General features: G+C 47.2%; 50 protein-coding genes and 1 riboswitch (1 of these 51 only partly in view). Of the genes, 24 read left to right on the top strand and 26 right to left on the bottom strand.

What is annotated here, in order from left to right:
• Positions 1-138 precede the first annotated feature (138 nt).
• The 4 genes from P6574_RS00500 to ccrA form a co-directional block, all read right to left on the bottom strand.
• Positions 139-1,392, bottom strand: a complete 1,254-nt coding sequence (locus P6574_RS00500) for a quaternary amine ABC transporter ATP-binding protein (protein WP_310618453.1) — start codon at positions 1,390-1,392, stop codon at positions 139-141.
• Positions 1,393-1,401: 9 nt separating this feature from the next.
• Complete coding sequence (locus P6574_RS00495) at positions 1,402-2,247, bottom strand: ABC transporter permease (protein ID WP_405048124.1); 846 nt, start codon at positions 2,245-2,247, stop codon at positions 1,402-1,404.
• Between the two features lie 90 nt (positions 2,248-2,337).
• Complete coding sequence (locus P6574_RS00490; RefSeq protein WP_310622072.1) at positions 2,338-3,327, bottom strand: ABC transporter substrate-binding protein; 990 nt, start codon at positions 3,325-3,327, stop codon at positions 2,338-2,340.
• 535 nt (positions 3,328-3,862) lie between these two features.
• Entirely contained in the window at positions 3,863-5,155 is a 1,293-nt protein-coding gene (ccrA, locus tag P6574_RS00485) for a crotonyl-CoA carboxylase/reductase (protein ID WP_310618451.1), read from the bottom strand.
• Positions 5,156-5,450: 295 nt separating this feature from the next.
• Here ccrA and P6574_RS00480 point away from each other — a divergent pair, with 295 nt between their 5' ends.
• Together P6574_RS00480 and xth are read left to right on the top strand one after the other, a co-directional pair.
• Positions 5,451-7,457: a protein meaA gene (locus P6574_RS00480; protein WP_310618450.1), complete on the top strand. Its 2,007-nt coding sequence runs from the start codon at positions 5,451-5,453 to the stop codon at positions 7,455-7,457.
• Between the two features lie 233 nt (positions 7,458-7,690).
• Positions 7,691-8,494, top strand: a complete 804-nt coding sequence (xth, locus tag P6574_RS00475; protein ID WP_310618449.1) for an exodeoxyribonuclease III — start codon at positions 7,691-7,693, stop codon at positions 8,492-8,494.
• On the opposite strand, the gene P6574_RS00470 is transcribed toward xth, so the two are convergent.
• Complete coding sequence (locus tag P6574_RS00470) at positions 8,491-9,477, bottom strand: NADPH:quinone oxidoreductase family protein (RefSeq protein ID WP_310622071.1); 987 nt, start codon at positions 9,475-9,477, stop codon at positions 8,491-8,493. The two genes, xth and P6574_RS00470, sit on opposite strands and share 4 nt — an antisense overlap.
• A 170-nt stretch (positions 9,478-9,647) precedes the next feature.
• Between P6574_RS00470 and P6574_RS00465 the strand changes: the two genes are divergently transcribed.
• From P6574_RS00465 to rlmN, 3 genes are all read left to right on the top strand, one after another.
• The gene (locus P6574_RS00465; protein ID WP_310618448.1) at positions 9,648-10,196 is read left to right on the top strand and encodes an RNA methyltransferase; all 549 of its coding nucleotides are present in this window, start codon (positions 9,648-9,650) and stop codon (positions 10,194-10,196) included.
• A gap of 566 nt (positions 10,197-10,762) precedes the next feature.
• On the top strand, positions 10,763-11,269 hold the full coding sequence (locus P6574_RS00460) for an invasion associated locus B family protein (protein WP_310622070.1): 507 nt from the start codon (positions 10,763-10,765) through the stop codon (positions 11,267-11,269).
• Between the two features lie 333 nt (positions 11,270-11,602).
• Entirely contained in the window at positions 11,603-12,772 is a 1,170-nt protein-coding gene (gene rlmN, locus P6574_RS00455) for a 23S rRNA (adenine(2503)-C(2))-methyltransferase RlmN (RefSeq protein ID WP_310622069.1), read from the top strand.
• A 326-nt stretch (positions 12,773-13,098) separates the two neighbouring features.
• On the opposite strand, the gene P6574_RS00450 is transcribed toward rlmN, so the two are convergent.
• Together P6574_RS00450 and P6574_RS00445 are read right to left on the bottom strand one after the other, a co-directional pair.
• Positions 13,099-14,162 (bottom strand): IS630 family transposase gene (locus tag P6574_RS00450; protein WP_310618447.1). Its coding sequence is split into 2 segments (ribosomal slippage): positions 13,099-13,679 and positions 13,679-14,162, totalling 1,065 coding nucleotides; the frame shifts between segments, so codons are not numbered across the junction.
• 99 nt (positions 14,163-14,261) lie between these two features.
• A protein-coding gene (locus P6574_RS00445; protein ID WP_310618446.1) for an IS630 family transposase occupies positions 14,262-15,325 on the bottom strand; the annotation gives its coding sequence in 2 pieces (ribosomal slippage) (positions 14,262-14,842 and positions 14,842-15,325; 1,065 coding nt in all).
• A gap of 89 nt (positions 15,326-15,414) precedes the next feature.
• On the opposite strand from P6574_RS00445, the gene P6574_RS00440 reads away from it, so the two are divergent.
• Complete coding sequence (locus P6574_RS00440) at positions 15,415-15,897, top strand: metal-dependent hydrolase (RefSeq protein WP_310618445.1); 483 nt, start codon at positions 15,415-15,417, stop codon at positions 15,895-15,897.
• 83 nt (positions 15,898-15,980) lie between these two features.
• Here P6574_RS00440 and typA read toward each other — a convergent pair whose 3' ends face one another.
• Complete coding sequence (typA, locus tag P6574_RS00435) at positions 15,981-17,804, bottom strand: translational GTPase TypA (protein ID WP_310618444.1); 1,824 nt, start codon at positions 17,802-17,804, stop codon at positions 15,981-15,983.
• A gap of 169 nt (positions 17,805-17,973) precedes the next feature.
• Positions 17,974-18,240, bottom strand: a complete 267-nt coding sequence (locus tag P6574_RS00430; protein WP_310618443.1) for a hypothetical protein — start codon at positions 18,238-18,240, stop codon at positions 17,974-17,976.
• A gap of 494 nt (positions 18,241-18,734) precedes the next feature.
• Between P6574_RS00430 and folP the strand changes: the two genes are divergently transcribed.
• From folP to P6574_RS00415, 3 genes are all read left to right on the top strand, one after another.
• The gene (gene folP / locus P6574_RS00425) at positions 18,735-19,550 is read left to right on the top strand and encodes a dihydropteroate synthase (RefSeq protein ID WP_310618442.1); all 816 of its coding nucleotides are present in this window, start codon (positions 18,735-18,737) and stop codon (positions 19,548-19,550) included.
• A gap of 3 nt (positions 19,551-19,553) precedes the next feature.
• Positions 19,554-20,063 (top strand): 2-amino-4-hydroxy-6-hydroxymethyldihydropteridine diphosphokinase, encoded by a 510-nt coding sequence (folK, locus tag P6574_RS00420; RefSeq protein ID WP_310618441.1) that lies wholly within the window; start codon positions 19,554-19,556, stop codon positions 20,061-20,063.
• A gap of 143 nt (positions 20,064-20,206) precedes the next feature.
• The gene (locus P6574_RS00415) at positions 20,207-22,606 is read left to right on the top strand and encodes a heavy metal translocating P-type ATPase (RefSeq protein WP_310618440.1); all 2,400 of its coding nucleotides are present in this window, start codon (positions 20,207-20,209) and stop codon (positions 22,604-22,606) included.
• Between the two features lie 48 nt (positions 22,607-22,654).
• On the opposite strand, the gene P6574_RS00410 is transcribed toward P6574_RS00415, so the two are convergent.
• The 4 genes from P6574_RS00410 to hisC form a co-directional block, all read right to left on the bottom strand.
• Entirely contained in the window at positions 22,655-23,113 is a 459-nt protein-coding gene (locus tag P6574_RS00410; RefSeq protein ID WP_310618439.1) for a translation initiation factor 3, read from the bottom strand.
• 238 nt (positions 23,114-23,351) lie between these two features.
• Positions 23,352-24,275, bottom strand: a complete 924-nt coding sequence (locus tag P6574_RS00405) for a glutaminase (protein ID WP_310618438.1) — start codon at positions 24,273-24,275, stop codon at positions 23,352-23,354.
• Positions 24,276-24,551: 276 nt separating this feature from the next.
• Positions 24,552-25,487: a prephenate/arogenate dehydrogenase family protein gene (locus P6574_RS00400; RefSeq protein WP_310618437.1), complete on the bottom strand. Its 936-nt coding sequence runs from the start codon at positions 25,485-25,487 to the stop codon at positions 24,552-24,554.
• A gap of 18 nt (positions 25,488-25,505) precedes the next feature.
• Positions 25,506-26,603, bottom strand: a complete 1,098-nt coding sequence (hisC, locus tag P6574_RS00395) for a histidinol-phosphate transaminase (RefSeq protein ID WP_310622068.1) — start codon at positions 26,601-26,603, stop codon at positions 25,506-25,508.
• A gap of 331 nt (positions 26,604-26,934) precedes the next feature.
• Between hisC and metX the strand changes: the two genes are divergently transcribed.
• Together metX and metW are read left to right on the top strand one after the other, a co-directional pair.
• Entirely contained in the window at positions 26,935-28,173 is a 1,239-nt protein-coding gene (gene metX, locus P6574_RS00390) for a homoserine O-acetyltransferase MetX (RefSeq protein ID WP_310618436.1), read from the top strand.
• 23 nt (positions 28,174-28,196) lie between these two features.
• A complete protein-coding gene (gene metW, locus P6574_RS00385; RefSeq protein WP_405048061.1) occupies positions 28,197-28,805 on the top strand; it encodes a methionine biosynthesis protein MetW in 609 nt (202 codons plus the stop codon).
• Positions 28,806-28,818: 13 nt separating this feature from the next.
• Here the strand turns inward: metW and P6574_RS00380 are convergent, their stop codons facing one another.
• Positions 28,819-29,598 carry a class I SAM-dependent methyltransferase gene (locus P6574_RS00380; protein WP_310618434.1) on the bottom strand — a complete coding sequence of 260 codons (780 nt, stop codon included), beginning with the start codon at positions 29,596-29,598 and terminating at the stop codon, positions 28,819-28,821.
• A 181-nt stretch (positions 29,599-29,779) separates the two neighbouring features.
• Here P6574_RS00380 and gloB point away from each other — a divergent pair, with 181 nt between their 5' ends.
• From gloB to P6574_RS00365, 3 genes are all read left to right on the top strand, one after another.
• On the top strand, positions 29,780-30,553 hold the full coding sequence (gene gloB, locus P6574_RS00375; RefSeq protein WP_310618433.1) for a hydroxyacylglutathione hydrolase: 774 nt from the start codon (positions 29,780-29,782) through the stop codon (positions 30,551-30,553).
• Between the two features lie 8 nt (positions 30,554-30,561).
• Complete coding sequence (locus P6574_RS00370) at positions 30,562-30,984, top strand: cupin domain-containing protein (protein ID WP_310622067.1); 423 nt, start codon at positions 30,562-30,564, stop codon at positions 30,982-30,984.
• Between the two features lie 341 nt (positions 30,985-31,325).
• The gene (locus P6574_RS00365) at positions 31,326-32,552 is read left to right on the top strand and encodes an argininosuccinate synthase (protein WP_310618432.1); all 1,227 of its coding nucleotides are present in this window, start codon (positions 31,326-31,328) and stop codon (positions 32,550-32,552) included.
• 163 nt (positions 32,553-32,715) lie between these two features.
• Here P6574_RS00365 and P6574_RS00360 read toward each other — a convergent pair whose 3' ends face one another.
• The 3 genes from P6574_RS00360 to guaD all read right to left on the bottom strand — a co-directional run bounded on the left by P6574_RS00360 (position 32,716) and on the right by guaD (position 36,916).
• Positions 32,716-34,110: an MFS transporter gene (locus tag P6574_RS00360; protein WP_310618431.1), complete on the bottom strand. Its 1,395-nt coding sequence runs from the start codon at positions 34,108-34,110 to the stop codon at positions 32,716-32,718.
• An 80-nt stretch (positions 34,111-34,190) separates the two neighbouring features.
• The gene (locus P6574_RS00355) at positions 34,191-35,471 is read right to left on the bottom strand and encodes an MFS transporter (protein ID WP_310618430.1); all 1,281 of its coding nucleotides are present in this window, start codon (positions 35,469-35,471) and stop codon (positions 34,191-34,193) included.
• 101 nt (positions 35,472-35,572) lie between these two features.
• The gene (gene guaD, locus P6574_RS00350; RefSeq protein ID WP_310618429.1) at positions 35,573-36,916 is read right to left on the bottom strand and encodes a guanine deaminase; all 1,344 of its coding nucleotides are present in this window, start codon (positions 36,914-36,916) and stop codon (positions 35,573-35,575) included.
• Between the two features lie 656 nt (positions 36,917-37,572).
• On the opposite strand from guaD, the gene P6574_RS00345 reads away from it, so the two are divergent.
• Complete coding sequence (locus P6574_RS00345) at positions 37,573-38,139, top strand: DinB family protein (protein ID WP_310618428.1); 567 nt, start codon at positions 37,573-37,575, stop codon at positions 38,137-38,139.
• 46 nt (positions 38,140-38,185) lie between these two features.
• On the opposite strand, the gene P6574_RS00340 is transcribed toward P6574_RS00345, so the two are convergent.
• Positions 38,186-39,376, bottom strand: coding sequence for an O-succinylhomoserine sulfhydrylase (locus P6574_RS00340; RefSeq protein ID WP_310618427.1), 1,191 nt, complete (start codon positions 39,374-39,376; stop codon positions 38,186-38,188).
• An 82-nt stretch (positions 39,377-39,458) separates the two neighbouring features.
• A riboswitch (SAM riboswitch) is annotated at positions 39,459-39,536 on the bottom strand.
• Positions 39,537-39,702: 166 nt separating this feature from the next.
• On the opposite strand from P6574_RS00340, the gene P6574_RS00335 reads away from it, so the two are divergent.
• A complete protein-coding gene (locus tag P6574_RS00335) occupies positions 39,703-40,794 on the top strand; it encodes a 2'-deoxycytidine 5'-triphosphate deaminase (RefSeq protein ID WP_310618426.1) in 1,092 nt (363 codons plus the stop codon).
• A 3-nt stretch (positions 40,795-40,797) separates the two neighbouring features.
• Positions 40,798-41,349 (top strand): YigZ family protein, encoded by a 552-nt coding sequence (locus tag P6574_RS00330; RefSeq protein ID WP_310618425.1) that lies wholly within the window; start codon positions 40,798-40,800, stop codon positions 41,347-41,349.
• On the opposite strand, the gene ggt is transcribed toward P6574_RS00330, so the two are convergent.
• From ggt to phaR, 3 genes are all read right to left on the bottom strand, one after another.
• The gene (ggt, locus tag P6574_RS00325) at positions 41,346-42,941 is read right to left on the bottom strand and encodes a gamma-glutamyltransferase (protein WP_310618424.1); all 1,596 of its coding nucleotides are present in this window, start codon (positions 42,939-42,941) and stop codon (positions 41,346-41,348) included. The genes P6574_RS00330 and ggt overlap by 4 nt on opposite strands.
• A gap of 231 nt (positions 42,942-43,172) precedes the next feature.
• A complete protein-coding gene (locus P6574_RS00320) occupies positions 43,173-45,356 on the bottom strand; it encodes a methyl-accepting chemotaxis protein (protein WP_310618423.1) in 2,184 nt (727 codons plus the stop codon).
• Between the two features lie 281 nt (positions 45,357-45,637).
• A complete protein-coding gene (gene phaR / locus P6574_RS00315; protein ID WP_310618422.1) occupies positions 45,638-46,234 on the bottom strand; it encodes a polyhydroxyalkanoate synthesis repressor PhaR in 597 nt (198 codons plus the stop codon).
• A gap of 304 nt (positions 46,235-46,538) precedes the next feature.
• Here phaR and P6574_RS00310 point away from each other — a divergent pair, with 304 nt between their 5' ends.
• Both P6574_RS00310 and phbB read left to right on the top strand, forming a co-directional pair.
• Entirely contained in the window at positions 46,539-47,723 is a 1,185-nt protein-coding gene (locus P6574_RS00310; RefSeq protein WP_310618421.1) for an acetyl-CoA C-acetyltransferase, read from the top strand.
• 105 nt (positions 47,724-47,828) lie between these two features.
• A complete protein-coding gene (phbB, locus tag P6574_RS00305) occupies positions 47,829-48,557 on the top strand; it encodes an acetoacetyl-CoA reductase (RefSeq protein WP_310618420.1) in 729 nt (242 codons plus the stop codon).
• Positions 48,558-48,692: 135 nt separating this feature from the next.
• On the opposite strand, the gene rpmF is transcribed toward phbB, so the two are convergent.
• The 3 genes from rpmF to P6574_RS00290 form a co-directional block, all read right to left on the bottom strand.
• The gene (gene rpmF / locus P6574_RS00300) at positions 48,693-48,878 is read right to left on the bottom strand and encodes a 50S ribosomal protein L32 (RefSeq protein ID WP_310622066.1); all 186 of its coding nucleotides are present in this window, start codon (positions 48,876-48,878) and stop codon (positions 48,693-48,695) included.
• Positions 48,879-49,015: 137 nt separating this feature from the next.
• Positions 49,016-49,753 (bottom strand): monofunctional biosynthetic peptidoglycan transglycosylase, encoded by a 738-nt coding sequence (mtgA, locus tag P6574_RS00295; RefSeq protein WP_310618419.1) that lies wholly within the window; start codon positions 49,751-49,753, stop codon positions 49,016-49,018.
• Positions 49,754-50,674, bottom strand: a complete 921-nt coding sequence (locus tag P6574_RS00290; protein WP_310618418.1) for a hydrogen peroxide-inducible genes activator — start codon at positions 50,672-50,674, stop codon at positions 49,754-49,756.
• 246 nt (positions 50,675-50,920) lie between these two features.
• Between P6574_RS00290 and P6574_RS00285 the strand changes: the two genes are divergently transcribed.
• Positions 50,921-51,472, top strand: a complete 552-nt coding sequence (locus P6574_RS00285) for a peroxiredoxin (RefSeq protein ID WP_310618417.1) — start codon at positions 50,921-50,923, stop codon at positions 51,470-51,472.
• 107 nt (positions 51,473-51,579) lie between these two features.
• A complete protein-coding gene (locus tag P6574_RS00280) occupies positions 51,580-52,101 on the top strand; it encodes a carboxymuconolactone decarboxylase family protein (protein WP_310618416.1) in 522 nt (173 codons plus the stop codon).
• A gap of 68 nt (positions 52,102-52,169) precedes the next feature.
• On the opposite strand, the gene P6574_RS00275 is transcribed toward P6574_RS00280, so the two are convergent.
• Positions 52,170-53,411, bottom strand: a complete 1,242-nt coding sequence (locus tag P6574_RS00275; protein ID WP_310618415.1) for a cyclopropane-fatty-acyl-phospholipid synthase family protein — start codon at positions 53,409-53,411, stop codon at positions 52,170-52,172.
• A gap of 253 nt (positions 53,412-53,664) precedes the next feature.
• On the opposite strand from P6574_RS00275, the gene P6574_RS00270 reads away from it, so the two are divergent.
• Together P6574_RS00270 and P6574_RS00265 are read left to right on the top strand one after the other, a co-directional pair.
• On the top strand, positions 53,665-54,546 hold the full coding sequence (locus P6574_RS00270; RefSeq protein WP_310618414.1) for a polyprenyl synthetase family protein: 882 nt from the start codon (positions 53,665-53,667) through the stop codon (positions 54,544-54,546).
• 610 nt (positions 54,547-55,156) lie between these two features.
• Positions 55,157-55,579, top strand: a complete 423-nt coding sequence (locus P6574_RS00265; protein ID WP_310618413.1) for a GNAT family N-acetyltransferase — start codon at positions 55,157-55,159, stop codon at positions 55,577-55,579.
• A gap of 106 nt (positions 55,580-55,685) precedes the next feature.
• On the opposite strand, the gene P6574_RS00260 is transcribed toward P6574_RS00265, so the two are convergent.
• Complete coding sequence (locus P6574_RS00260) at positions 55,686-56,489, bottom strand: hypothetical protein (RefSeq protein ID WP_310618412.1); 804 nt, start codon at positions 56,487-56,489, stop codon at positions 55,686-55,688.
• Positions 56,490-56,990: 501 nt separating this feature from the next.
• Here P6574_RS00260 and P6574_RS00255 point away from each other — a divergent pair.
• Positions 56,991-57,671: the 5' portion of a DMT family transporter gene (locus P6574_RS00255; protein ID WP_310618411.1), read on the top strand. Its footprint extends 222 nt past the window's final position; the window shows 681 of its 903 coding nt (coding positions 1-681); the start codon lies at positions 56,991-56,993; its stop codon lies off the right edge, out of view.

Below are 57,671 nucleotides of genomic sequence, written 5' to 3'. Positions count from 1 at the left end.
GAGACAAAATATTTTCCGCCCCTTTCTCTAAAGCTCGTTTCGTTTGATTGTCTTCAAGTAAACGAAACGAGCTCGAAATAAAAAGTTAGAGCGCGAAGCGTGCATGCCAATGAATGCGCCGTGCTCTAATCCCCCACTTCACGAAGCTTCTTTTAGAATAGGTTTCTCGTGTGTTCCAGATCTGGAGCTTGCCTGAGAGGTTCTCCCCTCTTCCTCAACAGGGGGCACAAGAGCCATACCCACTTCTTCTTGAGAGAGTATCCCTTTTAAGTGCCCCTTATCGTCCACAACTGGGATAGGGTAATCACTTTCCAAGGTTGCCGGAAGTGCCTCTTCCAAGGTGCTTTGTGTCTCAATAGAGGCTGCATCATCAGCAAATTCGTAAAGGGAAGAGCTATTCCCCTCCTTGGAGATTACCTCTTCCAAACCTTCTTGTGTGACCACACCCCGGAATTCTTTATTCTCAACAACATAGCCATAATCTTCCCCTCTTCTGACCATGTCAGCAAGGGCCTTTTCCATATTATCATGGGTGATACGCATGGAGGGTGGCTCCATAACTGTATCCACCGTCAAGACGCGGGCACGGTTCACATCCCGAACAAAAGCCCTGACATAGTCATCCGCAGGCTCCAATAGAATTTGGGCGGGAGTGCCAATCTGCGAGATAACACCGTCTTTAAGAATAGCGATTTTATCGCCAATCCGAAGTGCTTCATCCAGGTCATGTGTAATGAAAACAATTGTTTTATGAAGCTTTTCCTGAAGCTCCACCAATTGGTCCTGCATTTGCGACCTAATAAGCGGATCCAACGCAGAAAATGCCTCATCCATTAACAAAATATCAGGATTGTTCGCCAACGCGCGAGCAAGGCCGACGCGCTGCTGCATACCCCCAGACAACTGATCAGGATACTGGTTTTCGAAGCCTGAAAGCCCAACCGTCTCAATCCATTCGAGTGCAGTTTCTTCACGATCTTTCTTCGGAATTCCCTGTACTTCCAGTCCATAAGCTACGTTTTTCAATACTGTACGATGTGGTAGCAAACCAAATCTTTGAAAAACCATGCTCATTTTTTGCCGGCGGAACTGTTCCAGTTCCCGGTTGGACAGAGCCATTACATCTTGTCCATCGACAAGAATTTGCCCATCAGTGGGGTCAATCAACCGGTTAAAATGTCGAATAAGAGTAGATTTGCCTGAGCCTGATAAGCCCATGATAACAAATATCTCGCCCTCTTCAACAGTCAGGCTGACATCGTGAAGCCCCAAAGTGTGGCCCGTTTCAGCCAGCAGTGCTTCCTTATTCATTCCCGCCTGCACTTTAGGGAGAACGCGATTAGGATTGCTTCCGAATATTTTAGTTATATTTTTTACGATAATCTTGGACATGGTATTAACTTATCGATGCATCTGCATACGTTGCCCAGCTGACTGGGTAATCCGGTCAAAGAGAATTGCAAGTATGACAATTGCAATGCCTCCAATTAAACCTTGCCCAGAGTCGTTACGTTGCAGCCCAAGCAGAACTGTTTCTCCAACACCGCGCGCTCCAATCATGGAGGCGATAACAACCATGGCCAAAGCCATCATCATAGTCTGGTTAATACCCTGCATAATGGAGGGTAATGCAAGAGGTAATTGTACCCCTTTCAATATTTGCCAACGTGTGGCCCCAAACGACTTACTAGCTTCGACAACCTCCGTATCCACATAACGAATACCAAGATCGGTCAAGCGAATGAGTGGAGGTGTTGCATATATAACAGTGGCCAGAACAGCTGGAATTTTTCCAAGACCAAAAAGCATTGCAGCAGGAATAAGATATACAAAGCTAGGAATAGTCTGCATGAGATCAAGAACCGGATTTAAGACCAGTCTGAACTTTTCTGAACGTGCAGAAAAAACGCCTAAGGGAATTCCCATCAGGACTGAAATTCCAACAGCAACAAGCAATATTGCAATAGTTTGCATAGCCTGCTGCCATAGTCCTAATGTTCCGATAAACCACATGGATGCCGCCATAGCGACAGACAGAACCAAACGCCTGCTAACGAAATAAGTCAAAAGGCCGATGCAAATGAGTATGATAACTGGATCAGCCTGCCGGAGCACCCTTTCCAACTTTACCAGCAAGAACAAAAGGGAACTGGAAAAAGCTTCGAAACCGTCCCCGTAGTTTATAACCAGATGGTCTACAAAAGTATTTGTTATTTTTTTTATTGGGCTTCCAAAGTCTGGAAACAAGGTAAAGTCCATAGGGTCCTCACAGCAATTTAAAAGAAGGAACAAGCCTGTAACTTGCCCCTTCTCAATAAATGCATCACTAGTTTTTGGTTACTGCTCTAGTGCTGCTTCGACACGCTCAGCAACTTCGGCTGGAACCCAAGAAACCCAAATATCATGATTTGTCTTGAGGAAGTGCTTTGCTGCATCCTCAGTCGTCCCGCCTGTGTCCTGCATATATGCGAGTGCTTTCGACACTATCGCACTTGTCGTCCCATAATTTTTCAAGAATTCTGTCATCTGCGGAGCTTTTTCGGCAAATTCGGTATTCGAGTAAATATGAACTTTCGCGAGTGGGTATGCAACAGCTTGCGTCACTTTCTCAGGATCGTTTTCCGCGGAGAGCTCATCCCAAATTTCCTTATTGAAGGCCGGCTCCTCCAAGATAACAAGATCGTCCTGAACCTTGCCGAGCACCCAAGTCGGGCCCCAGTAATAGAAAACTATCGGTTTTTTACGTTTTATGCTGGATTCAATCACAGCAGCCAGAGAAGCTCCCGTTCCAGGACGGAAATTCACATAATCGTCTGTCAGGCCATAAGCATGAAGTTTTTTGGTATTAATAACCTCACAACCCCAGCCCGCAATACAGTTGTAAAAGCGGCCTTTACCAGGTTCTTCAGGGTCAGAAAAAACGTCTTTGAACTTGGTAAGATCCTTTACAGATTTCAAACCTTTAGCTGGAGCATCCTCACCCTCAACCACATATTTTGGAACAAACCACGCTTGTATTGCATCAGGAAAGTTAATGCCTAAATCAACGATGGCACCACTCTCTTTGCCTTTCGTCAGAGCTTCCGTAACATTGTCTGGCCAGATTTCCATAGTGACATCAATGTCACCGCGTGTCATGCCATTTAGAAGTGGGATTGTGGAGCCTGGGATTGTGTCCGTTTCACATCCATACCCATGCTTCGCGATAAATTCAGCAACAGATGTATGAAAGGCGTTAGAATCCCAATCCAAACCAGCAAATACTACTGGGCGATCAATTTCACAAGTGGCCTCAGAGGCGGCGCTCGGTGTCACACCAAATGGCATTGATAAAACCAGACTGGCCAATGCAATTCTAAAATTAAACAACAGTTCATCTCCGATTATTTTATGAAACCATCCCGCCAAGCGAACATTTACGCCGCATAATACTGGCAAAATCCCATAAAAAATCCGACAAAAGCTTGCGCTTTTACCGAAAAAACAATTTACAATTAGCCTTTATATAATAAATACATTGGATTGCCTGTCAACAGGGTAAACCATCTAATAAAATTGCAAATCAACTCTTAAGAAAAACTAAAATAACTTCAATGTATAACAAAATATATTTAATAGTTATTTTAAATATATATGACTTAACTATATGCAATACATATAAATAGACGCACTAAATTATATGAAATCAATTTAATACTTATATATTCGTCGATTACATTTAATAATGACGGAAAGTTAACCCAAGGCACCCATTCAGTCCCATAAGACAAAAAAGTCCGGATGTCTCAGCTACTAGTATTATTTTAGGAGTGGCATGAGGGGAGAACGGTGACAATTGCATGCCACCGTAACGCTTTAAAACTCAGCGAGATGCTTCAAGCACATCATCAAAAGAACGCAAACCTGCTACAGGCGCACCAACAAGAACCGCCATGTTTCCAGGTGCGTGTTGGTTCTTCCACATTTTGGTATGAGCCTGCGGAATCTGGTCCCAAGGGAACACTTCGCTCATGCAAGGATCAATACGACGATCAATCACAAACTGGTTTGCCTCACTTGCCTGCTTCAGGTGCGCAAAGTGCGACCCCTGAATACGCTTTTGCCTCATCCAGACATAACGTGCATCAAAAGTGAGGTTGAACCCTGTTGTTCCGGCACAAAATACAACCATACCACCACGCTTTGCAACAAGCGTAGACACCGGGAAAGTTGCTTCACCTGGATGTTCAAAGACCAGATCAACGTCATTACCTTTACCGGTAATTTCCCAAATGGCCTTACCAAACTTACGAGCTTCTTTGGTCCAGTTATCATATTCAGGAGAGTTAACTTTTGGCAGCTGCCCCCAGCAGTTAAAGTCCTTCCGATTGATAACGCCTTTAGCACCTAACGAGAGAACATAATCACGCTTGTCTTCGTCAGAAATCACACCAATCGCATTTGCTCCAGCAGCGGCAGCCAGCTGCACACCAAACACCCCAAGACCACCAGAAGCTCCCCAAATCAATACGTTTTGACCTGGCTTAAGCGCATGAGGATCATGGCCAAACAGCATTCTATAGGCTGTTGCAAGCGTCAGTGTGTAGCACGACGCCTCTTCCCAAGTCAGGTGTTGTGGACGCTTCATTAGCTGCTGTGATTGTACACGTGCATACTGAGCAAAGGATCCGTCTGGTGTCTCATAACCCCAAATCCTCTGGGAATTAGAGAACATCGGATCGCCACCATTACAGGCCTCGTCATCCCCATCATCCTGGTTACAGTGAACAACGACCTCATCGCCGACTTTCCAGCGCTTAACTTTAGCACCGACAGCCCAAACAATTCCAGAGGCATCAGATCCAGCAACGTGATAGGGGTGCTTGTGAGCTTCAAGGGTTGAAATTGGTTGACCAAGCGCCGCCCAAATTCCGTTATAGTTCACACCTGCAGCCATCACCAGAACCAGCACTTCATTGCTATCCAGTTCCCAAACTGGCACAACTTCCTGAATCATAGCCTCTTCTGGCGGACCATGACGATCCTGCCGGATTGACCATGCGTACATGTTCTTTGGTACGTGACCTAAAGGAGGAATTTCCCCTACTTCATAGAGATCTTTATACTCTGCCTGCTTCTTTGGTCCGTTGTCGTTAGCTTGTGCTACCGCGCTCATCGCAAACTCCTCAACTTGCGTTTATTCCTTTTGGCACCCTGCCTCATCTATCCGTTTCCCCTATTTTGGAGTAGATGACTTTATTGCAATGCAATATACACGATCCCATATTCCTTTGTGCAATAAAATTATCATTATAATTTAGGCTGAAATATATAATACTATTGCTTAGGTTGCTTTATACCTCCACTATAATATTGCATTGCAAAAAAGTAAAATTATATCAAAGTGGGTACGCCGCTTATATTCCTATTGTGCTATCAATAGGCTCTGGGAGAAAAAGGGAGTTGACACAATGAGTTCGAAAGGCTCGCCTGAGGTCAAACGTGACCGGCCATGGATGTTTCGTACCTATGCAGGGCATTCGACCGCCGCTGATAGTAATCGGCTATATAGGACCAATCTAGAAAAAGGCCAGACAGGTCTTTCTGTTGCCTTCGACCTTCCCACTCAGACTGGTTATGACCCTGACCACCCTTTATCCAAAGGCGAAGTCGGGAAAGTTGGTGTTCCAGTCTCTCACCTTGGTGATATGCGAGCACTGTTCAACGAAATTCCTTTGGAACGTATGAACACATCCATGACTATCAACGCCACAGCTCCCTGGTTACTCGCACTTTATGTAGCCGCAGCTGATGAGCAGGGCGCTGATCGGTCTCAGCTAGCTGGAACCACCCAGAACGACCTTATTAAAGAGTACTTGTCACGCGGTACATATGTATTTCCTCCAGCTTCATCCATGCGCTTAACAACGGATGTAATTTCCTGGACCTACAAGAATATGCCGAAATGGAACCCCATGAATGTGTGTTCCTATCACTTGCAGGAAGCTGGGGCGACACCAGTTCAGGAACTCTCCTTTGCCTTGGCAACGGCAATTGAGATTCTTGACCGCATAAAAGCAGATGACACCATAAGTAGTGAGGACTTCCCTGCCGCGGTTGGCCGTATTTCATTCTTTGTGAATGCCGGCATGCGTTTCGTTACTGAAATGTGCAAAATGCGAGCTTTCACGGAGTTATGGGATGAAATTTGCCGCGAACGATACGGGGTGGAAGAGGAACGCTATCGCCGCTTCCGTTATGGCGTGCAGGTGAACTCCCTTGGATTGACAGAGCAGCAACCTGAAAACAACGTTTACCGCATCCTCCTTGAAATGATGGCAGTTGTTCTTTCTAAAAATGCTCGTGCTCGGGCAGTACAATTGCCAGCATGGAACGAGGCACTCGGCCTTCCAAGGCCATTTGACCAGCAGTGGTCACTGCGTATGCAGCAAATTGTTGCCTATGAAACCGACCTGCTTGAATATGCTGATATATTTGATGGTTCAAAAGAAATTGAGACCAAGGTCGAGACATTAAAAGCTCAGGCCCGCGAAGAACTAGCCCACATTGAAGGAATGGGGGGAGCTGTTGCTGCAGTTGAAAACAGCTATATGAAGCAGCAGCTTGTGAACGCCAACAGCCGCCGCCTGGAAGGCATTGAAAGTGGCGATCAAACCGTTGTTGGTGTAAACAAGTGGACGCAAAGTGAGCCCTCTCCTCTTAGCGGCGGAGAGGATGGTGGCATCCTGACTGTCCCCGACCATGTGGAAACGGAAGCTGTTGAGCGCATAACGCAATGGCGAGCCCAGCGCGATGACAATGCAGTTCAGCAAGCCCTTGAATCCCTAAGAAAAGCCGCCCGTGGTTCAATGAACATTATGGGTCCGTCCATTGCATGCGCAAAAGCTGGCGTCACGACGGGAGAATGGGGAACTGCTCTTCGTTCTATTTACGGTGAGTACCGAGCCCCAACCGGCGTTGGCAGAGCAGCTAGAAATGACGCGGAAGATTTGCAGCCCGTTCGCGATGCAGTCAATGCTGTTTCTCGCAAATTGGGCCGCCGCCTTAAATTTCTCGTTGGCAAACCCGGTCTTGATGGCCACTCCAATGGTGCCGAGCAAATTGCAGTGCGGGCCAGAGATAGCGGTATGGACGTAATCTATGACGGAATTCGTTTAACGCCGGAACAAATCGTTGAAAAAGCTATTGAAGAGCAAGCCCATGTTATTGGTCTCTCTATTTTGTCTGGCTCACATATGGCACTTGTCAAAGATGTCCTCACAGAGCTGAAAAAACGAAATTGGACATCCATCCCTGTTGTTGTTGGCGGTATTATTCCAGAGGATGATGAGCAAAGCCTGCGGAAAAGCGGTGTGACTTCTGTTTATACCCCAAAGGACTTCCAGCTCTCCGACATCATGATGGATATTGTCTCAATTCTAGATGAAAAAGCAGACACTCTAACTGAAGCCTCCTAGCCGAAAGGCTGGTTTACAATGGCAGTGCATTTAATGATTTGCACTGCCACTTTTTCATCTAGTCTTCACTCGAGAAAAACAAAGAGTGAAAATCAGGCTCCCCAATACCCGTCCTCATCAAGTAGCCCCTAGATTACTGTAAACTCCTGTCAACTTTTACCTTTTTTCTCTGGGTTTTTTGCTGGTATTCACCTAGCTTTCACGGAAATCGCATCAAAACCTGGGCAGAGTTAATGACACAACACCTCAAAATCGTAACTTGGAACATAAATTCGGTTCGCTTACGCCTGCCCATTGTTGAGAAAATGCTGTTGGATCATGCCCCCGATGTCTTATGCCTACAAGAAACCAAATGTCCTGATGGAAGTTTTCCTGAAGCAGCCATTAAAAAGCTCGGCTACAAATACATAGAAATGCATGGGCAAAAAGGCTACCATGGCGTAGCCCTAATTTCTCGCCTGCCTCTTCTCAATGTTGAAAAGAAAGAGTTTTGCGAAATGGGCGACACGCGCCACATTGCAGCAGATATTGAGTTTAATGGTAGCAGCTTCAGATTACATAACTTCTACGTGCCCGCCGGCGGGGACACTCCAGACCCCAAAGTGAATGAAAAGTTTGCCCATAAGCTCAAATTTCTCGAAGAAATGAAAAGCTGGTTTTCTGGTTTCAAAGGACAATCCGTTGTCGTTGGGGACTTAAACATTGCCCCATATGAGACAGATGTCTGGTCGCATAAACAACTTTCGAAAGTTGTCAGCCATACTCCGCTAGAAAGCGAGCAACTCGAAGCAGTTCGCGAGTCTGGCGGCTACGTTGATACCATGCGTAAGCATATCCCCATGGATCAAAAGGTCTATACTTGGTGGAGTTATCGCGCCAAGGATTGGTCTGCAGCAGATAAAGGCCGCCGTCTTGACCATATCTGGATGACTCCCGACCTAGCGCATTATACTAAAGACGTGCATGTCCTGAGAGATGCGAGGGGCTGGGAAAAACCATCTGATCACGCCCCTGTTTTCGCTCTTCTGGAGGCCTAAACTTCACTTGATGGGTGCAGGATAACTTTTCCCTTGGCACGACGAGAGGAAATTTCATCAAAAGCCTTTTCGAAGTCTTCAAATGAATAAACCGCATGAATTCGGGGGCGAATGCTCCCGCTTTTCAGCCAATCAAGTAGCTGCAGCATATCCTTTTTGTGTTCCTCAGGTTCTTCATCAATAGCGCGCCCCCAAAATACACCACGAACATCACACCCTTTGAGCAAGGTTAGATTTGCTGGGAAGCTCTGTATATCTCCTGAAGCAAAGCCAACCACGAGATAACGACCACGCCACGCCATTGCCCGAAGAGCAGGTTCCGCCAAATCTCCTCCAACAGCATCGTAAACGACATCGACACCTTTTCCGTTCGTCAGTTTTTTCAGCGTCCCTTTTAAATCCTCGTCACTATAGTTGATCAGTTCATCAGCTCCATGTTCCTGAGCAACTTTCAACTTATCTTGAGAAGATGCGCAGGCAATAACATGAGCCCCCATTGCTTTGGCAACTTCAACAGCTGCAAGACCAGCTCCGCCAGAAGCCCCCAGTACAGCAACAGTTTCACAGGGTTTCACATCTCCACGTCCACGTAATCCATGAATGGCAGTGCCATACGTGATCATTAAACCGGCTGCATGATCATAATTGACCCCATCGGGGATGAGTGTCAACTTGTCTGCTTCAACTACAAGTGTCTCTTGTGCTGCGCCCCAAATCATGTAGGCAATAACAGCATCGCCCTTTTGCACAGTAGAGACTTCACTACCAACTTCATCAACAATACCTGCAAACTCACCACCCGGAGAAAAAGGTGGTTCAGGCTTATATTGATATTTTCCTTTGACCAATAACGTATCAAAGAAATTTAAAGCCGTAGCTTTGACTTTGATGCGGACTTGCGAAGGACCAAGTTCGGGTTCTGGCAAATCCTCCAAAACCAAATCACTGGCTGGCCCATACTGTTTACAGATGATGGCCTTCATCATTCATCCCCCACTCTTCTCGGCTTCAATTGCATTATCAATCTAGGCATTGAACACATAATTTGAACCTCACCAAAGGGACAGTTTTCTCCGAGGCTAACCATGAAAACTTGCAAGACCCAGTTTCAAACGTTAAGACCCAACAAAATTCCAAAAAGAGACGAGAATATATGCGCGGTTACTTTGCTGTTGGCTCAGAAGGCCTATCAAAACCTATGAATGTTGGAACCTTGATGCGTACCGCACATGCTTTTGGTGCCAGTTATTTCTTTACGGTCAATGCTGATCCCCGTCTTGATCGCGCGCCCCGTTCCGACACCTCCAAAAGCGTAGACCATATTCCGCATTTCAAATGGCAAGGTATTGAGGAAATGCGTTTCCCGCGCGGGTGCAAACTTGTGGGTGTTGAACTTACTGATGATGCAATCGAACTCCCCAGTTTTGGGCACCCGTTACAGGCCGCTTACATACTGGGTCCAGAGCGAGGTAGCCTCTCCCCTGCCATGCAGGAAAGATGCGATTATATCGTAAAAATTCCAACTAAATTCTGTGTCAATATTGGCATTGCAGCATCCATCGTCCTTTATGACCGCTTTACAGTTCATGGCAAATATGCGCCGCGGCCCCTTACAGCAGGCGGCCCAAAAGATCCGCTTCTGGAGCACATACACGGAACCCCCAAATTCCGGAGTGAACGCCGATTACCCGGCATGGAATAAATTTCCAAAACGAATCACATAGAGTCACCAATACAAAAGCGAGAACAGGCAGCATACGACTTTCTGGTTTGCAGAAAACATTAATGTCTCTATAAAATTATTGGATTGGAACGATAATCTAAGCTGCATTATACTGAATCTATACTTAGAGAAGTGGAGGTAAAACCATCCATAAAAACACTATTATCTAGAGGTATAGATACATAGTTCTATCAAGAGTGGAAAAATTAAAGCCCACATTTTAAAAACAGATTTGATCTTTTGGGTAATTGACCATAAAAGACAATTAGATAGTCATAGACGCTGCAACTGGGGTTACGAAGCTTTCGATTTTTCAATGGATAATTGTCGCTGCATAACTCGCAAATTTTGGTAGGCTGCCACAGTATTGCCCGCTTCTTGGGGACTTTTGGTGGCTTCCGGCTAGTTATGCTCTGAGGTTGTGTGGTAACCGTTTTACTCTCAACCTTTTCGTAACCATCTTTAAGGTAGTCTTAAGACTAAAATTTATATTCGGCTGTTTACGTTTCTAATGTGTTCAGCACAGAGAAAGCGGTTTGGAGAAGATGCAAACACGTATCCTGATGACGGCCCTTGTGGCTTTCGGTCTTTCTGGGGCAGCTGCAAATGCGCAGTCACCTTCTTTGGTGAAACAAAATAAAGACTGGCAGACATACACATATTCCGGTCAAAATGGCAAAGTCTGTTATGCGCTTTCAAAGCCCACACAGCTGCTTCCTTCAGACCGCAATCATGGCGATGTCTTTTTCTTTATCTCCACGCGCCCTGCAGAGCGCGTGAAAAATGAACCAAGTGTCATTGTTGGCTATGACTTCAAAGAGGGGTCGATTGTTACAGCCGATGTGGATGGACAAAAGTTCAATATGTTCACAAAAGGTGATGGCGCTTGGGTGCAAAACGCAGCTGAAGAGCAGCGCCTTATATCTGCCATGAAAGCCGGACGAAAGTTGACCGTTTCCGGTGTTTCCAAGCGTAATACCAAGACAACCTATGAATATTCCCTGAGCGGTGTAACCGCGGCAATTGGAGAAGCTGATAAAGCCTGCCAATAAAAAGCGGCCTTTACTCCTTTGTTTGCTGAAGCGATTTGCAATCTAGGTGACGAACTAGATAGCTCTATTTGTGGCAGGTTTAAGTCCATTTTGAAATATTGGCATTATGGGCTTCCAACTCGCTGTAGATCAGGTATAACCCTTTTCAAAATTAGGCGGTGGCCAATGGTCGCCGCCTCTTATATTTTGAAGAAGGAATAGAGCGCGTCGATACGCAGCTCACCTTTGGCAACCTCAAAACCGATGGAATAAAACATGGCGATATCGCTCGACATCGCGCACAAAGGAACGAACGCAAACGTATCCGCTGCTGCGTCCAATGCCGTTACTGATATGAAAGAAGAAAAGCCTTCTCTAATCGGCCTTGACCGCGAAGACCTTGGCAAGGCGTTGGAAGCTGTGGGTGTCGCTCCCAAACAAGTGCGGATGCGAGTGAACCAGTTGTGGCACTGGCTCTATGTTCGAGGTGTTTCAGACTTCGACAAAATGTCCAATGTCTCAAAAGACTTGCGGGCCAAGCTCAATTTTGCATTTACAATCGAGCGCCCTGAAGTCGTTTCTGAACAAATTTCTGTAGATGGTACACGCAAGTGGCTCTTCCGCTTTCCCTCTCGCGGCGCAGGCAAGCCTGTCGAAGTTGAAACTGTTTACATTCCCGAAGAAGATCGCGGCACTCTCTGCATTTCCTCTCAAGTCGGATGCACACTCACTTGCACCTTCTGCCACACAGGAACTCAGAAGCTGGTTCGCAACTTAACAGCGGAAGAGATCCTTTCTCAACTTTTGATCGCAAAAGACCGTCTAAATGACTTCCCTGATGCCGATGCTCCAGAAGGTGGATTGGAAAACAACTCGAACCGCCGCAAAGTTACCAACATAGTAATGATGGGCATGGGCGAACCGCTCTATAACTTTGAGGCTGTTAAAAAAGCTCTCTTGATTGCTTCGGATGGAGATGGTCTTTCCCTTTCCAAACGCCGCATCACTCTCTCCACATCTGGTGTCACCCCCATGATTGGCCGCACTGGTGATGAAATTGGGTGTATGCTTGCAATTTCCCTTCATGCCGTGACAGATGAACTGCGTGATGTGCTTGTTCCTATTAACAAAAAATACAATCTAGAAACGCTCTTGCAATCCTGTCGCGACTACCCCGGTCTTTCCAACGCAAAGCGTATTACTTTTGAATACGTTATGTTGAAAGGCATCAATGATAGTCTGAAGGATGCAAAAAAGCTGGTGCAGTTGTTAAAAGGCATTCCAGCCAAAATTAACCTGCTTCCATTTAACCCGTGGCCCGGCTCTCCCTATGAATGTTCAGAGTGGGAGCAAATTGAAGCATTTGCAGATGTTGTCAATAATGCAGGCTATGCCTCTCCAATTCGCACCCCTCGAGGCCGCGATATTTTCGCAGCATGTGGCCAGCTCAAGTCAGAATCCGAGCGTTTGAGGAAAGCTGAACGAGAGGCTCTAGAGAAAGCATCAGCTTCAGGTACTGCTTGAACTCTGGATAAAAATACACGATGACTACAATGCCCGTAGCGTAAAAACTGCGGGCCTTTTCTATCTAGCACCAGCAGTCAAAAAGAATAACCGGTGGTTTGTAGTCTGGATACCGGATCAGCGCTTCGCTTGTCCGGTGTGACCCAAGGGGTTTAACAGACCTTGCCACGCATGCTGCCGTCATCCCGACAAATGAGCCGGGATCCAAACATACCAACAGGTTTGTAATACTGCAGCTTGGTATAGGCCATATATATGCCTAGCTCTCACTTTCTAACTCCGAAAAAACAAACCCATGTTACCTTTGAGAGTTATACCAACGGCACTTATAATTGACTTGTATGCGCCCAATTTCGTCTACCGATTGATGTGATTGTGTGGGGTTGTTGAATAAGCTTATTCCAAGCGGAACAGGCGGCATCGACAATTTCCTGGTAGTCTTGAAAGGTTCGGTTAGAGAGCCAGTTTTGCCGTAAGTACTGCCAAACATTTTCAACCGGGTTGAGCTCCGGAGAACGGGGTGGGAGCAGCAAGATGGTTATCTTATCAGGCAACTTCAGTTTTGCCGTTGTATGCCAACCCGCTTGATCCATCAGGACCACTGCGTGCGCCCCTTTGGCGACGGTTCGGCTGATTTCTTTAAGGTGAAGCTGCATGGAATTGGTATTGGCTTTGGGCAAAACAAGTGCTGCCCCTTTGCCGTGGGCGGGGCAGATGGCCCCGAATACATAAGTTGATTGATAGCGCCCGTCGCTGGGAGCCCGTGGTCTCGTTCCTTTTTTTGCCCACCTTCTGGTGAGCCCATTTTTTTGACCAATGCGGGCTTCGTCCTGCCACCAGATTTCCATGGATGTTTGTGAGGGCAAGCGCGCTTTTATTTCTTTAAGCCGGGCATGGAAGTTTTTTTATATGTCTCCATAACTTGCTCGTCCTGTGCCGGGTGCTGTGGCCGAACGCTGACCCGAGAAAATCCCAGAACTCTGAGGAGGCTTGAAATAGCCCTTTCGCTATAGCTGACCCCAAACTTCTGCTCGATCACACCTTGCAGATCCCGCCGACGCCAGCGAATTACGCCGTGTTGTTGTAAATCAGGCCCAGCCTCAACCAGATCTGCAAATTCAGCCATTTGCTCTTTATTTAACCACCGGACACGGCCCGGGATCTTACGATTGTACAGGCCGTGCGGCCCTTCTGCGTTAAACCGATGCACCCAGTCTCGCAGTGTTTGGAGGTCCATGCCGCCCATGCGTGCCGCCTCCAAGCGCGACAACCCATCATAAACAGCAGCAAGAGCAAGAAGGCGGCGGCTCTGCCTGACATCCTTACTTTGACAAGCAAGAGTTCGTAACGAAGAAGCATCATAGTCTCGGCGCAATGGGATCGCTGACATTGGGAATCTCCTTTCCCAATGTTGAATCACAATTCAAGTGATTTGGGAATCCTCATCCCGAGTCAAAAACAGGTGCCGTTGGTATTATACCAACGGCACTTATAATTGACCTGTATGCGCCCAATTTCGTCTACCGATTGATGTGATTGTGTGGGGTTGTTGAATAAGCTTATTCCAAGCGGAACAGGCGGCATCGACAATTTCCTGGTAGTCTTGAAAGGTTCGGTTAGAGAGCCAGTTTTGCCGTAAGTACTGCCAAACATTTTCAACCGGGTTGAGCTCCGGAGAACGGGGTGGGAGCAGCAAGATGGTTATATTATCAGGCAACTTCAGTTTTGCCGTTGTATGCCAACCCGCTTGATCCATCAGGACCACTGCGTGCGCCCCTTTGGCGACGGTTCGGCTGATTTCTTTAAGGTGAAGCTGCATGGAATTGGTATTGGCTTTGGGCAAAACAAGTGCTGCCCCTTTGCCGTGGGCGGGGCAGATGGCCCCGAATACATAAGTTGATTGATAGCGCCCGTCGCTGGGAGCCCGTGGTCTCGTTCCTTTTTTTGCCCACCTTCTGGTGAGCCCATTTTTTTGACCAATGCGGGCTTCGTCCTGCCACCAGATTTCCATGGATGTTTGTGAGGGCAAGCGCGCTTTTATTTCTTTAAGCTGGGCATGGAAGTTTTTTTATATGTCTCCATAACTTGCTCGTCCTGTGCCGGGTGCTGTGGCCGAACGCTGACCCGAGAAAATCCCAGAACTCTGAGGAGGCTTGAAATAGCCCTTTCGCTATAGCTGACCCCAAACTTCTGCTCGATCACACCTTGCAGATCCCGCCGACGCCAGCGAATTACGCCGTGTTGTTGTAAATCAGGCCCAGCCTCAACCAGATCTGCAAATTCAGCCATTTGCTCTTTATTTAACCACCGGACACGGCCCGGGCTCTTACGATTGTACAGGCCGTGCGGCCCTTCTGCGTTAAACCGATGCACCCAGTCTCGCAGTGTTTGGCGGTCCATGCCGCCCATGCGTGCCGCCTCCAAGCGCGACAACCCATCATAAACAGCAGCAAGAGCAAGAAGGCGGCGGCTCTGCCTGACATCCTTACTTTGACAAGCAAGAGTTCGTAACGAAGAAGCATCATAGTCTCGGCGCAATGGGATCGCTGACATTGGGAATCTCCTTTCCCAATGTTGAATCACAATTCAAGTGATTTGGGAATCCTCATCCCGAGTCAAAAACAGGTGCCGTTGGTATTAGTATGTTCGTAGCCCACGCCCCTGCGGGGTATCTCCTTGGTAAGGCGATGATATCCCCTAAAGCACCTCTACGCTCAAGTTCGATGGGCGCTGTGGTACTTGGAAGTATATTTCCCGACTTGGATATGTTGTATTTCCACTTGATCGACAAAGGTCAAGTACATCACCATATGTATGTCACTCACTGGCCGCTTGTCTGGATTGGCCTCACTTTAATCACTCTTCTTATATTTCGAAGCGCTTCAAGTACTCGAAACCTAGTGCTATACTTTAGCCTCGGGGGGGTGCTCCATAATTGCCTGGATACTATTGCTTCACCAGTTTATTGGCTTGCGCCCTTTAGCTATACCGCGATTGAGCTGGTAACAGTCCCAGCGACCTACAATCATTGGATTTTTAGCTTTTTGCTACACTGGACATTTGGCATAGAGCTTTTAATTATTCTTGCGGCGACAGTAATGTTTTACAAAGACCTAAAAAGGTAGGCATACTTGCTACCTTTACAAGCGTTTAATAACGCAAAAGAGGCGCAAAATGCGCCTCTATAACTTTCCTGAAAGCACTCTAATTATGCAGCGCCTTTTCCTGCTGCGCGCTCTGCGCGTTTGCGGTCATGAGGGCACAATAGCGCTTTACGCAAACGGATGGATTCTGGCGTAACTTCAACCAACTCATCTTCAGCAATGTAGGATAGCGCACCTTCGAGGCTGAGTTTGATAGGAGTGGTCAACTTCACTGCATCGTCTTTACCGGAAGAACGAATGTTCGTGAGCTGCTTACCCTTCAAAACGTTTACTTCAAGGTCATTTCCACGAGTGTGTTCACCAACGATCATACCCTGGTACACTTTGGTACCCGGATCAATCATCATTGGGCCACGATCTTCAAGGTTGAACAATGCGTACGCAACTGCTTCACCCTGACCATTGGACAGCAAAACGCCCGTGTTACGTCCTTGAATAGCACCTTTGAACGGCGCATATTCATGGAATACACGGTTAAAGATTGCAGAACCACGTGTATCAGACATCAGTTCGGCCTGATATCCAATGAGACCACGGGTCGGAGCATGGAACACCAACCGGGAGCGACCGCCACCGGATGGACGCATTTCCAAGAGTTCACCTTTACGCTCAGTGATTTTTTTAACCACTGCACCTTGGAACTCATCATCAACGTCGATGATAACTTCTTCAACTGGCTCAAGGCGCTTGCCTGCTTCATCTTCTTGATAAACAACGCGAGGACGGCCAACACACAGCTCGAACCCTTCGCGGCGCATATTTTCAATCAAGATTGCTAGAAGAAGTTCACCGCGACCGGAAACAATAAAAGAATCTGCTTCTGCAGTTTCTTCGATTTTCAGAGCAACGTTACCTTCAGCCTCTTTCATCAAGCGCTCGCGGATAACACGGGACTGAACCTTAGAACCTTCCGTACCAGCCAAAGGACCATCATTCACGCGGAACATCATGGAAAGTGTTGGAGGATCAATCGGCTGGGCCTGAATTGGCTCCGTCACCTGAGGTGCGACAAGAGTATCGGCTACAGTAGCCTTTGCAAGGCCTGCAATGGAAACAATGTCACCAGCCAGACCTTCTTCAATCGGTTGGCGCTCAAGGCCACGGAATGCAAGAACTTTGGAGATACGACCTGTTTCAATCAGCTCCCCATCACGGGACAGCGCTTTTATAGGCATGTTTGGAACAGCAATGCCGGATGCAACGCGCCCGGTCAAGATGCGCCCAAGGAACGGATCGGATTCGATCGTAGTTGCCAGCAGGCGAAACTCACCTTCCTCGGACTCTGGTTCTTTCACATGATCAAGGATCATGTCGAACAAGGGTGCCATGCTATCTTGTGGACCGTCGGCTTCAAGATCCATCCATTCCTGCTTGGCAGAACCATAAACAACCGGGAAGTCCAACTGGTCTTCGTTTGCATCAAGGGCTCCGAACAGGTCGAATACCTCATCCAGAACTTCGTCAGCGCGTTGTTCAGGCTTGTCGATTTTATTGATTGCAACAATCGGACGCAGGCCAAGCTTCAAGGCTTTACCAAGTACGAATTTGGTTTGCGGCATCGGGCCTTCAGCCGCATCTACCAGAAGAACCACTCCGTCTACCATGTGAAGGATACGTTCCACTTCACCACCAAAGTCAGCGTGACCTGGTGTGTCAACAATGTTGATACGGGTGTCGTTCCACACCAGCGAAGTGTTCTTCGCCAAAATAGTGATACCGCGCTCACGCTCGATATCGTTAGAATCCATCATACGCTCTTCGGTGCGCTGGTTCTCGCGGAACGCGCCGGATTGCTTCAAAAGAACGTCGATAAGTGTTGTCTTGCCGTGGTCAACGTGGGCAATGATCGCAATATTGCGCAGTTTCATGAAGGCTCCATATAGCCATAGGGAAGGCACGCAGCTCGTTTAACCAACGGAAGCAGAACCTTCTACAGTGTTTACTGAAAGCAAAAGATGGGGACTTCTATCCTATTTTTGCGACAAATCAAATAAGCTCTTAGCGTTTGCTCTTCACTTCTGGGAAAGAGAAGGAGTTTTACCGGTTTGTCAGCTCCATCTGAGTACACTGCATGAATATCCAGTCTTCCTCTAAGAGTAAACCCGCTCTGCGCATTAATCTTGATTTTACGGAGGTTCCTGCAACTTCATAGCCATAAATCCAATGACAGTCCCAATCACAAGTGCCAATGATGTCGAAACAGACACCTTCGTACAAATGGATCTCTTTTAAAATAGGCGTACTCTTTTTCGTTTCCTGACCACCAGCACGAATATTGAGAGAGAGCCCTGGGGTTAGGGCCATAAAAACTTCGTTCGTTTCCACATATAGATGTCTCCACAGGCGACCTGGGGCGTCTATTTGGTGATGGAAAGCATAACCTCTTTCCATAAAACTCATTTCGATATTGGCTATTTGCTTGGAAGTCCGCTTATAAGTACTTGGTGACACTTATTTTCCCCAAAGGGATAACAGAAAGCTCGAAACTTAGTGAGCGCTAAGCTGTAAAATGTCCCTATTCCTTTCACACCTTAAGTGTACTCACCCTAATTCTCGGCATAAAAGAGAACTTGAGCTGTTTTTACAATCCGCATATTACGTGCCACTAAATACAACCTATTGATTTAAGGTATATTTTTCTCATATCTCATTAATAGGTGAAAGTTCGCAAACCTCCCCAAACATCCATAATTCAATAATCAGGAAATTCCGTCGTCTTGACAGTCTCGGCTTGATTTTTATCTCAAAAAACTGCAATAGCCACCTCTGCTTCGGGTAATCTCAAAACGGTTTTTATAATGCCAGCTCCGCTCTTAAGTGCGCTAACATCAAAACGTCGTCCTCTTGTTATGGGCATTTTAAATGTGACCCCTGACAGTTTCTCTGACGGAGGGGTCTACAATGCTCCAGAAACTGCATTTCTTCATGCTCAAAAAATGCTGGAGGAAGGTGCTGATATTTTGGATGTAGGCGGAGAAAGTACACGCCCTGGCGCTACTGCAATTTCAGAACAAGAAGAGCTTGACCGAGTATTACCGGTGCTTGAAAAACTACGTGGCCTCAATACCCTTATCTCAATTGATACGTATAAAGCCAGTGTCGCAGAGGCGGCAATAAAGGCAGGTGCCCATATCGTCAATGACGTCTGGGGATTACAAAAAGACGAACGGATGGCCGAAGTTGTTGCTAAGGCTGGTGTCCCTGTAATCATGATGCATAATCGTAATGAAGCTGACGAAACTATCGATATTATGAAGGACATTAAGCTCTTTTTCGACCGCTCTATTGAGTTGGCCACCAAAGCTGGAATTTCTCACCACAATCAAATCCTTGATCCAGGTTTCGGTTTTGGTAAAGCTTACAGCCAGAACTACGAGATACTAAAGCGCTTTCAAGAACTGAAGTCACATGGAAGAGTTCTTCTAGCAGGGGCCTCCCGCAAAAGAATGATTGGTAACCTCCTGAATGTAGAGCCAAAAGACCGCATATTTGGATCTCTTGCCGTACATATACTTGCCATGACCGGTGGAGCTAGGATTATCCGGGCCCATGACGTGAAAGCCCATGTTGACAGCACCCACGTTTTTCATGAAATGCAAGAGCTCGGAGCCTAGAGCATGAAACGTGAAATGATAACATGTGCCCTTGGACTGGGGTCCAATCTTGGTGACAGCAATGCCTATATTAAAAGCGCAATCAGTATACTAGATCAAACTCCTGATATTGAGGTAATCGCCACCTCATCTCATTACAGAACTCCCCCTTGGGGCCCTGTCCCGCAAGACGACTATCGTAATTGTTGCGTAACAATTCGAACAAGCCTTTCAGCTCAAGAATTACTGCGAACTTGTTTAGGAGTTGAGGAAGATCTGGGCCGTACACGAGAAGAGCGTTGGGGACCGCGTACAATTGACATTGATCTCCTGCTATACGGAGACCAAACAGTTCAGGATGAAGGATTGGAGGTTCCACACCCAAGAATGGCCGAACGTGCTTTTGTTCTTATACCCCTTGCCGAAATCTGGCCAGACGCTCACATTGGCAATGGCTTGACTGTTCAAGCCGCCCTAAAAACTTGTCCTGATCAAGACGGTATTTACAAATTGCAGTGTTTACTGAACTCCTAGATTTCTGCGGTCTCTACTCCATTTGATCAATGTAAATTCGTTCCTGGATTTTTCTTTCGCAGAAATCATAAAAACAGCTTGAACCTCTAGTCACTGTAGGTCCTATCTTCAGTCACAGTACTAGAGAGAGCTTGGAGTTTGGAATGACAAAGCCGAAAAAACAAGGAAGACCAGAAACCGATCCGGTACAAGGCCAGAGCTTGGAATCCGGTAACTGCTGTACAGGTAACGACCAACAAGTACAAAAAAGCTCATGTTGCAGCGATAATCAAGGTAATGAGACGACCCATAATCATGATCACGCCCATGAGCACTCCCAAAACCATGGAGACCATAGTTGCGGATGTACACATGCGGAAACTGCATTACCCGATGTCGTAAGCTGGAAAGGGGCTAGAGCTTTTCGTGTCGAAGGGCTTTGTTGTGCTGATGAAATCGCCATTTTGAAAAGAGAAGTGGGACCAGTCGTTGGGGATAGTAACGCACTAGCCTTCGACGTGCTCAATGCGAAAATGCTGGTGTCACCTGCAGCAAAGGCGATCTCCGACGAAAAGATTATCAAAGCAGTCGGCATAACGGGAATGAAGGCGGCTATATGGAAGGATGAAGAAGCGGATGAGGCCCAAGCCAAACAACATAGGCTGTTGGGTCTTTGGACGCTCGCCTCAGGTGCTTTCTGGGGCATTGCTCTTCTCTTTCAAACTTATCAATACCTCGCAGCTGGCCAACAGCTTTCCATTAGCAATGTTTTTGAGGGCGCACCGTCAATAGGCACTGAGGTATTCTATCTGTTTGCCATAGTTGCAGGCGCCCGGTTCGTGGCGATCAAGGCCTACTATGCCGCCAAAAGCATGCGCCCTGACATGAACTTGTTGATGCTTGTTGCCGTCATAGGTGCCATTGCCATTGGAGAGTGGTTTGAAGGTGCAACTGTGGCATTCCTGTTCTCACTCTCACTCTACCTGGAAAGCTGGAGTGTCGGTCGAGCCCGAAGAGCCGTTGCTGCTCTTATGGACATTGCTCCCAGTACGGTGCGCATTATTACTGAAGATGGCAGCGAAACTGAGGTCGCGGCAGAAACGGTGTCTATCGGAACTCGCTTCATTATACGGGGTGGTGACAGAATTCCTCTGGACGGTATCGTCAAGAAAGGCATCGGAAGTGTCGATCAATCTCCAATTACAGGTGAAAGCGTTCCTGTCCTAAAAGAAGTTGGAGATGATGTCTTTGCCGGAACAATCAACGGCGAAGGAGCTTTTGAGGTCGAATCCACCAAAGGTACGGACGACACGATGCTCGCTCGTATCATTCGTCTTGTCAGCGAAGCGCAGGGAAGACGCGCTGCCTCGGAACAATGGGTTGAAAAGTTCGCCCGTGTTTACACTCCAATTGTTATGTTACTAGCAATATTAATGGCGATTATTCCCCCACTCCTATTTGGCCAACCATGGGAAACATGGTTCTATCGCTCCCTGATTCTGTTAGTCATCTCCTGCCCTTGTGCGCTGGTTATCTCTACTCCAGTTAGTATTGTTTCAGGCTTGGCATCCGCCGCCCGCAACGGAGTACTAATCAAGGGAGGGGTTTTTCTTGAACTCCCGGGAAAGCTCAAAGCACTTGCTTTCGACAAAACAGGAACCATTACGAACGGCCAACCTTCCGTAACAGACATCAGGCCATTGAGTGGCCATAGCGTGGAGGAGCTTTTGGTTCGTGCAGCCTCACTAGAGGCACGCAGTACCCACCCCTTGGCTGAAGCCATATTAACCCGCGCTAACGAAGAGGGCGTAAAGTTCTCTCCTGCAGACAATGTTGAGCTTCTACCTGGCCGTGGTTTGTCCGGTTCCCGAAATGGCAATCATTACTGGCTTGGGTCTAGAAGATTCCTAAACGAAAAGCACTTTGAAATTGGAGAGGCTGACAGCATTGCCAAAGAGCTTGAAGCCCAAGGTAAGACAGTCGTCGCAATTGGCAGTGAAGAGCATGTTTGCGGCATCATTGCCCTGTCCGATACCATCCGTGAGACAGCCGCAGATCTTGTGAAGGACTTGCATGCTTCAGGGATTGAAAAACTTGTAATGCTTACTGGTGATAACAAGTCTACAGCCGAGCGTGTCGCCAAAAGCGTTGGAATTGATGAAGTTAGAGCCGAGCTTCTCCCTGAAGATAAAGTCGAAGCGGTGGAAGCCCTTGCAGAAAAATATCCGACTGTTGCTATGATTGGTGATGGTGTGAATGATGCTCCGGCAATGGCGCGGGCAAGTTTCGGCATTGCGATGGGCGCTATCGGCTCAGATGCAGCAATTGAAACAGCCGATATTGCTCTCATGAAGGATGATCTTTCCAAGTTGCCTTGGCTGGTGGCCCATTCGAAGAGAACACTTATGATCATTCATCAAAATATTGGAATAGCTTTTGCTGTCAAAGGAACTTTGATTGTTCTCACAGCTGTTGGCCTTTCCAGCCTCTGGGGCGCAATTCTTGGTGATGTTGGAGCAACCCTTGTCGTTGTTGCGAATGCTATGCGCCTTATGAAGGAGTAAGATGTCGAGTTAGGGCTGGGCTCTTATAAGCCCAGTTCTAGTTTCTGATTACTTTCGAAGCAATATCCGCCAGATGCCTGACAATCGGCCAGCAATAATCCAATATACAAACCCGCCTATAAACCCTGCCGAAGCTGCGATACTGGAACCCGGACGTAGTAATCTTAGGTTCACATCCGAAGGTATTTGTCCACCCAAACTCCACAGTACGAGCGCAATAACTCCGCCAACGGCAACGTGATAAACCACGCTACGCAGGCTCATGAACTCCGCACACAAAATCGCAACCAAACTTGGAATTACTGATAACGAACCAAAGATGCTGGCTGCCATATATGTAGTCCACACCATCGCAATAAACCCTACAGGATCACTTGCTGGAGTTCCCACTTCAAACAGCCCCCAAGAGATAAACAGACCAGCAGCAATAAGCCCCATGATATATCCGCAAATAATTCGGATGGATTGAAAGAAAAGTCTGCGGGCATCAATCATTCTAAAAACCATTCATGTCAGATTATTCAGCTCTATTGGAAATTAACAATTAGTATTCTTCCCGCCCCCACCGTGCCCTCCTACATGCTCATCGCGATTACTCAAAGCCAAGTTTATAAAAGCAAAGTCAGAATATTACATATAGGTACTCAATTCTGGCAGGAGGCTTTCTTGGGTAGTTCGACTTGAGTCCGATATCAAGGAGTATGATTGCTGTAGCTCATCTTTGGCGAAAGTAGGCCCTAAACGCCTATCCGAAAACAGACCACCCTGTACGCTGAACCAGTTTTTCTAGAGCTAGTGTGCCCAGCAGAGAGTTGCCGAAGCTGTTCAAACCCGGAGACCACACAGCAACTGAGGCGATCTTAGGTACAATCGCAAGAATACCCCCACCGACTCCACTCTTACCAGGAATTCCTATTCGGTAGGCAAAGTCACCCGAACCGTCATAGTGCCCACAAGTCATCATAAGTGCATTGATCGCCTTTACACGACTTTGAGAAATAAGAGGGTTGAATTCAGGAAGCCCACACAAAAAACGCCCAGCCAAGGCCAATTCCTTGCAGTTCATTTCTATTGCACATTGATGGAAATAGGTGCCAAGCGTAAGATCCGGACTATGGACTAAGTTATTATGTGCGCGCATATAATGTGCTAGCGCGAAATTACTGTGCCCAGTTTCCTTCTCAGAATGGGCAACAGCGCCATTAATGAAAATGGAATCTGATCCTGTTGCAGATCGTACAAACTGGAGAATTTCAGCCAAAGTTTCTTTAGGCGTAGCTCCAACCATAATCGCATCGGTTGTCACTATTGCTCCAGCGTTGATGAAGGGGTTCCTTGGAACTCCACCTTCCAGTTCTAACTGTACTATAGAGTTGAAAGCTCGCCCGGAAGGTTCACGCCCTACGCGATTCCACAACTGATGCCCCAAACGACCCAGTGCAATCGCCAAAGTGAAAACTTTGGACACACTTTGAATAGAAAACTTAATTTCAGCATCACCCGCGCAGTACACTTGGCCATCATTCATACAAACACTGATACCAAACTGTTTGTAATTGACGCGTGCAAGCTCTGGAATATAATCGGCAACAGCCCCCCACTCTTTGGCCTGTTTAATCTCCGAAACAATATCCTGCAGTATCTGGGCTAGGTCTTTTCCGTCCTTCATAGTCCCTCAAGACGCATATTATTTACATTTGCGGCTTTTATTATACTGCATCACACCTGTTGAACGCGATTATAAAGCCAAAATATATCAAAATAAGTCGGACTAGCTTGTGGCATTGGTTAATACAGAGATCATTAAGGCGGGAATAAAAAAGGCGGACTACTAAACAGCCCGCCTAAAGTTCATCAATCTCAGCCACCACAGGAGATTTGATTGAGCAACAATGCCACAGACACAGGTTCAAGCAACCTCTACAAAGGTCTACATTCCCTGCAATTACTGCGCAGGCTCGCCATTTTCATGTTGACGGCCAAAGTTTGGTTCCGAAGTTTCCTGCCCTGCATCGATCAAATCTCTCCGAATTCCGCGGGTTCTCGTGAATAGTTGGTGTAGAGCGTCTCCATCGCTCCACCGAATGGCCCTTTGCAGTGCTGAAAGATCTTCAGAGAATCTTGAGAGCATCTCCAGTATTGCATCTTTATTGTTTAAACAAACATCACGCCACATAATTGGATCGGATGCAGCCAAACGGGTGAAATCACGAAAACCAGAAGCAGAGTATTTAATTACCTCCGATTTTGTCACAGTCTCCAAGTCATCGGCAGTACCAACAATGTTATAGGCAATGATGTGCGGCAAATGAGAAACTACAGCAAGCACGAGATCATGGTGCTCCGCATCCATAACCTCCACTGTTGAACCACAAGCCTTCCAAAACTCGACCAGTTTATCCAGTGCAGTGGCGTCCTCGCCCGCTTCTGGCGTTAGAATGCACCACCGGCCATCAAAAAGAGAGGCAAACCCAGAATCCGGCCCCGAGTACTCGGTTCCTGCGATTGGATGCCCTGCAATAAAATACACATCTTGAGGGATATGAGGACGCATTGCCGCTATCACGGCTTTTTTCACCGATCCTACATCCGTTACAATCGCCCCCTTTTTTAAACGGGGAGCGATTTGCTTTGCGACAGCTTCGGACGCACCGACCGGAACACAAACAATGACAAGGTCCGCCCCTTCAACAGCATCACCAGCATCAAGATAATATCGGCTTCCTAATCCTAACTCTTCAGCACGCTTAAGCGTGTTCTCTGAGCGTGTGGAAACGATTATCTCTGCAGCGATTTTTTCTCGCTCCATGACACGTGCAAGTGATGATCCGATCAGACCGATACCGATCAGAGCAACGCGTTGAAAGAGGAATTCAGGCATTTGTTTGTTTGTTCAACTCTATTTTAGAAAGTCGGCTAGATGTTTCACAACATCGCGATTGGCTTCTTCAGTTCCGATTGACATCCGCAGCGCATTGGGGAATCCATAGGCATCAACCCTACGTAAAATGCAACCACGTTCCAGTAGATATGCATCCGCATCCGCAGCTCTTTTACCGAGTTCTTCAGGAAAATGGACCAAAATAAAATTGCCAACACTCGGCGTAACTTTCAGACCAAGTTTACCGAGCTCCTTGCTCACCCATGGCAACCACTGTTGATTGAAAAGGACTGCCGCCTCCAAAAAAGCCTGATCCCTAACAGCCGCTGCTCCCGCAGCTATCGCTGCAGAGTTCATATTGAAAGGCCCACGAATACGGTTCAAAGCATCTATTATATGATCTGGCGCGTAACCCCACCCAACACGTAGAGAAGGCAATCCATATACCTTGGAGAAAGTCCTGGTCATCACTACATTCTGGGATGTGGCGACCAGTTCAATTCCAGCTTCATAATCATTTCGACGGACATACTCAGCATAGGCGGCATCCAGCACCAAAACAGTCGTTTTGGGCAAGCCAGCGTGGAGACGGCGAATCTCCTTGAATGGAATATAAGTACCCGTTGGATTATTCGGATTCGCGATGAAAACCATCTTCGTTTTCTCGCTTATCCTTTCAAGAATTGCATCAACATCAGTGGTAAGGTTCTTTTCGGGGGCCACAACAGGCGTCCCGCCAGCCGCAAGAGTTGCAATATTATAGACTAAAAAGCCATGCTCAGTGAAAATGGCTTCATCACCCTCACCAAGATAGGCGTAGGCAAGCAGGCTTAGAATTTCATCGGATCCACACCCACAAATGATATTATCTGGATTTAAGCCATAAACATCTCCAATAGCTTCTCTGAGATTCGAGGCAGATGGGTCGGGGTAATGCTCAAAGTGAGATAACGCATGATACGCCTCGATCGCTTTAGGGCTGGCACCTAAAGGTGTCTCATTTGAAGAGAGTTTATAGATTGTCTGACCATTCTTCGCTTTGGCCTTACCTGGAACATACGGGTCTATTGCTAAAACACCAGAACGGGGAACAGGGCGGTCTGCCTGTTGATCCATCTTTTTATTTCCCATCATTAACTTTATTGCATATCTTACAATACGGTTTCCGAAAAAGCTAAACGCACTAACAAAACCCCACTTAGATTTAAGTCATCATAAATACTCTTAGCACTTTGAATAAATCCATTGAGCTCTTTACTCAAATTTATTGAATATGCAGTGTTTGACTTACCATAAAAACTACTATCACAGTGCCAAGAGACAGAAACTCAAAAAATGGAATTCAAAAGAACTCATTGACAGCCTTGCCCATCAAATTTAGCAAGCATCACATATTAAGCCAAAGGCTTTGGGGAAGTTTACGGAAAATGTCTAGGATACGACAAGAATGACCGACACCACGGGGACAGCTCCCTCCAAGAAGAGTGATCCTAACAAAACTATTATAAGTACCGCTGTCGAGCAGGTCTCAAGTCCTTCAAGTAAACTGATGGTATTTGATGAGAAAAATCCACTACGTCTCGATTCTGGTAAGGAACTTTCCCCTTGGCAAATCGCCTATGAGACCTACGGAGAACTCAATGCAGATAAGTCCAATGCTGTACTGGTCTGCCATGCTTTGACAGGGGATCAATATGTCGCCTCCCAAAATCCAGTAACTGGAAAACCTGGCTGGTGGCAATTAATGGTCGGTCCAGAAAGACCCGTCGACACAAATCATTATTTCGTTATCTGCGCGAATGTTCTTGGTGGCTGTTTGGGAACTACCGGCCCAGCATCCATTAATCCTCGATCTGGGGAACAATATGCGACTGACTTACCAATCGTCACCATTGGAGACATGGTGCGTTCACAAGCCAAGCTCGTTGAAGCACTCGGAATTGAAACACTCTTTGCTGTTATTGGTGGCTCTATGGGCGGAATGCAGGTGCTTCAATGGGCAGTAGCCTACCCTGAACGTGTTTTCGCTGCAATACCGATTGCAACTGGAGCACGTCACTCGTCTCAAAATATTGCATTCCATGAGGTTGGCAGACAAGCGGTGATGGCTGACCCTGAATGGTGCAGTGGTCAATATGCAAAGCATGGCAAGAGACCTTCTAAAGGACTTGCTGTAGCCCGGATGGCGGCTCACATCACTTATATGTCCGATGAATCTCTTCAAGACAAATTTGGACGGAATTTGCAGGACAGGCCTGCCTTCACTTTTGGGTTCGATGCAGATTTCCAAATCGAAAGCTACTTACGCCACCAAGGAATGACCTTCGTAGACCGCTTTGACGCCAATTCATATCTGTATGTAACAAGAGCCATGGATTATTTTGATTTAGCAGCCGCGCATGGGGGACTTTTGGCAAACGCTTTTAAAGGTACCAAAACACGCTTTTGCGTAATGTCATTTACAACAGACTGGCTCTTTCCAACTTCAGAGAGCAAATCTATTGTGCAGGCACTCAATGCTGCTGCAGCAAATGTCTCCTTCGTCGAAGTCGACAGTAGCCGAGGGCATGATGCTTTCCTTCTAAATGAACCGGAAATGTTCAAGACGATTTACGGGTTCCTGACTGGATCTGCCAAGGCCAGAGGAATTCCGGCCCCTGCCTCACATAATCCCTCAGCCGGCTAAACGCACAAATGACAGGCATTTCAATGAAAAATGTACGTGGTGATCATAAGATCCTTTGTGATTTTGTTGCACCGAATACCCGAATTATCGACATTGGTTGTGGCAAGGGAGAGCTTTTAGAGCTTCTGGTCAAGACGAGGGCAGTAGACGGTCGCGGGATTGAATTATCGCAGTCTGGCGTGAATGAATGCGTTTCTCGCGGTCTATCCGCCGTGCAGGGAGATGCAGATACAGATCTTGCGGCATATCCCGATAAATCTTTCGACTACGCAATCTTGAGCCAAACACTACAGGCGACCAAAAACCCGAAACACATCCTTTCAGAGCTGCTCAGAATTGGAGAAAAGGCTGTTGTGTCATTCCCGAATTTCGGCCATTGGAACAATCGCCTACAGCTGCTCATGAAGGGAAAGATGCCAGTTACTGACTATCTTCCATACTCATGGTATGACACTCCCAATATTCACTTTTGTACAATTCGAGACTTTATGGATATTGCTGAGGAGGTGGGCGCAAAAGTCCTCCAAGCGCAGGCACTAAATGCTCGTGGCAAACAGATTGGCTTTAAAGCACCATGGTGGTTCTGGAATCTGGTCGGCCATCAAGCTGTCTTTCTCCTAGAGAAGAAATAGACTTGAAGATTGCTTAGGCCTTGTCTGAGATTTTATAGGCAAACTCTTTTGCCTGTACACCTGCGGGCTTGCCATCGGGTAGGAAAACAGGACGTAAAACGCGTACAACCTTGTTCTGGCGCTTCGCAATACCTCGGTAAACCATTTTCTCAGCTTCAACCAGCACAAGCCCCGCGAAGGCAGGCCACAAAATATTACCCATCTGTTCAAAAGAGCGGGCAGACTTCAAAACCAATTTTGAAGTTGTCGGGGGAACAAAAAGCGCCTCCTCTCGAGAGGTCACTGTTAATCCATGATTTTCTAGAAAGTTCTCTAATTGCGGACGGGAGTATGGTCGACCATAGCCAAACGGAGATAACTCTGTTCTACACCAAGCGCCACGCCGATTTGGAACGACAACCAGAACCCGCCCGCCTGGTGCAAGAACTCTATATACCTCGTGCATTAGGCCATCAGGATCACTCGACATATCTAGTGAATGTACAAGCATGATTCTTTCAAAAAAAGCATCGGGCAGGGGCATGTTGTCCGGTTCCATAAGGAACGAACTGTTCGCAGCATTATCCTCACGGGGCCATTTCACAACCCCTTGCTTTGCGGGCATTCCCAACACAATACGTTCAGCTTCTTTTAGGTAGGGCCGAACGAAAGGGGCAGCATACCCCAACCCTAAAACACGGTATCCCCGCAATTCAGGCCAGACATTACGCAAACGGCTCCCTATTAGAACCCGCATAGTTCTGCCAAGAGGCAAATCATAGAATTCCTTCAAATGGGCGACGTCAAGATACATTAAACCAATCCAAGGAGTTTCTCTCTTCCTATCTATGGGGTGCAAATTTGCAGGACGCAACGTTCATTTGTACAAAAACCCATATCTATCTCCCTGTCCGGTCCATAATAATATTAGAGGTTGAAATTGAACTTTTCACCAACCAAGATACCAAGATCTGATCGGGCCTTGGGAGTATACTATGACGTCAGTACAAGTTCGCCAGTTTACCTGCTTGCAGGATAATTTCGGAGTTCTCGTCCATCACCCCGAAAGTGGAACAACCGTTGCCATAGATGTTCCTGACGCAAAAGCCTATATTGCGGCCCTTCACGCAACAGGTTGGTCTTTAAGCCACATTCTTATTACTCACCACCACTGGGATCATATTGGTGGCCTTAATGAGCTTGTAGAAGCCACCGGGGCTCATGTAACCGGCCCAGAGCGTTCACGTCAGAAAATTGCAGGAATGAACAATGCCGTCGAAGATGGTGATGATATTCTTGTAGGTCCACTGAAGATAAAAGCTATGGCAACGCCTGGTCATACGCTTGATCATATCAGTTGGTGGTTCACCGAAGAAGGCATCGCCCATACCGGTGACACACTGTTTGCTTTGGGTTGTGGCAGACTGTTTGAGGGTGATGCAGAAATGATGTGGAGCTCTCTTTCCCATCTAGTTAGGCAATTACCACCAGAGACAAAAATCTACTGTGGCCATGAATATACGCAGGCTAACGCAAAATTTGCCCTATCTATTGATCCAACAAACGAAAAATTAAAAATGAGGGCTTCTCAAATAAACGAGCTTCGAGCAAAAGGGGAAGCGACCCTCCCAACAACTATAGCGGAAGAGCTGGAGACCAACCCTTTCCTTAGAGCTGCAGATCCAGCCATTCAACAAAGTCTTGGCCTTGAAGGTGAAGAGCTCGCGATAGTTTTTGCCGAGATCAGGAAGCGAAAGGATAATTTCTGATGAAGACGCTGACGCCAGCTCGCATCATTCAAGAGTTGAATATGCAGCCCCACCCTGAGGGGGGCTACTTTGCTGAAACTTTTCGAGATGCAGAAGGACCAGAGGATCGAGGATACTCGACCCTTATCTACTACCTGTTAGAAAAGGGGCAAAAATCTCACTGGCACCGCGTAGATGCAGTGGAGTCTTGGCATTATTACGCCGGCACTCCACTTGAGCTATCAATCACAGATGGTGAGGCTCCGGTAAGTACAGTCATACTAGGTTCCAATTTGTTAACGGGACAACGACCTCAAGTAATTGTGCCACGCAACCACTGGCAATCCGCCCAACCCATGGGAGCATGGACCCTCGTCGGGTGTAGTGTAGCACCTGGCTTTTTGTTTTCCGGATTTGAAATGGCGGCCAATGACTGGACACCTCCCCAATAAATCAACTTTACCCACTCCGGTAAAACCAACCTCAAGTACTATAATGCGTGATTTTTCTGCAAAACCTATTGAGTTGTTTTAGGTGGTACTTTGATATGAGGAAGTAGAGAAAACGGCACCTGTTATCATATTTTATTATTTATTTACATATATTTACACATAAAATAACCCATACAGACGACTGAAAATAACAAACCAACGGGCGGACTGCGCTACAAGGAGCAAGTGTATTTTCCTAGTTTTCCGGTAGCTTGATTGAAACAGTACTTGCGTTGACAAAATTCACAGCTAGAGTGCGGCAATCTGGCGTAAAACGCCGCAGAAAACTGGATAAATAATCTATGGCCCAAGGCGACATCAAAAAGGTTGTGCTTGCCTATTCTGGCGGGCTCGACACCTCGATTATTCTGAAGTGGTTGCAGACTGAATTTGGCTGCGAAGTTGTAACATTTACCGCTGACCTCGGTCAGGGAGAAGAGCTGGAGCCAGCTCGACGAAAAGCCGAGCTTCTGGGTATCCGAGAAATCTATATTGATGATCTGCGCGAAGAGTTCATACGGGATTTTGTATTCCCAATGTTCCGGGCCAATGCAGTTTATGAGGGTGTGTACCTGCTGGGTACATCCATCGCACGGCCTCTTATTTCCAAGCGTCTTATTGAGATCGCGGAGAAAACAGGCGCGGATGCAGTTGCGCACGGCGCAACCGGAAAAGGCAACGATCAGGTTCGTTTCGAGCTGGCTTGCTATGCGCTCAACCCAGATATCAAAGTGATCGCCCCGTGGCGTGACTGGACCTTCAAGTCCAGAACAGACCTCCTCAACTTTGCCGAACAGCATCAGATTCCGGTGCCAAAAGACAAACGCGGTGAAGCTCCGTTTTCCGTTGACGCTAATATGCTTCACTCTTCTTCCGAAGGTAAAGTCTTGGAAGACCCTAATGAGGAAGCGCCGCACTATGTCTTCCAGCGTACAGTCGACCCTGTCGATGCGCCGGATGAAGTGACCGAGATTGAAATTGGTTTTGAAAAAGGCGACGCGAGCTCGATTAACGGCCTCCACATGTCTCCAGCCACCTTATTCGCCAAGTTGAATGATTATGGCCGCGATAATGGCATTGGTCGTCTGGATTTGGTTGAGAACCGTTTCGTGGGCATGAAGTCCCGTGGGATCTATGAGACACCCGGCGGAACAATTCTCCTGCAAGCGCATCGCGCAATGGAATCCATTACTCTGGACAGAGACGCAGCACACCTCAAAGACGAGTTGATGCCTCGGTATGCGAAACTCATCTACAATGGCTTCTGGTTCTCACCGGAACGGGAAATGCTGCAAGCCATGATCGACCAGTCGCAGGAATTTGTAACAGGTTCCGTAAAGCTCAAGCTTTACAAAGGAAACGTCATTGTTGTGGGTCGATCTTCACCTTATTCCCTCTACTCAGAAGAACTTGTCACTTTTGAAGACGATCAGGGAGCCTATGACCAGAAAGATGCTGCTGGTTTCATTAAGTTGAACGCCCTTCGTTTGCGTACACTGGCAAAGCGAAACAAGATCAAGGCCAGCTAGTAGCCCGAGATTTCGTTTGCCAATGATTTTTGTAAGTGAATAAATAAATTAAGCCGCTCTAATTAAAGAGCGGCTTTTTTTCACCTTCACGCTGGAGAACGCTTCTTCGAAAAGTCGACGTCGATATTCGGAACAAGAAACACGTACAGTGCATTAAAGAACTTCAAGAGTGATGCTGGTTCGCAGACATCGCTCTATCAATTGCTTTTCGCTCTTTCTCCACCTGCTTTTTCTGGTTACAACTTCCAGGTTCATGTAGGAAGAAACAGAGAATAAAAGCAGCAGTCAAGAACGCGGGAATTACAACCAATGCTGTCTGGTAGTCCACCAAAGTAGGATTATGAACAGCTTGACCTGCAACTACATTACTTGCACCCGACAGTATATTTCCAGGTATAGCCATCAAAAGGCCACCCGTAACAAATTGTACTGCATTCACAAGGGCAGCAGATGTTCCGACCAAACTGACGGGAACCAACTTTGCAGCTATTGCATAGGGCAACATAGATCCACCTGCCCCAAAGCCGAATAGGAAAAATGCAACACTTGCAACCGATACTGAGCTATCCGAAAGTGCAAGCATTGCGACAACACTCACAATCTGGAGCAGACAAGCGCCCCCCATTACAATAACGGTGCGACCTACTTTTTCCGAAAGATAAGAAAATATTGGTGCACCAAGTGCCAGCCCCATCCAGCACAATGAAGTAACCGAATGCGTATCTGAGACCTCCATACCACCAGCTTGCAGCAAGCGTGGGCCCCAAACCACTCCAATTGCAAATAGTGACCCAAATGTAGCCCCGCCAATAAGCGTGTTAATCCAGCTGGCTCGGATCGCCGCCACAGTACTGACCGAATTTAAAATTCCGTCAATAAAAGCGTGGAACCCTTTCCACCCTTCTCTTGTACCTTCAGCCTTTGGTGGATCCCTTAGAAGAAAGAACATTCCAATCGCGACGACAGCTCCGCACAGAGCGATCCCACCAATTAATTCACTCCAATGTACGCCGTATACCCCCAGCAAACTGGAAATTGCACGCTGACCAAGCAAAGCACCTATGGATGCAGCAAATTGCACCAGAGCAAACATAAAGCCATAGTGAATTGGCGCGAACCATTGACCACCAATAAAACCTGCCCCGATAAAGCCAAAGGATGCACCCAGAGCCATAAGCACCTGCCCGGCAATGAGCATTTCAACGCCATTTGCCCTACTAAAGACAAAAGCCCCTAGCGACAGAACAATGACGGCTAGAGGCAAACACTTGCGAGTTCCAAGTTGGTCAAGCATTGACCCTGAACAAATCTGAGCTATGGCAAAAACCCATGTGTAAACTGAGCCGACAAGACCTACTTGTGTCAAAGTTAAGCTCAGATCAAAGGCCATTTCCTTATTCGTAATGGCATATCCCGATTGCATGACAAATACTACAATCACAAAGGCTGTACCCAGCGCCCAGTTAAGCCAGGCATGATAACCGCCTAAATAACTATCTTTATTTTTGAGTGAATTAAATCCGGCTTCGCCACCAGCTTCGCCATCGTCGTGTCGCATGCTCTAGTCCTTCCTTTGCAGAGCTCGATACGAAAACAAAAAGGGGCACTCATTGAGCGCCCCTCATGATCACATTAGGATCACTTATTTGATTTTGCTTCTGGGTGTGTTTCTTTCATGATGATAGAAACAATCAAAGCAGCAGCCAAAACAACTGTGATAGGCAGCATTGCAAACTGGGAAGCAGCTACACCTTCAAGACCCAGCTCAGCAGCTTCGCCGAAACGTGCACCAGGCAGACCCATCAAAATACCACCGAAGATGAACATTGTACCGTTCACAACAGCTGCGGAAGTACCAATTTTTTCAACTGGAACAACGTCAGCAGCACCGGAGAATGCAAGCATGTGGGAAGCATTCGCGAAGCCGAAGATGAACATAAGAGCGATACACGCTGTAGCGCCAAGACCATCAACATATAGCAGTGCGGCAAGAGCTGCCAACTGTACAGCTGTACCTAGAATGTTTGGCAGTTTACGAGAATGTTTCTTTTCAGACCAAGCTGGAACGATGGCAGAACCAACAGCCAGACCAATCCAGAGCATGGAAGTTGCAAGGAATGCCTGACCTTCACCAACGCCATGAGCCATAACAATCTTAGGAGCCCAGATAACACCAAGCGCCAGCATTGCACCAAATGTTGCAGCGCCCCAAGCGGAAGCTACGAGAACTTGGAAGTTCTTAGCAACATCGATCAGCTTCATTGTTACAGCGCTAAGGAAAGAACCAACGCTTTTAGCTTCAGATTTAACTGGCTCAGGATCACGGATGTAAATCAGAGATACGACGAAAAGGAATACACCAAAGAAGCCAACGTAGTTGAACAGTGTACGCCAGTCCATGACATCCAGAGCCATGCCGATCAGATTCTGAGAGAATGAAGATGTTGCAGCAGCAACAACCTGAACAAGGCCGAACATCACGCCAAACTTGGCCATGCCGAACCATTTACCGCCAACATAACCAGCACCAACGAAGCCTGTGCAAGAACCGATGGCCAGAACCATCTGAGAAATCATCAGGGTTGTAAAGTCGGTTGCGTTTGCAAAGATAAATACACCAGCCGTAACAAGTGCAACAGATATTGGCAGAACCTTACGAGCGCCAAGCTGATCGAGGATAGCACCGCCGTAGAACTGGCACAAAGCAAAGACCCAAGTATAGGTCGCAGCGATGATACCAACTTGCGCAACTGTTACGCCGGTGGAAGCCTGCATAGAGCCGTTAACGATCGCGTAACCGGTCTGAATGGAAAACAGAAAAACAACAAAAGTAGTAGCGATCACCCAGACGAGCCAAGCAAAGGCTCCTCCAGTTTTAGGGGCAGCTGCTGCACCCTTTACTTCTTCTACTGTGGACATAAGGGGTATTCCTTTAGTTTTTTTCAGGTGAATGCCCCAGGAAGAGGAGGCACTCACTATTTGTTGAGCTATGGCGTAGCACCTATCGGTGCCGCTAGGCCTTATGCGAAAACAGCGTTTTTGCCGGTTACGGCTTCTGCACCGCGGTCATAGACCACGTCACCTGCAACGTATGTTGCGCGAGTTGCGCGGTCGTCACCCAGTGTCATGAGAATGAAGAGCTGCTCTTCGAAGTCTTTTGCGAAGGACATGCGGAAATCGATTGCTGGTGTGGACTTAAGGTCCAAAACAACAATGTCGGCTTCCATGCCAGGGGCCAAATGGCCGATTTTGTCATCGAGGCACATGGATTCTGCTGTGCCGCGTGTTGCCATATAGAATGCGTGACCAGCAGAAAGAGCGTTACCATTCAGCTGAGCTGCTTTGTAGGTTTCGTTCAATGTCTGCAAGATGGAGAAGCTTGTACCTGCACCAAGGTCTGTCGCCAAACCAACACGTACTGGGCGTTCATTTTTCTTTGCGTTATGAACGTTCAGGAAGCCTGAGCCCAAGAAGAAGTTGGATGTTGGACAATGGGTGATTGTACCACCGGTTTCAGAAAGGCGAGAAAGTTCTTTTTCTGTCAGGTGGATGCCATGACCGAACAGGGCACGATCACCACATAGACCGAACTTGTCGTATACGTCCAAATAACCTTCATGCTCTGGGTACAGGTCTTTAACCCATGCAACTTCATTCACGTTTTCAGAAACGTGAGTTTGCATGAACGTGCCTTTATGCTCATTCCACAATGCACCGGCTGCTTCCAGCTGTTCTGGAGTAGAAGTCGGAGCAAAGCGCGGAGTAACCGCATACATCTGACGACCTTTATTGTGCCACTTCTCAATAAGGGCTTTAGAGTCGTCGTAGCTCATCTTGGCTGTATCACACAGAGCTTCTGGAGCGTTACGGTCCATCATCACTTTACCAGCGATGTTACGCATGTTCAGGCGTTCAGAAGCTTCGAAGAAGGCATCCACTGAACCTGGATATACAGTACAGAACGTTGCAACAGATGTTGTACCTGCACGAAGTTGCTCACGAAGGAATACTTCAGCAACACGTGAAGCATGGTCTTTATTTGCAAACTGTTGCTCAGCGATGAATGTGTAGTTGTTAAGCCATTCAATGAGCTGCTCACCATACGCACCAATAATCTGCGTCTGCGGATAGTGCACGTGAGAGTCAATAAAGCCAGCCATAATAACAGAATCTTTGTATTCTGTTACTTCAGTACCCTCTGGGAGTTTCTTAAGCATGTCTTCCGCAGGGCCAAGATCTTTAATCTTTTCACCCTCGATAAGAATGATACCGTCACTCTCAACCTTCATCACTTCTTCTAGAGAAGAGCGGAACGGATCACCAGTAAATGTAAGGTAAGTACCGCGGATCGCTTTTGTTGTCATAATGAACTCCGTCATACGAGTTCGAAACGCACACCGCGTACCTTACACTTACACGGAATTACTCCGTGCAGTGGCGCGTAGCTGGTCATATTAACCAGCCGCATCAGGATCTATTTGGTCGAGTGGTGATCCGCCAAAAGACGACGCCGTGCCCGTTTCGAAAAACTGCATTTTGTTGTCACGTCCCGGACCTACTTCGAGATCGAGTTAATTTGTCCGACGGCGTATGAAAGATGTATAAGATGCACCTGTCAGATGGTCTATAATTATTTATACGTACGCACATCTACTTTATGCGACTTGCTGTCACTGCAACAAAGTAGCGCTTAACCATTTGTATTCTTTAATATTTCAGGACAATAAGAGGCTAAAACATTGTAAAATATAATTTTTTTATTAGTTGTATAGATATACTCACCACTCCCCACCCTCTGTATTAAGTAGAGTTCCTACGAAATAGGTACTTTTACTGCGACCAAATTTCCGCGAAATATTTGTTACTTTTTCGTTTTAAAGCCAAAAAATATTGCCTGTTACAGGCAGTTTCGCGTTCACCTTCCCCCTCGTTGCCACCAAAGGTTCTGAACCTATAGTTAATAAAAACTTCGCATATATATTTTGGGGTTAAGACCACCAATAGGAAAAGGGGCCAGATAATGTCGCCGATCAATTATTTCGCTATACAAGCCTACAACAACGCTTGGGCAAACCATCGACTTCTTAAAATCTGCGGTGAGCTATCACCCTTTGATCTTGAAGAGGAAAGGCAAAACTTTTTTCCAACTATTATTGAAACACTCAACCACATCCTGACGGTAGACTGGTACTACATCAGTGCTCTGGAGGGAGAGAGTATCGGCTTTACGGCTTTTGAACCTGAAATTCCATTTAAGAAGCTTCCCAAGCTCATGGAAGCACAGAAGAAGGCTGACCAACGGTTAATCACAATCTGTCGTGAGGCCTCTTCAGAAACGCTCCTGAGTACAGTAGAGATCAAACGCGCCAAGAGTAGTCAGTTTGAGCGTTTCGATCGTGTACTCATGCATTTGCTTCAACACCAGATACACCACCGCGGTCAAATACATGCCATGCTGTCTGGGACAAGTACCAGGCCGCCACAACTGGACGAGTTCTATTTGGATGATCCGCAGGAGCGGAAAGACAGGGCGCCTGAACTTGCTGCTATTGGATTAAGTGAAGAACTGGTTTGGGAAACCATGTAGTTAAAAAGGGCGCACAAAGCGCCCTCATTTATCTTTTATACTGGAATTATAACTCTGCGAGAGCCTGAGCGACGTCAGCAAGCAAGTCTTCTGTATCTTCCAAACCGACAGACAAACGCAGAGTATTAGCGGAAATTCCCAACTCAAGGCGGGCTTCTTCCGCAACGCTCTGGTGTGTTGTCGTTGCGGGATGGGTAATCAGGCTCTTAGCATCCCCAAGGTTATTGGAGAGGTGGATAATATTCAGTGCATTAGAGAATTGAAATGCTGCCTCTTTCCCCCCTCGAATATCAAAGGCAACCATTGTAGACCCAGCTGCCATCTGTTTTCGAACAATATCAGCTTGAGGATGGTCGGACCGTCCGGGGTAAATAACGCGCTCAACAGCAGAGTGCTCCGCAAGAAGATCGGCGATCTTTGCAGCTGATACGGTCTGTTTCTCAACGCGAAGCGGTAATGTTTCCAATCCCTTAAGGAGCACCCATGCATTAAACGGACTCATTGACGGCCCGGTGTGCTTAAACATGTCATGGAACTCTTCCTCGATCCACTTCTTGTCTGAAAGCACCACACCACCCAAACAGCGACCCTGACCATCAATATGCTTTGTTGCCGAGTATATGACGACATCTGCACCCAACTGTAGCGGCTTTTGCCACATGGCGGTTGCAAACACGTTATCGACAATAAGACGGCCTCCTACAGCATGAACCATCTCGGCAACAGCCTGAATGTCCACCACTTCCAGAGTCGGGTTTGTGGGACTCTCTAGAAAAGCGGCTTTGGTATTTGGCCGAATTGCGGCCTTCCATTGCTCAAGATCGCTTCCATCAATAAGAGTAGATTCTACTCCAAAGCGTGGCAAAAGCTGCTCGATGATATAGCGACAGGAACCGAACAGAGCTTTAGGTGCAACAAAATGGTCTCCAGCCCGAACACAAGCCATAATTGCAGAGTTTACTGCGGCCATACCTGATGCTGTCGCCCGCGCAGCTTCGGCACCTTCAAGCTCACACATGCGCTGTTCGAACATAGAAACCGTGGGGTTTGCATATCGAGAGTATACATAGCCTTCTTGCTCTCCAAGAAAGCGTGCCTCTGCTCCTTCTGCACTGTCGTAAACATAGCCTTGAGTCAGATAAAGTGCTTCAGACGTTTCACCAAAGCTGGATCGAGTTGTCCCAGCATGTACCAACTTGGTTGCCAGTCTCCAGTTTTCTTTTTTTTCTGTTGTCATAGTGCCTGTTCCTGCCTGTTTCCTGTAGTCGGCCTAACACCCTCCTACAAAACATAAAACCCCGGCCAGTTTATGCCAGGGTCTTTACAAGAACCCGGCCCTTTAGCTAGTTTTTAACGTGGTAGCAAGCCGGCCGGCCCAAATCACCACGAATCTCCATATCAAGATTTATTGCAAATAATGCACTGCGTCAATCTGAGCTATCCGCAAAGCCGCTTGGCTTAATCTCAATTCTCCTATAATCACAGAAACTAGTTAATGTGCAGATTCATGAATCTGGCAGTTCCAATAATTTTTAAACTTCCAACGGGGCAATCGGATACATTATGGGCGGAATTCTTCCAGCTAGAGCCATCAAAGGCATGTTCGCAGATGGAGCAATCAAAGCAGACAAAGCTCCTGATGCCGATCAAATCCAACCGGCTAGCTTGGACCTGCGCCTTGGTTCAAAAGCCTGGCGCGTTCGAGCCAGTTTTTTACCTGGCCCTGACGCAAGCGTTCAAGAAAAAATGGAAGGCCTTGTTCTCCACGAAATTGACCTCTCCCAAGGGGCTGTTCTGGAAACAGGCTGCGTTTACATTGTCCAGTTGCAAGAATTACTTAACTTGCCCGAAAGTCTATCTGCAACGACCAACCCAAAGAGTTCCACGGGGCGTATTGATGTCTTCACCCGCGTGATTACAGATGGTGGCCGTGAATTTGACCGCGTACAGGAGGGTTATCAAGGTGCGCTATATGCGGAAATTTCACCGCGCACGTTCCCTGTTCTCGTCCGTAGTGGTTCACGCCTATCGCAAATTCGTTTTCGCAATGGGGACGCTCTGATTTCCGACAGTGATTTACACCAGATCCATAAAGACCATACCTTGATGTCTGGCGGAAATGAAGTAATTGGCGGTGGAGTACAGCTTTCCATAGATCTCAAAGGAGAAGGCAAAGGCAGCCTTATAGGTTATCGCGCAAAACGCCATACTGGCGTCATTGATGTAGACGTTCAATCGGCACACGACCCTCTCGACTTCTGGGAGCCGATTTATAACCGTGGGGATGCTTCCATAATTTTGGACCCCAATGAATTCTATATTCTGGTTTCGCAGGAGGCGGTTCACATTCCACCCATGTATGCGGCAGAAATGGTTCCTTTTGATCCATTGGTTGGTGAATTCCGTGTCCACTATGCAGGCTTCTTTGATCCAGGATTTGGGCACTCAACAGTTGGTGGCTCAGGTTCCAGAGCTGTTCTTGAAGTACGCTCCCATGAAGTTCCTTTCCTCGTTGGGCATGGGCAAACTGTGGGGCGCCTCGTTTATGAAAATATGGCCGAAAAGCCGGCCACACTATATGGCGAAAGAATCGGTTCGAATTACCAAGGGCAGGCACTAAAGCTCTCCAAACATTTCAAAACACCACAAGGTTAACCTATGGCCGATCTTTTTACGGTCTCCAGAGAGTGGACAGCGGAACTGGAAGAAAAAAAGTCCCGCTTCCTTGCGACCCTTATTCCCTATGAAAGCTTTGATGAGCGTCTCAATCAGCTTCGTGAAGAGCACCGAAAGGCAAACCACCACGTAACCGCCTTCCGCAACGTTCTCGAAGACGGGCGCATCGTTGAAAGTGGTAAGGATGATGGAGAACCGGCAGGAACTTCTGGAATGCCTACGCTTAAAACGATGATCGGCGCAAAGTTGGTGAATTGCGGTGTCATTATTACACGCTATTTTGGCGGGACCAAACTAGGAACAGGAGGGCTTGCCAGAGCTTACTCAGGCGCGGCCAATTTGGTTATATCTGGAGCAGAGCTTCATCCTTGGTATCCCATCATCACCAAGACAGTCACCGCGAGCTTTGCAAAAAGTGCCGAACTTGAGCGGAAAATTGCAGGTCTCTGCCTGACTGTTTTAGATAGAAATTTTACAGAAAACGGTGTCACTTTGACAGTAGAGGGCCCCAAAGCAACAATTCAGAAACTCTAATAGCCCAATGCAAACCCGTCTTTGCGAGGGTCGGAGCCACCAGTCAAAACACACGTGTCTTGATTAATCAATATTCCCTGGCCGCCTCCCAATGGCACTTGAACCCGATTCACGGTATGCCCCAATCCTTCAAGGTATTCTATTGTTTTTAAAGGAATACCCTCCTCAGCTTGTAACGCTAACGTTTTTTCGTCGATAAACATTCTCGGTAAATCTATGGATTCTTGTATGTCCATCCCATACTCCAAGAGATTAGCAAGAACATGCGCATGGCCACAGGGTTGATAGCCTCCTCCCATGACGCCAAAACACAAGGCAGGAACCCCGTTCTGGAGAGCCATGGCGGGAATGATTGTATGTAGTGGTCGCTTGCCCCCGGAAAGCTCATTTGGATGACCTTTTTCGAGGCTAAAACATGCCCCTCGACAATGTAACAGTACCCCGGAGTGTGGAGTTATAAAACCTGACCCAAACCCTTGATAAAGTGAGTTAATCAAAGAAACAGCCATTCCGTTTTTATCAACCACACTAAGATAAGCCGTATCGGATGAAGGTGAGAGAAATTGGTGGGAAAGACGGGGCAGAACACTCCTGCGATTTATTCGTTCCGCAAGCTTATCAATATACTCAGTTTCAAGAAGTTTCTTGGCGTCAAATGCCATATGATCTGGATCAGCAAAGAAATAGTCACGACTGGAATATGCAAGTTTAGCAATCTCCATTTCCAAATGAAACCGCTCTCCCCCTAATGGATCTAGGTCAGACATATCAAAGCGTTTCATGAGCTCCAGCATAACAAGTGCGATGATGCCCTGCCCATTGGGTGGCAATTCAGCCACTGTTAAGCCTTTATACTCCGTTGTAATCGGCAGCACATCTGTAGCTTGCATCTGGGCGAGATCATTTGCAGTTATCTCTCCACCTGCGGATTGGATAAGCTCTTCAATTTCCTCGGCTATTCTTCCATGATAAAAAGCGTCTACGCCTTTGATAGCAAGGGTGTCCAAAGTATTGGCGAGAGCTGGAAATGCCATCACCTCTCCAGACTTGGGTGGCCTTTCATCAATTAAGTAGGTTTCTCGCGTTACTTTATTACGTAGCAGTAGGTCATGGTGACGTTTCCAATCCCAAGCAGTTCTTGAGGAAACTGGAAACCCATCTCGGGCATACCCAATCGCACGTTGCAAAAGGCGCCCAAACTCCATGCTGCCATGGTCATTGGACAGTTTCTCCCAACCACGAAGAGCACCTGGCACCGTAATAGCCTCAACAGAATCGGCAGTTATTTCGGTGTAGCCTCGCATACGCAACTTTTCGGAACTTGCATTTTGTGCCGCGCGACCTGAGGCATTTATACCATGTAAGGTGCCATCTGGTTTAGCAATAAGCGCAAAGCAGTCTCCGCCAATACCGGTCATATGCGGCTCTACCACACTCAGTACAGAGGCAGCTGCAATTGCTGCATCTGCCGCATTTCCCCCTTCCTTCAAAATCTCTAGTGCAGCATATGTCGCAAAAGGATGAGAGGATGCAGCCATGGCATTCTTGGCATAAACGGGTGAACGGCCAGCAAAATGGAAATTTCTAGTCAATTCGCCCCCTTAAAATCTAAGTGATCTTGGTATTTCTTCCCATGATACGTTTTCAGGCAGACATTACAATCAAAAGATGCTTCACCACCAAATGCACCCAATCGTTATGTGCATCACTTTTGAGACCTGAGAGGAGTGGAAGTTGAAACTGGTGCAGGTTGATCTGAAGCGGACTTTCCAAAATAAATTTAAAATCGCCGAGTGAAAACACTCGGCGATTTTAAGGCGTGCCTATGCAGCACGAATATTCTCCAAATATTTTTCTACTAGAACACGTAATGCTTCTGACTGCTCAGTCAACTGGGTGGAAGCTGAAAGGACCTGCCCCGCCTCTTCTCCTGCATTTTGAGCAATTGCACTAACACGACTTGTTGCTTCAACCACTTCTGAGGAGCCTTGTGTCACCTGCTGGATGTTACTGGATATTTCATTTGTGGTTGCCACTTGCTCTTGAATCGCTCCAGCAATACCGGTGGACACATCCCGTATGGACCCAATAACACCTGCAATTTCATTAATCGCCTCAACTGCTTTTTGTGTCTCTGCCTGAACGCTTTGGATTTGCACTCCAATTTCTTCTGTTGCTTTACCAGTCTGGTTGGCCAGCCCCTTCACTTCGGAAGCAACAACAGCAAATCCTTTTCCTGCATCCCCTGCTCTTGCCGCTTCAATAGTTGCATTCAGCGCCAGAAGATTTGTTTGCTCGGCAATATCGCTAATAATGGAAACAACTTCTCCAATGCGCTGCGCAGCAGCGGTTAAGCCATTTACAGAAGCTTCCGCAGTTGTTGCTCGGTCGACAGCTTCCTGCGAAGTTTGAGCTGAGCGCTGCACTTCGCTATCGATCTCCTGCACAGTGATCGTCAGCTCTTCCGCAGCACCTGCAACCGTTTGCAAGTTGGTAAGAGATTGCTCGGAAGCACTACTTACAGTCTGCACTTCCATACTGGTTTGATCCGAAATGCTTGCCATACTTGCAGCTGTTGTATGCAAGGTATTACCAGCATCTGTAACAGTTGCTAAAATTTGGCGAACGCTCGCATCAAACTCTGAGTTTAATATTTCAACTCGTTGTGTACGTTCAGCCTGCTTAAGTTGTTCCACCTCTTCTCTTTGGTGAAGTTCGTCACCTTTGCGAAGGTCTTCACGGAAACTTTCAACTGCACGCCCAATTTCGCCGATTTCATCTTTGCGCTGTGCTGCAACAACCTCAACATCAAAGTTTTTATTTTGTACCTCCACAATCGCTTGTGCCAAAGCATTGAGAGGCCGACTGATTTTTCTGGCCGTCCAGTTACCCAAGAAGAACAGAACAACAACAATACCCAAAGCAATGAGCGCCATGTTCTTTATCAGGCTATCAACAGCGGCAAGAGCTTCAGAGCTCTTCATCTCTACAACAAGAAATGCTTCCTTACCATTTACCATTAAAGGTATAGCAACCATCAAAAAGCCACCAACTTCCATGAAGTACTCATCCGCTTCAGGATCAGCATTCCTCATTACCAACAGTTGTGTAAGCTGGGCTTCCTCCAGACCAATAGTGAGTACAGGGATGTCAGGAAAAAGTGGCTTTTGAGATAGCAGTAGTCCATCTGGGTTAAGCAAATAAGCCTGTCCGCTAGCGCCAAGTCCTGATCGGTCAAACAGGATATTATTAAGCTGGACGCTCTCCATACGCGCCATCAGCACCCCTTCCAAGACATCTTCTCCATGCTTTTCTGCATAGATCGGGGTCCCAATGAAGTATGAAGGTGCGTCATCTGCTGGACCGTAGTTTTTAATCAAAGACACAGAGACTTCACCGGGTTGTTGTTTACTGGTTTGATTAAATACATTTGCAAAGTCGGTCGAAGAGAAGTTTTGGTCTTTGATATTTGAGAAGAACTCCGGTCCTTTTGTAACCGAATAAATAACTTCGCCAGTGGTTGTTATGACAAACAAATCCGCATAGCCACCACCTCGAAATACGTTTAGGTAATCGCTATGTAGGTCAGAATGCTGCCACGAATACAAGGCATCATTCATTTGAACTTCGCCACTAAGATTAATTCGCTCTTCCCGTGACAGTTGGGGGTTTTGAAAGTGGGAGAGAATTGTGTCTCGTTCTTCCTTCGAATTGGCGTAGATCGACTTCAGTTCTGTTGCTGTTCGCTCAACTGTGTTCGATTCAGCAAACCGCATAATCTCTTCTATTCGCGCAGTTTGTTGTGTCTCAATCTGTCCTTGGCGAAGTTGCCCAAGCAGTAGAAGTCCCTGTCTTTTTTCCTCAATGAAAAACTCCTTTCCCATTAAGAATGCTTCAATTCCCACCAAAAGACTGGAGATAACTGAGAACACAAGAAACAAGGCTGGAAGACGGAATGAGAGCCTATAAAAAGTGCCACCCGTTTTCGGATTATTATTATTTGTCATAACTTAAATCCCACCATTAAATTGTAGGATGATAAATTAGAGGGGAAGAAATTTACAAAATAAAAACTTATCAATTTTTTCGCTAATTTCCACAGCTTTACTTGTATAAAGCTATGGAATCTCAACAAAGTAAAACATAATTTCAATTATTCCTAATAGAAATTACGCTAGTATCGAATTAATACATAGGACTTTCTACCTACTGCACAAAGTCGAGAGAATTCCAAAGTATGTATTTAGAAAAAAGGGGCTGGAACCAGTCGGCTCCAACCTGTGCCATCCTATTTCTTCGCTTGAGCTAAAGCGTCTATTTTTTTCTGCATTTCTGCAAGTTGTTTTTGAACATCAGTAAGATCTGGCTGACTTGAGGGCGTAGGCTTTGGTTCATTTTCCTCTGGCCTTGTTTGAGCACCCACCCCCATTTCGCTCCCATCAAATGGGTTAAACATCTTCATGGCGCGGTCAAACATTTCCGCATTGCGCTTTACCTGCTCTTCAATCACGCCGAACGCAGAAGTCCCAAATGCATCTGACATTTGTTTGCGGATTTTGTCCTGTTCTTTGGTAAGCGAAGACATCGTGTACTCAAGATAGCTTGGCACCATGTTTTGCATTGAATCACCATAAAAACGAATCAACTGGCGTAGAAACGTAATAGGCAGCAGGTTCTGTCCTTTATTTTCTTGATCAAAAATAATCTGAGTTAAAACAGAACGTGTAATATCTTCACCACTTTTTGCATCATGTACAGTAAAGTCCTCTTCATTCTTCACCATCACCGCCAGATCTTCCAGCGTCACATACGAGCTGGTTCCGGTGTTATAAAGACGCCTGTTCGCGTACTTCTTGATGATGGTGGCGTCGCCAGTATTTGTCATTTCGCCTACCATGCTATGGCGCATCATGCGCAATTAATTTTAATATGTTCAACATCCGTTAAAATCAGACGTTTCCTCAAAACAACCTTAAGCCCAAATTATATCTCGTGACTACCGTTTTAATCCACCTAAGAAGCAATCCGAAGATTAATACCTTTGGATGCTGGAAATTACCGCTACAGTTCGAATAATGTACTAACAGCGCAAGGCTGTAACTTTCGCAGGAATAAAATCTTAGTGTAATATTAATCTATACTCTGGCCCAAGCCTAAGTGCGGCCTGATAAAGTAATTGGAGGAAAGACATGAGTAATCCCCTTGACGTCGTCATTGTCGCTGCAACGCGTACTCCTGTAGGGTCGTTCAATGGTTCATTTGCCAATACTCCTGCAAGTGACCTTGGCGCAGCAGTTATAAAATCCGCCTTGGAAAAAGCACAAGTTGCCCCAACGGATGTAAACGAAGTTGTGTTTGGACAGGTTCTTACAGCAGGTCAGGGACAAAACCCGGCCCGGCAGGCAGCGGTTAAGGCCGGTCTTCCAGAAAGCTCCACGGCTTGGTTGCTGAACCAAGTGTGTGGCTCAGGTTTGCGTACAGTTGCAGTGGGCATGCAACAAATCCAATCCGGTGATGCACAAATCATTGTAGCTGGCGGACAGGAAAACATGTCCTTGTCTCCTCACTGCCAACATCTTCGCAATGGCGTAAAGATGGGTGACTACAAAATGATTGATTCCATGATCAAAGATGGTCTGTGGGATGCCTTCCATGATTACCACATGGGTCAGACGGCAGAAAATGTTGCTACTAAATACGAAATTCCGCGCTCCCAGCAGGACGAGTTTGCAGTTGCATCCCAAAATAAAGCTGAGGCTGCTCAAAAGGCTGGAAAGTTCAAAGACGAAATCACGCCAATCACCGTCAAAGAGCGTAGATCCGAGCGTATCGTTGAAGATGATGAGTATATCCGTCACGGAGCTACACTAGAAGCTATGGCCAAGCTGCGCCCAGCTTTCGCCAAGGGTGGTTCCGTTACCGCCGCTAACGCCTCTGGCCTCAATGATGGAGCAGCGGCACTCGTGCTTATGTCCGCAGAAGAAGCTCAAAAACGAGGTCTGGCACCTCTTGCCCGCATTGCCTCTTGGGCAACAGCTGGTGTGGAAGCTTCACTGATGGGGACAGGGCCAATCCCTGCTTCCCAAAAAGCGCTTGAGAAAGCTGGCTGGAAAGCTGAAGAACTCGACTTGGTTGAAGCCAACGAAGCATTTGCGGCTCAAGCCTGTGCAGTCAACAAAGGGCTGAACCTTGACCCATCCAAAGTTAACGTGAACGGTGGCGCGATCGCAATCGGTCATCCTATAGGAGCATCAGGCGCACGTATACTTGTAACATTGTTGCATGAAATGAAAAGAAGTGACGCAAAGAAAGGTCTAGCAACTCTGTGCATTGGCGGCGGAATGGGTGTCGCTATGTGTGTAGAGCGCATTTAAATTTATTAGCTTTTAGGATTAATTAGGCAGAGTTTGACTTGACTCTGCCTTTTTTTATCTTTGTTATCTTAGTTTGGGAGTCATTTCTAAGTACGGATATTTCTTATGAGCAATGTAGCAGTCGTCACTGGCGGAACACGTGGTATTGGCGCAGCAATCGCAAAAGGTCTGAAGGAAGCAGGCTATACGGTTGCGGCAACTTACGCTGGAAACACCGAAAAGGCGGAAGCTTTTAAGGCGGAAACAGGCATTCAGGTTTACAAGTGGGACGTCTCAGATGAGGAAGCCTGCAAATCGGGTCTTGCCCAAATTACAGAAGAGCTTGGAGACATCGAAGTTCTGGTCAACAATGCGGGTATCACGCGTGATGGCTGGTTCCACAAAATGAGTTATGAGGATTGGTCTGCCGTTCTAAGGACTAATCTGGATTCTATGTTCACTATGTGTCAACCCGTTCTGGAAGGCATGAGGTCACGCGGTAGCGGTCGTATCATTAACATCTCCTCAATCAACGGTCAGAAAGGCCAGATTGGTCAAACCAACTACTCTGCGGCAAAAGCCGGGGTTATTGGTTTCACCAAAGCACTTGCACAGGAAAATGCGCGTAAAGGCATTACAGTCAACTGTATCTGCCCAGGTTATATTGACACCGATATGGTTGCAGCAGTTCCTGAGAAAGTTCTGGAGGGTATTATCGGCCAGATCCCTGTTGGTCGCCTTGGCAAAGCCGAGGAAATTGCGGGTCTTGTTAAATATCTCAGCTCCGATGCAGCAGCATTCATGACTGGTGCCGTTCTAACCATCAATGGTGCTCAGTACATCGCAAACGGCTAAGCTGCGTTCAGTAAAGACAAAAAAGCCGCCTTTGAAAAAAGGCGGCTTTTTTTATTTCAACCTTACAAAAAGAAAAGGCTGCCCAAATTGGACAGCCTATTCAATTAGATTGGTTCTCACCAATTCTGCTCAACCTTAGACGTCGTCTTTTGGCTGAAGGATCTGGCGACCGCGGTACATGCCGGTCTTCAGGTCAACATGGTGCGGACGACGAAGTTCGCCCGAATCCTTGTCTTCCACGTAGCTCGGTTGACCGAGGGCGTCCACAGAACGGCGAAAGCCGCGCTTCATACGCGAAACTTTTTTCTTAGGAACTGCCATCGTAGCTCTCTCTCTCGTCAATTCTCACGCGCCGGGGCGCGTAGCCTCAACGTGCGAAACACATAAGTGTCAGAATGGCGGGGTTTATACAGGCTAATTATATAATTAGCCAGTCTATTCTACGAATTATTTTCGCATCACTGCTTTGGCTTATTTAAACAGTCAAGCACAGTGCCAGCCACCTGAGTTCGACTACGATTTATACTGGCTAGACGCCGATGTCCAGACCCCGGTCTTGACGGATTTCTAATAACAGGATTTGGAAGTGCCGTCGCAAGTAAAGAAGCTTGTGTTTTACTCAGGCTTTCTGCCGATTTACCGAAATATTTCTGTGTAGCTGCCTCGATTCCAAACACGCCCTCACCCCATTCCACAGTGTTCAGGTAGATCTCAAAGATACGACGTTTGGAAAGGACCATATCCAATAACAGTGCCAAAGGAGCTTCCAAAGCTTTCCGCGCATAATCTCTGTCATTCCAAAGAAAAAGATTCTTTGCAAGTTGCATGGTGATCGTGCTTGCACCCCTTGGCTTCTCCCCTTCAAACAGGTTATCCAGTTGCGCCTTTATTGCTAGCCAGTCAATTCCCTCGTGCTGGCAGTACTGACTGTCTTCGGAAACAACTACAGCCCGCTGCAAGTTTGTTGAGATGTCGGAAAGAGGACGAAACTTCCGTTCAACAGTTTCCCCCGACAAGTACCTGCCAAGCATAAGAGTGGAAACCGGATTGACCACGGTATATAGAATCGTCAGCAGTACCGGCGTGAGAACGACAGCCGCACATATGCCCATTGTCCACTTGACCAGACGACGCTTAAAAGAAGGCTTTACACCCGCTTGCTGAGACTTTTTCGCTCTTTCAATACCTGCCGCCAATCAGCCTACCCAACCTCTTTCACTTGTTGCTGTCATAAAGTTTGAAAAAAGATCTGCCATTAAACGAGCATTTTCTTCTTGGCTTGAGTGTTTCCGCCAGACGAAGCATAGATCTCGCATCGCTTCTACCCCTTCAATATGACTGAGACAAATGGACGTGCCGCTCGTCACATTGGACTCAACCGCCACCTGTGGGATTAACGTGAGTCCTAGCCCATTATCCACCATTTGCACCAGCGTCGTCATCGACGTCGCCTGTAGTTCCTCGCTTGAATTGGCCACACCTCCGGTAATGGTAGCCAATACATGATCCCGTAAGCAGTGGCCGTCCTCCAGTAGCAACAGGACCTCATCTCGCAAGTCATCCAGCGTTATGGTGTCTGCTGCCACCAAGCGATGGTTTTGAGGCAATGCCAGCAGCAACTCATCACGGCCAACCAGTTTCTTTCTAAACCCCTTAATATCATAGGGTAATGCAAGCAGAACGGCATCCAGCCGTCCTTCACGCAGGCCACTCACCAGATTTCTTGTTATATCCTCTCTAAGATACAACTTTAATTCCGGATAGCTTTCCCTCAAACTTGGCAGAAAGCGAGGTAACAGAAAAGGGGCAATACTGGGAATCACTCCAAGACGGAATCGCCCATATAAAGGCTTCTGCCGTGTTTTTACCCCGTGAACGAGATCCTCCGCATCACGAAGCAGAGATGTCGCCTGCCCAAGAACCTGCTCTCCCACATCCGTCAGCAATAAAACACGTCCAGAGCGGTCAACAAGTTCACTCCCCAGTATGTCTTCAAGCTGGCGAATCGCCGCCGATAATGTGGACTGCGTCACATTACAAACTTCGGCAGCTTTCGAAAATGACCGATTCTCTGCCAGAGCTTTGAAATATTGGAGCTGCCGCAAAGTTGGTAACATTAAAATTCATGCTTTCTGTGAGCTTTAGGGAGTCGTGTAATATTACAAAACCCCCTATTTTTCAGTGGCTTCTTGTACTATGTAATGTAGCATCGATAAAAGCGATACAACAGTTCGTTTTTATCGTTTTGACCAAAGTTACGTCAGTAGGCATATAGACCTCAGTTGCAATGCTCGCCAAACGCGGCAAGCACTTCTGTTTTCATGTGCCAAATTGCACAGAATAAAATAATTAGGAGAACGACCATGCTCGGCATCGGCGATAAACTACCAGAATTTGAAGTAGTTGGAGTAAAGCCAGGTTTTAACAACCACGAAGAAAATGGCGAAAGCGCTTTCGCGCCGATCACTGAAAAGAGCTTTGAAGACAAGTGGAAGGTTATCTTCTTCTACCCTAAAGATTTCACATTCGTTTGCCCAACTGAAATTGCTGAATTCGCACGCCTTTCCGGTGAGTTTGAAGACCGTGATGCAGTTGTTCTGGGCGGCTCCACAGACAACGAATTCTGTAAGCTGGCATGGCGCCGTGATCACCCAGATCTGAACAAGTTGCCAATCTGGTCTTTTGCTGACACAAACGGCTCCCTGACAGACGGTCTTGGTGTACGCAGCCCAGACGGCGTTGCATACCGTTACACCTACATCGTTGATAACGAAAACACCATTCAGCACGTTTACGCAACCAACCTGAACGTTGGTCGTAACCCTAAAGACACCCTGCGTGTTCTTGATGCTTTGCAGACAGACGAGCTGTGCCCATGTAACCGTGAAGTTGGTGGAGACGTTCTAGCTGCATAAGCTGGTATCCGCCAATACCTTAAGACCGGGGTACCCCACCTTCCCCGGTCTTTACTTTGCTCACTCCTGCTTCTTTTCATTCAACTTTACACGTTAAGAGACTGCCAATGTCCATTGATAGCTTGAAATCCCAACTGGCTAACTTCGCCAAAGATGTCCGCCTGAATCTCAGCTCCATGAGCACAGATGAAAGCCTGAGCGTTCAGCAGAAGTATGGCTTGATGGTTGCCTGTGGCATCGCCTCTCGCAATAAGCAGGTGAAAGACGCGCTTATCGCAGAAGCTGCACCGCACTTGAGCGATGAGGCTATGGACGCCGCAAAAGCTGCCGCAACTATCATGGGCATGAACAATATTTACTACCGCTTTGTGCACCTGTCTGCAAACAAACAGTACGGCACAATGCCCGCAAAGCTTCGCATGAACGTGATCGGCAAGCCGGGCGTTGACAAGGTCGATTTCGAGTTATGGTCTCTTGCGGTTTCCGCCATTAATGGCTGTGGCATGTGCATTGACAGCCATGAAGCGATTCTTCGCAAGGAAGGCATTACTGCGGAAATGGTACAAACCGCAGTCCGTTTTGCCTCCATTATACAATCTGCCGCAATTGCTCTGGAAGCAGCCGAATAAACTTACCAGAGTTTCTAATAATAATCGGCACCCCCACCTGAAGGCCAGTGATTGTTCACTGGCCTTTTTTAGGCCCGCCGCCTTGTCGACTCGCTTTCTTCGTTAATCTCTATTTCATTTTCAAACATATAATCACGTATGATCGGCACAGCTGACCGCTCTTTTGAGAGCAAAATCTGGAAAACCATCATTTTTCCATGCAAGAACATCACAGAGCATGCGGCTAGATAAAACTCCCACATACGACAAAAACGCTCATCGTAAATCTCTTTAATTTGCGCACGATTTTTTGCGAAGTTTTGTGCCCAGTGCTCTAGCGTATAATGATAGTGCAACCGCCAAATTTCCGAGTCGCACACCCACAGCTTCGTTTTTTCAGTTTCCTCAAAAACCTCTGACATCGAGGGACAATAGCCACCGGGGAAGATGTACTTATTCATAAAGGAGCTTTCATAACTGGGTGGTGTGTAGCGCCCAATTGCATGTATCAAGGCGAAGCCATCATCCTTGAGGCATCTGCGAATCATAGAGAAGTATCTCCCATAGTTTCCGATGCCCACATGTTCCATCATGCCCACGGAAACAACGCGATCAAACCTGCCTTCAAACTCGTTGTAGTCTTTGCATACAAATTTTACGCTGTCGCTCAGACCTGCATTTGCAACCCTCTCTCTTGCTATTTTTATCTGCTCGTTGGAAACATTGAGAGACGTTACATCAAAGCCAGCCTGCCCCATACGGATGGCAAGTGAGCCCCAGCCGCCGCCAATTTCCAAAACACGCATGCCCGGTTTTAGATCCAGCTTGGCCAAAATATGGTCCAGCTTTGCCTTTTGTGCCAACTCCAGAGGGACCGCGGGGTCTTTGAAGTAGCCACAGCTGTAATTCAAGCCCTCGTCCAGAAACAGCCGGTACAGGTCCGTCGATAAATCATAGTGATGTCGAACCTGCGCTTTAGTCCGGTTAATGTTGAGGTGGTGACCCCGGCGCTGTATCCATGTAAAGACTCGTAGGAGGGCCTTATAGAAAGGTTTTTGTTCGGCAATATTATTATTGATGACAAAAACAGACAGAACATCGTTTAAAGACGTGCCGTTTTCCAGTGTAAGTGTTCCATCCATGTACGCCTCGGCGGCGCCTAACTCAAAGGAATACAGCAGCTTTGAATACAAACGCTCATCGTGTATTTTTACACAAGCATGTGGGCCTGGCTCAATGCCGCCAAACACAAACCTGTTCCCTTTTACATCGAAAATGACCAACTGGCCTTTGCTAACTATAGCTTTGAGGAGCTTTGATAGAGCGCGCATATTCCTTCCCTCTGTATCTAGCTGCTTCCTTCCGCAGGTGGAAAAGAAAATCTTTCCTTAAGGGGACTACGACTTCTTTCCAAAATACCGCGTTATTTCCCCAAGGTAAACTATGTGCTCTTCCCTTATATTTTTCTAATAAGCCTAAAGTTTTTCTAGACAGTGCTTTACGTTTCCCGCATATCCCGACTGCTGCGAATATTTTAGTATTTTGCGAAGGAACTTCCCGGTGAATACTCAGATCAAAGACTCCATGAATTCTACGGCTTTAAAGATTGAAGAACATCTGTCGTTACTCCTGAGTAATCACCTGCATGAAGGGGAAGTCCAGCGCCCCCAACGATTGCTTGACGCCATGAAGTACTCCGTTCTTTCTGGAGGAAAGCGTCTTCGCCCATTACTAATAGTTGAAGCTGCCCGCCTTTTCGGCAGAGATGATAAAGGAGTGTTGATCGCAGCCTCGGCTCTGGAGTGTATCCACTGCTACTCCCTTGTGCATGATGACCTTCCGGCCATGGATGATGATCATGTGAGACGTGGTCGTCCAACCGCTCATATCCAATTTGATGAAGCCACCGCAATTCTCGCAGGTGACGCGCTTTTAACCTACGCTTTTGATTTAATCGCGGATCCTCTTGTCCACCCCAGCGCCGAAGTCCGTTTAAGGTTGTCTCGCGAGTTGTCTCGTGCCTCTGGTCTTGGGGGAATGGCTGGCGGTCAGATGCTGGATCTGGAGTCTGAGCATAGGGATCGCACCGAGGTGGAGATCCGTACCCTTCAGGCAATGAAGACCGGTGCGCTCATCCGCTACGCCTGCCGTGCAGGGGCGCTTCTAGGGGATGCAGAAGAAGCGGATGTAAGCCGGTTGACGCGTTTTGGAGAAATCATCGGACTTGCCTTCCAATTGGCTGATGATCTGCTGGATCTCAAAGGCGATTCCGCCGTTGTCGGGAAAGCCACCGGTAAAGACGCTGCCGCCGGAAAGGCTACTCTGGTCGGCCTTTTGGGTGAAACCCAAACCCGCGAGGAGCTGAATAAACTGATCAACGAAGCCAATGATCTGCTGTCCCCATTTGGCGAGAAAGGGGAGATATTGCGCACCCTCGCCCACTTCATTGCAGAACGAGACAACTAGGGCAAATTGCAGGGCTTCCCTCTCACCCCTCCTCAAAAGGTTCATGACCAACGGGTAGTGGCACCGCATGGCTCCATGCAGTGGGAAAAGGGGTCTCGCTCTTAACGAGAGTGGCAAGGCGGGCAGGCCAGAACCTGCGCAGTAACTAATAAAATGTTTCTTCGGCTTTGGCATTCCACCTTGCCCGGGATTATTTTATGCGAAATACTGGGGTAACCAACAGCAGTCGAAAAATACGGTTTCCCGCAGCTGCTCGCGACTCTGGAGGGGCTCCTTGTATCCGTCGGACCTTTACAGCAAAGCCCGAACAATATCTCACCGGGCCCCTTGAAGATGCGTTACCTCCCCAAACAACCCCATCCCGACCCATAACTTCACGACGGACGGTCCGCCGCTGCTCGTTTTTATGGGCACGAGGCCAAGCATAGGGCAGGGTAACAGGAAGGGGATAAGTTTTCGGAAGGTTTTAAAGAAGCTACCTTCCACTACAGCAGTAACCGTTGTGCAAATTCTCTTTCCCAAAAAGAAAACTCAACAACTTAAGTCTCTCTTTTCAAATCAGAAAAAGTAACTTAGCTGTGTCATTCAAACGCAACCAAGGAGCTCACTGGTGCAATCCATTAGATATGAAGTGGTCAACACTTTAGACCTAGATAGCTTCCTGAGCATATTATCTCGCAGTGGTTTGGCGGCAAGGCGCCCGGTGCATGATCAAATGACTATCGAAAAGATGGTTACCAATGCCTCTTTTTTTATAGTGGCATTCGACGGTAAACAGTTAGTGGGGGTGTCTAGATGCCTCTCTGATTTCGCTTTTGCATGTTATTGCTCAGAGCTTGCTGTGGACACCAATTACCAAGGTCTAGGCATTGGTAGGGAATTACTAAAATTAAGCCGACAGCATGCAGGAGAGTCCTGCGCTTTTGTTTTAGTTTCTGCACCAAATGCTGAGGGCTTCTATCAATCCATTGGACTGACTAACTTTCCATCATGTTTTGGTTGGCCGCCCAATGCCAAAAATGGACTTTGCTAAAGCAAGATTGCGATAGAGGCAGTAGTACAGGCAGCTTGATACTGCCTGAAACTGAGTTTGTGCTGACATTCAGCCCCAAGAGCAGGTATCTTCCCACCCTAAACGGTCAGGGGCAAGCAACACCGTTTTGTGTGCCGCACTGAAAGAAGTTTGTGCCGCCCGTATTCCATTGAATGAGCCATCCATAATTATAGGAGGTATTAACGGGGTTTTGGGGGGCATTCAGGAATTTATCTTGAACAGCAAGTCTGAACGTATTCAGATTCTGAAGATCATTTGTGTCCACGAAATTCTGGCAGGCATCTCCCCAGCGCCGACCTGAATCCACGTAGTCCTCATTGTTCCAAACAAATAGTATGTTGTCGACAACAGTTTGAAAGTCGTTACCGGGAAGTAGCGCCGCATTGTAACGGTTATCTGCATCTGCCACCGCCGGATTTCCATTGCCCACAAGCTGGCAAGCCCCTTGCGGGCCAAGGAGCGCTGCAATGTCATCGCCATACTGGTTGTTTGTCAGTTTCAAAACCGTATCAACCCCGACCGCCGTGGAGCAGCTATCGAAGTAGACCGTTGCAGGTGTGCTGGGGTGTGCGGCCTTGAAATACTGCGCGAAGTCTGCTTTCGGTATGTTCCCAACCTCGTCTTCACTCCCGTGGGAAACAACATAGACATTCTCAAAGGTATCAAGCCCCGCAGTCGCTTCCATGGCCGTCACAGTGCCATCATTCGCCATGAAAAACACATCGTTTGCTCCATAACGGCGGGAGGCCCAGAGGGTATCGATTGAATCCCGAGGGTCCTGACAGATAAGATCCGTCATGATAATCGCCCCTGATGCAAGTGCTGAACTGGGTAAAGAAAGGAGGCCCACAACAATACATGCTGGTATGTAGCTAGAACTTCTGTTCATCTTCAAATGCTCCTGACGCAAGTGGTTCACACAACAAAGACTTGCAAAATCAGGTTTCGTGAAAACGAAAGTGCCTTTTGGCTAATAGAACGTTCCCGTCGATCAGGCTTGAGATGTCAGATGCGGCCCAGCCTAAACAGGTGGGCAGGAGCGATACCCAGACGAGGTAAACGCGCGGGGATGACGAGTTCACAGTACGCTGCGTTTTAATCCCATCGGGATTGTCTTATCGCTTGGGCACAAGAGAGCCAGTCTCCCGTTTTAGGCGGATCATGTCATTCACAAATTACTGATTTAGAGTATCCGAACCCAATCTGTATCGACACACTCTAAAACATACTGCACCTTTGGTCTTCTCTATATAGCGTTCGATTTTGATTTCGTTTCATAGACTCATCAAAAATTTTAGGTGGTATTAATGGCAATAAACAATCATTCTACGCATCGCCGCCGATTGAGAATATTTGGTAGGGCGCAATTTAATGAGATTTGAGTTCAGGAATGGATAATATACGCGGGAGCGCTTGGATGGTGCTCGCAATGATGGGATTTGCAGTGGAGGATACGCTCCTCAAGACCGCAACAGCGGCTGTCCCTGTTGGACAAACCCTCATGCTGTTCGGCATCGGAGGTACCCTGTTATTTCTTGTGCTCACATGGCAGCGAGGGGAAAAGGCTCTGGTCCGCAGTGCCATGACTCCAACGCTGTTTACTCGGGCAGCCTTTGAAATTGCAGGACGTTTATTCTTCCTTCTTTCCCTCGCCTTTACCAGTCTGTCCAGCACTTCCGCAATATTACAGGCCACACCACTGGCCGTAACTCTGGGTGCGGCGGTCCTGTTTGGCGAGCATGTACGCTGGCACCGGTGGTTTGCAATTGTCATCGGGTTTGCAGGCGTGCTTCTGGTCATCAAGCCCAGTGCAGAAGCATTTGAGCTGACATCCATATTTGCAGTAATCGGGATGATCGGTTTTGCCGGGCGTGATCTGGCAACCCGCGCGGCACCGCCTGCCCTGTCCAACATGCAACTTGGTGTCTACGGGTTTGCTGTCCTGATCCCCACAGGCGGAGCATATGCATTGTGGACTGGCGGTTTTGTTCTACCGGATCTGATAAGCGGCACAGCAATCTTTATTGCCACATTTATTGGCGTTGGCGCTTATTATTCAATCACTGTAGCA

This window comes from Pseudovibrio sp. M1P-2-3, assembly GCF_031501865.1.
Classification (GTDB): Bacteria; Pseudomonadota; Alphaproteobacteria; order Rhizobiales; family Stappiaceae; genus Pseudovibrio; species Pseudovibrio corallicola.
This window is presented reverse-complemented; position numbering and strand designations above follow the sequence as displayed.

What these genes read in the sequence shown, in the direction of transcription:
- gloB (WP_310618433.1), top strand. Translation starts at nt 29,780, where the DNA reads ATGACGTCAGTACAAGTTCGCCAGTTTACCTGCTTGCAGGATAATTTC.
- P6574_RS00290 (WP_310618418.1), bottom strand. Translation starts at nt 50,674, where the DNA reads ATGTTACCAACTTTGCGGCAGCTCCAATATTTCAAAGCTCTGGCAGAG.
- P6574_RS00260 (WP_310618412.1), bottom strand. Translation starts at nt 56,489, where the DNA reads ATGAACAGAAGTTCTAGCTACATACCAGCATGTATTGTTGTGGGCCTC.
- rpmF (WP_310622066.1), bottom strand. Translation starts at nt 48,878, where the DNA reads ATGGCAGTTCCTAAGAAAAAAGTTTCGCGTATGAAGCGCGGCTTTCGC.
- P6574_RS00270 (WP_310618414.1), top strand. Translation starts at nt 53,665, where the DNA reads ATGAATTCTACGGCTTTAAAGATTGAAGAACATCTGTCGTTACTCCTG.
- P6574_RS00440 (WP_310618445.1), top strand. Translation starts at nt 15,415, where the DNA reads ATGTTCGTAGCCCACGCCCCTGCGGGGTATCTCCTTGGTAAGGCGATG.
- P6574_RS00335 (WP_310618426.1), top strand. Translation starts at nt 39,703, where the DNA reads ATGGGCGGAATTCTTCCAGCTAGAGCCATCAAAGGCATGTTCGCAGAT.
- P6574_RS00400 (WP_310618437.1), bottom strand. Translation starts at nt 25,487, where the DNA reads ATGCCTGAATTCCTCTTTCAACGCGTTGCTCTGATCGGTATCGGTCTG.
- P6574_RS00465 (WP_310618448.1), top strand. Translation starts at nt 9,648, where the DNA reads ATGCGCGGTTACTTTGCTGTTGGCTCAGAAGGCCTATCAAAACCTATG.
- P6574_RS00330 (WP_310618425.1), top strand. Translation starts at nt 40,798, where the DNA reads ATGGCCGATCTTTTTACGGTCTCCAGAGAGTGGACAGCGGAACTGGAA.
- P6574_RS00340 (WP_310618427.1), bottom strand. Translation starts at nt 39,376, where the DNA reads ATGACAACAGAAAAAAAAGAAAACTGGAGACTGGCAACCAAGTTGGTA.
- ccrA (WP_310618451.1), bottom strand. Translation starts at nt 5,155, where the DNA reads ATGAGCGCGGTAGCACAAGCTAACGACAACGGACCAAAGAAGCAGGCA.
- guaD (WP_310618429.1), bottom strand. Translation starts at nt 36,916, where the DNA reads ATGACAACAAAAGCGATCCGCGGTACTTACCTTACATTTACTGGTGAT.
- typA (WP_310618444.1), bottom strand. Translation starts at nt 17,804, where the DNA reads ATGAAACTGCGCAATATTGCGATCATTGCCCACGTTGACCACGGCAAG.
- metX (WP_310618436.1), top strand. Translation starts at nt 26,935, where the DNA reads ATGACCGACACCACGGGGACAGCTCCCTCCAAGAAGAGTGATCCTAAC.
- P6574_RS00470 (WP_310622071.1), bottom strand. Translation starts at nt 9,477, where the DNA reads ATGAAGGCCATCATCTGTAAACAGTATGGGCCAGCCAGTGATTTGGTT.
- P6574_RS00310 (WP_310618421.1), top strand. Translation starts at nt 46,539, where the DNA reads ATGAGTAATCCCCTTGACGTCGTCATTGTCGCTGCAACGCGTACTCCT.
- P6574_RS00380 (WP_310618434.1), bottom strand. Translation starts at nt 29,598, where the DNA reads ATGTATCTTGACGTCGCCCATTTGAAGGAATTCTATGATTTGCCTCTT.
- folK (WP_310618441.1), top strand. Translation starts at nt 19,554, where the DNA reads ATGAAACGTGAAATGATAACATGTGCCCTTGGACTGGGGTCCAATCTT.
- P6574_RS00460 (WP_310622070.1), top strand. Translation starts at nt 10,763, where the DNA reads ATGCAAACACGTATCCTGATGACGGCCCTTGTGGCTTTCGGTCTTTCT.
- P6574_RS00405 (WP_310618438.1), bottom strand. Translation starts at nt 24,275, where the DNA reads ATGAAGGACGGAAAAGACCTAGCCCAGATACTGCAGGATATTGTTTCG.
- folP (WP_310618442.1), top strand. Translation starts at nt 18,735, where the DNA reads ATGCCAGCTCCGCTCTTAAGTGCGCTAACATCAAAACGTCGTCCTCTT.
- phaR (WP_310618422.1), bottom strand. Translation starts at nt 46,234, where the DNA reads ATGACAAATACTGGCGACGCCACCATCATCAAGAAGTACGCGAACAGG.
- P6574_RS00360 (WP_310618431.1), bottom strand. Translation starts at nt 34,110, where the DNA reads ATGCGACACGACGATGGCGAAGCTGGTGGCGAAGCCGGATTTAATTCA.
- P6574_RS00345 (WP_310618428.1), top strand. Translation starts at nt 37,573, where the DNA reads ATGTCGCCGATCAATTATTTCGCTATACAAGCCTACAACAACGCTTGG.
- hisC (WP_310622068.1), bottom strand. Translation starts at nt 26,603, where the DNA reads ATGGATCAACAGGCAGACCGCCCTGTTCCCCGTTCTGGTGTTTTAGCA.
- P6574_RS00490 (WP_310622072.1), bottom strand. Translation starts at nt 3,327, where the DNA reads ATGCCATTTGGTGTGACACCGAGCGCCGCCTCTGAGGCCACTTGTGAA.
- rlmN (WP_310622069.1), top strand. Translation starts at nt 11,603, where the DNA reads ATGAAAGAAGAAAAGCCTTCTCTAATCGGCCTTGACCGCGAAGACCTT.
- P6574_RS00280 (WP_310618416.1), top strand. Translation starts at nt 51,580, where the DNA reads ATGTCCATTGATAGCTTGAAATCCCAACTGGCTAACTTCGCCAAAGAT.
- xth (WP_310618449.1), top strand. Translation starts at nt 7,691, where the DNA reads ATGACACAACACCTCAAAATCGTAACTTGGAACATAAATTCGGTTCGC.
- P6574_RS00415 (WP_310618440.1), top strand. Translation starts at nt 20,207, where the DNA reads ATGACAAAGCCGAAAAAACAAGGAAGACCAGAAACCGATCCGGTACAA.
- P6574_RS00320 (WP_310618423.1), bottom strand. Translation starts at nt 45,356, where the DNA reads ATGACAAATAATAATAATCCGAAAACGGGTGGCACTTTTTATAGGCTC.
- P6574_RS00500 (WP_310618453.1), bottom strand. Translation starts at nt 1,392, where the DNA reads ATGTCCAAGATTATCGTAAAAAATATAACTAAAATATTCGGAAGCAAT.
- P6574_RS00480 (WP_310618450.1), top strand. Translation starts at nt 5,451, where the DNA reads ATGAGTTCGAAAGGCTCGCCTGAGGTCAAACGTGACCGGCCATGGATG.
- P6574_RS00410 (WP_310618439.1), bottom strand. Translation starts at nt 23,113, where the DNA reads ATGGTTTTTAGAATGATTGATGCCCGCAGACTTTTCTTTCAATCCATC.
- P6574_RS00275 (WP_310618415.1), bottom strand. Translation starts at nt 53,411, where the DNA reads ATGCGCGCTCTATCAAAGCTCCTCAAAGCTATAGTTAGCAAAGGCCAG.
- P6574_RS00285 (WP_310618417.1), top strand. Translation starts at nt 50,921, where the DNA reads ATGCTCGGCATCGGCGATAAACTACCAGAATTTGAAGTAGTTGGAGTA.
- metW (WP_405048061.1), top strand. Translation starts at nt 28,197, where the DNA reads ATGAAAAATGTACGTGGTGATCATAAGATCCTTTGTGATTTTGTTGCA.
- P6574_RS00430 (WP_310618443.1), bottom strand. Translation starts at nt 18,240, where the DNA reads ATGGCCCTAACCCCAGGGCTCTCTCTCAATATTCGTGCTGGTGGTCAG.
- P6574_RS00365 (WP_310618432.1), top strand. Translation starts at nt 31,326, where the DNA reads ATGGCCCAAGGCGACATCAAAAAGGTTGTGCTTGCCTATTCTGGCGGG.
- phbB (WP_310618420.1), top strand. Translation starts at nt 47,829, where the DNA reads ATGAGCAATGTAGCAGTCGTCACTGGCGGAACACGTGGTATTGGCGCA.
- P6574_RS00355 (WP_310618430.1), bottom strand. Translation starts at nt 35,471, where the DNA reads ATGTCCACAGTAGAAGAAGTAAAGGGTGCAGCAGCTGCCCCTAAAACT.